The sequence below is a fragment of the Brachybacterium hainanense genome (genome assembly GCF_042434575.1).
Lineage (GTDB): Bacteria > Actinomycetota > Actinomycetes > Actinomycetales > Dermabacteraceae > Brachybacterium > Brachybacterium hainanense.
Genome location: NZ_JBHLSV010000018.1, coordinates 1 through 57,671, shown reverse-complemented (window position 1 = coordinate 57,671; position 57,671 = coordinate 1). Strand labels below are relative to the sequence as shown.

Sequence of the window (57,671 nt, the reverse complement as noted above, 5' to 3'; positions counted from 1 at the left end):
AGCAGGACGTAGTCCTTCTTGGGCCCGCAGCCGCGGCCCTCGCGCACCTCGTTGGCCATGGCACGGGCGACGACGTCACGGGGGGCGAGGTCCTTCAGCGTGGGCGCGTAGCGCTCCATGAAGCGCTCCATCTCGCTGTTGCGCAGGATGCCGCCCTCGCCGCGGGCGGCCTCCGACAGCAGGATGCCCAGCCCCGCGAGGCCCGTCGGATGGAACTGGAAGAACTCCATGTCCTCGAGCGGGATCCCGCGCCGCAGCGCCATCGCGGGCCCGTCGCCGGTCAGCGTGTGCGCGTTGGAGGTGGTCTTGAACATCTTGCCGAATCCGCCGGAGGCGAAGACGACGGACTTGGCGCGGAAGACGTGGATCTCGCCGGTCGCGAGCTCGTAGGCGACGACGCCGCTGGCGCGCACGTCCTCGTCGGAGCGGGGGTCTCCGGTCATGAGCACGTCGAGGACGTAGAACTCGTTGTAGAACTCGACGTTCTGCTTGACGCAGTTCTGGTAGAGGGTCTGCAAGATCATGTGGCCGGTGCGGTCCGCGGCGTAGCAGGAGCGGCGCACGGGGGCCTCCCCGTGCTCCCGGGTGTGTCCGCCGAAGCGGCGCTGGTCGATCCGTCCCTCCGGGGTGCGGTTGAAGGGCAGGCCCATCTTCTCGAGGTCGAGGACCGCGTCGATGGCCTCCTTCGCCATGACCTCCGCGGCGTCCTGGTCCACGAGGTAGTCCCCGCCCTTGACCGTGTCGTAGGTGTGCCACTCCCAGTTGTCCTCCTCGACGTTCGCGAGGGCGGCGCACATGCCGCCCTGCGCGGCGCCGGTGTGGGACCGGGTCGGGTAGAGCTTGGTGAGCACGGCCGTGCGGGCGCGCTTGGAGGACTCGAGGGCCGCGCGCATGCCGGCTCCGCCGGCCCCGACGATCACGACGTCATACTTGTGGGTCTGCATGAGTCAGCTGGCTCCGTTCAGTCCGTGCAGATGGAGGGGAGGAGATCAGGGTTCGCCCCGGCCGGGCAGGGGTCGAAGGTGAAGATCACGAGGGTCCCCAGGACGATGGTGATGATCGCGGCGGCGTACAGCAGCGCCTTGAGCGCCAGCCGCAGCCGCGGGCCGTGGGCGTAGTCGTTGATGATGGTCCGCACGCCGTTGCCGCCGTGGATCATCGCCAGCCACAGCATGAGCAGGTCCCAGGTCTGCCAGAACGGGGAGGACCACTTGCCGCCGACGAAGGCGAAGTCGATGCGGTTGACGCCCTCGCCGAGCCACAGGTTCACGAACAGGTGGCCGAACACGAGGATCACGAGCAGGACGCCGGAGGCGCGCATGAAGACCCACGAGAGCATCTCGGAGTTCAGCCCGCGCATGCCCGTGCGACGGTAGCGGGTGCTCGGATCCGGGATCGAGGTGGTGGAGGTCGGCATGGGGATCACGCTCCGAACATGTGCATCAGCTGACGGGGGACGAATCCGGCCATGAGCACGACCCACAGCCCGACGACCACCCAGAACAGGAGCCGCTGGCGCTGCGTCCCCTGGGACCAGAAGTCCACCAGGATGATGCGCAGGCCGTTCAGGGCATGGAAGAGGATCGCGCCGACCAGCCCGATCTCCCCGAGCCCGAACACGATCGTCTTGTAGTGTCCGATCACCTCGTTGTACGCCTCGGGCGACACGCGCACGAGCGCCGTGTCGAGGACGTGCACGAGGAGGAACAGGAAGATGAGCATTCCTGAGATGCGGTGAGCGACCCAGGACCACATTCCCTCGCGTCCGCGATAGAGCGTCCCGGACTGGGCTGATGCCACGGAGTCCTCCAGTTACGACAGTCTTCGCCGAAGTGGTTCGAGCGTCGAGGACGTCGGTGCGGACAGCATCGAGGCGACCCCGACGTCGCCTTCGGCAGGGGCGGTTTCAGCCTAGCACCGTGTCAGCATCCTCAGCCCCGCTGAGCTGGTGCGTCGACGCCCGGAACAGCCCAGTAGGCTTCGCACATGCCACGCTCCCAGACGTCCTCCGCAGCGTTCGATGTGTCCGGCCAGACATCCGATGGCCCGCTCTCGGGCGCCTCTGTCAGAAAAAGCCCCTTCGTGCCGGTGATCCCTGCGGGGGGCTCCGGCACGCGGCTGTGGCCGCTGTCTCGTCGGGATCGCCCCAAGTTCCTCCTGGATCTCACGGACTCGGGTCGCAGCCTGCTGCAGCAGACCGTCGATCGCGTCCTCCCGCTCGCGGACCGGCCGCCGCTGGTGATCACCGGCCGCGCCCATGCGGCCGAGGTCGAGACGCAGGTCGGCTCGGATGCGCGCGTGCTCGCGGAGCCGAGCCCCCGCAACTCCATGCCCGCGATCGCGCTGGCCGCCGCCGTCGCCGAGCGCGAGGACGCGGACGCGGTGATCGGCTCCTTCGCCGCGGACCACCTGGTCGAGGACGCCGCCGCCTTCGCGGGAGCCGTCGAGAAGGCCCGGGCCGCGGCCGAGCGCGGCTACCTCGTCACCCTGGGCATCACCCCGACCGGCCCGGCGACCGGCTTCGGGTACATCGAGCGCGCGGCGGACGGCGCCGCCGGGGCCGACCTCGCCGGCAGCGGCGCCGGCGCGGTGGTCCGTTTCGTGGAGAAGCCCGACCGGGAGCGGGCCGAGCAGTTCCTGGCCACCGGGCGCTTCTCCTGGAACGCCGGCATGTTCGTGGCCCGCGCGGCGATGCTGCTCGACGCCCTCGCCGAGCAGATCCCCGCGCTCGCCGCGGGCGCGCGCGAGCTCGCGGCGGGCATGGGGACCGAGGAGGAGCCCGCGCTGATGGCACGGATCTGGCCCACCCTGACGAGCATCGCGATCGACCACGCCCTCGCGGAGCCCCTCGCCGCCCAGGGCCGGGTCGCGGTCGTCCCCGCGGACTTCGACTGGGACGACGTGGGCGACTTCGCGGCGCTCGCCCGTCAGCTGCGGGCGGGCGAGGCCGGGCCCGATGTCGTCGTGCTCGGCGATGCCGCGGTCCTCGCGGAGGACTCCCGGGCCACCGTCTACAGCGGATCCGCGCGCCCCGTCGCGCTCCTGGGCGTCCAGGGCGTCAGCGTGGTGGAGACGGAGGACGTCCTGCTCGTCCTCGCCGATGAGCGGGCCCAGGACCTCGGGGCGCTGGTGCGTGGACTGCCCGCGGCCGGCCTCGGCCATCTGGGCTAGTCTGCCGGGGCGGGAACGGACGGACGGCGCAGGAGGCGGACCCAGGTGAGCCAGGTGGAGCAGATCGGCACGGCGGTGCTCACGGACGTGCTCGGCGGGGACGGGATCATCGCCCGTGCGCTCGAGGAGCGGCGGGAGGAGCTGCGGGCGATCCGCCGGCATCTGCACCGTCACCCCGAGCTCAGCCACGAGGAGTTCGAGACGACGGACTATGTCGTCGCCCAGCTGGAGTCGATGGGCCTGGCCCCCGTCCGCATGCCGCGCACCGGCGCGATCTGCGACATCCCCGGCTCGGATCCGAGCCTCGGCGCGGTCGCCCTGCGCGCGGACATGGACGCCCTCGGCATCCCCGAGCTCAGCACCGCCTCCTACCGCTCGCAGGTCGAGGGCGTCTCCCATGCCTGCGGCCACGACGTGCACATGAGCGCCGTCCTCGGCGCTGCCATGGCGCTGGTCCGCGTCGCCGAGGCCGGACAGCTGCGCCGCACCGTCCGCCTGGTCTTCCAGCCCTCGGAGGAGAAGCATCCCTGCGGTGCGCTCGAGCTGCTGGGAGAGGGCGTCCTCGAGGGCGTCGAGTCGATCTTCGCGCTGCACTGCGACCCGGGCGTCGACGTCGGGCACGTGGGTCTCAAGGCAGGCCCGATCACCTCGGCGACCGACCCGGTGCGGGTGCAGCTGCGCGGCGCCGGAGGACACACCTCGCGCCCCCACCTGACCCAGGACCTCGTGTACGCGCTGGGCTGCGTCATCACACAGCTCCCCGCCGCGCTCACCCGCCGGATGGACCCGCGCAGCGGCGTGAACCTCACCTGGGGCTCCGTCCACGCCGGCAGCGCCTTCAACGCGATCCCGTCCTCGGGCTCGCTCGAGGGGACGCTGCGCTGCCTGGACCACGATGCCTGGGACCTCGCCGAGGAGCTCCTCGAGGAGCTCGCCGCGGACCTGGTGCGCCCCTACGGCGTCGAGGCGCTGGTCGAGCACGACCGCGGGGTCCCCCCGGTGGAGAACGACCGGTTCAGCGTGCAGGTCCTGCAGGCGGCGGCGAGCAGCGTGCTCGGTCCCGCGAACGTGGACCCGACCGCGCAGTCGCTCGGCGGGGAGGACTTCGCCTGGTACCTGGAGAAGGTCCCCGGGGCCCTCGCACGGCTCGGCACCCGCACGCCCGGCGGACGCACCTTCGACCTCCACATGGGCGATCTGATGATCGACGAGCGGGCGATCGGGATCGGCGCCGGGGTCCTCGCCGCGACCTGCGTGCAGCGGGACCTCCCGCTGCTGTGAGCGGGGGAGCCGGGCCCGAGCCCGCCCCAGCGACGATTGCATAACGGTTCGACCCGGCCGCCCCGAAGCACTCCGCGGACGTGCCCGCGCGGGCTATTGTTCCGGTGCATCCTCGGCGGCGCGCATCCCATCCCTCCCACTCCTGAGGACCGGGATCATCGGCGCCTGCCTCACACCCTGGAGGTCCCGTGAAGAACTTCGCCCGCATCGCCGCCGTCGCCGGCATCGGTGTCCTCGCCCTCTCGTCCTGCGGATCGGCACCGGAGCCGGTCGCCGAGGGCGGCAGCGACGGAGGCGGCGACCAGGCCGCCTCCGATTTCAAGGCCTGCATGGTCTCGGACTCGGGCGGCTTCGACGACAAGTCGTTCAACGAGTCCGGCTACACCGGGCTGCAGAACGCGAAGGAGGAGCTGGGCATCGCGACCGCGACCGCGGAGTCGACGGATCCGGCGCAGTTCACCACCAACATCGACAACCTCATCGCCCAGGACTGCAACCTGATCTTCACGGTCGGCTTCCTGCTGGCGCCCGCGACCGGCTCGCAGGCCGCGGCCAACGAGGACGTCGAGTTCGCGATCATCGACTCGACCGCGCAGGACGAGAACGGCGAGGCGATCGAGCTCCCGAACGTCAAGCCCCTGTCCTTCGACACGGCGCAGGCCGCCTATCTCGCCGGCTATCTCGCGGCGGGCACCTCGAAGACCGGCAAGGTCGCCACCTACGGCGGCATCCAGATCCCGACCGTCACCATCTTCATGGACGGCTTCGCCGACGGCGTCGCGAAGTACAACGAGGTCCACGGCACCGACGTCCAGCTGCTGGGCTGGGACAAGGCCAGCCAGAAGGGCTCTTTCTCCGGGGACTTCGAGGACCAGTCCAAGGGCAAGGCCCTGTCCGACACCTTCTACTCGCAGGGCGCCGACATCGTCATGCCGGTCGCCGGCCCCGTCGGCTCCGGGACCCTGGCCTCCGCCAAGGAGGGCGAGGGCCGGTACGTGATCTGGGTCGACACCGACGGCTACGAGTCGATCACCGACGAGTCCGCGAAGCCGCTGATCCTCACCTCCGTCCAGAAGGGCATCACCACCTCCGTCGAGGACGTGACCCGCGACGCCGAGGGCGGGAGCTTCGAGAACGAGCCCTACATCGGCACCCTCGAGAACGGCGGAGTGGGCCTCGCCCCCTACCACGACCTCGACGCCATGGTCAGCGACGAGCTCAAGGGCGAGGTCGAGCAGCTGCAGAAGGACATCGTCGACGGCACGATCGTCGTGGAGTCCGCGGCCTCCCCGCAGAACCTCTCCTGAGCCATCGGGCCCGACCGGCCCGCACGGCAGATCGACGGCCCCCGGACACCCACCGGGGGCCGTCGGGTCCCGCCCGGCGAGATACCATCGCGCCGCAGGCACACCCGTCCCGCGAGGAAGAGAGCACGCGTGAAGCTCGAGCTCCAGGGCATCACCAAGGTCTTCGGGACCTTCGTGGCCAACGATTCGATCGACCTGGTCGTCCAGCCGGGGGAGATCCACAGCCTGCTGGGCGAGAACGGCGCCGGCAAGTCCACGCTGATGAACGTCCTCTACGGCCTGTACCGCCCCGACGGCGGGCAGATCCTGCTGGACGATCGTCCCGTGCACTTCTCGGGCCCGGGCGACGCGATGCGCGCCGGCATCGGGATGGTCCACCAGCACTTCATGCTCGTCCCTCCGTTCACCGTCGCGGAGAACGTCGTGCTGGGCCACGAGCCCACCTCCGGCGGCCTCCTCGACCTCGCCAGCGCGCGGCGCACCGTCCGCGAGATCTCCGCGCGCTTCGGCTTCGAGCTCGACCCCGACGCCGTCGTCGAGGACCTGCCGGTCGGCGCGCAGCAGCGCGTCGAGATCATCAAGGCGCTGTCCCGCCGCGCCGAGATCCTCGTCCTGGACGAGCCGACGGCCGTGCTGACCCCGCACGAGACCGACGAGCTCATGGAGATCATGCGGCAGCTGCGCGACGACGGCACCTCGATCGTCTTCATCACCCATAAGCTGCGCGAGGTCAAGGCCGTCGCGGACCGCATCACCGTGATCCGTCGAGGGAAGGTCGTCGCCGTCGCGGACCCCTCCGCCGACCAGACCGAGCTCGCCTCGCTCATGGTCGGCCGCGCCGTCGAGCTGAGCCTCGCCAAGGAGCCCGGGACGCCCGGGGACGTCGCCCTCGAGATCCGCGGGCTCGGCGCCGTCGACGCGGACGGGCTGCCCACCCTCGACGGGATCGACCTCGACGTCCGCCGCGGGGAGATCCTCGGGATCGCCGGCGTCCAGGGCAACGGCCAGACGGAGCTGACCGAGGCCCTGCTGGGCCTCGAGAGGACCGCGCACGGCTCGATCCGGCTGCACGGCACGGAGCTCGTGGGACGCAGCACGGCCCAGATCATCGACCGGGGCGTCGGCTTCGTCCCCGAGGACCGGACCCACGATGCGCTCGTGCCCGACTTCACCGTCGCCGAGAACCTCGTCCTGGACCAGCACGACCGAGCCCCCTACGGCTCCCTCCTGTCGCTGCGCCCCGCGGCCATCCGTGCACGCGCCGCCGCCGACGTCGCCGAGTACGACGTGCGCACCGGATCGATCGACGACCACGTCTCGACGCTCTCGGGCGGCAACCAGCAGAAGGTCGTCATGGCCCGGGCGCTGGGCCGGGACCTCTCGCTGCTCATCGCGAGCCAGCCCACCCGGGGCGTCGACGTCGGCTCGATCGAGTTCCTCCATCGGCGGATCATCGCCGAGCGGGACAAGGGCACACCGGTGATCATCGTGTCGACCGAGCTCGACGAGGTCATCCAGCTCTCCGACCGGATCGCCGTCATGTACCGCGGCAGCATCCTCGGGATCGTCCCGGCCGACGAGGACCGCGACGTGCTGGGCCTGATGATGGCCGGCTACACGGTCGAGGCCGCGCGCGAGGCGGTGGCCGCCGGAGCCCGCACCGAGGACTCCCAGCTCGTGGACGAAGGAGAGATCGCATGAGCGCGAAGCCCGCCCCGGAGCAGGGCCTCGCCCAGCGCATCGCCCGCGGGGACCTGCTGGTCGTCGTGATGGCCTTCGTCTTCGCCTTCCTCATCGGCTCGGCGCTGATCCTGGTCTCCAACGTCGAGGTCCGCACCGCGGCCGGGTACTTCTTCGCCCGGCCCCAGGACACCGTCCGCGCCGCCTGGACCGCGATCACCGAGGCGTACGCCGCGATGTTCCGCGGCGCCGTCTTCGACAGCAACGGCTTCAGCAAGGTCGCGGACGAGCTCCGCGAGCGCGGAGGGTCCGGCACCTACGTCCTGGTCCCCGCCCTCGCCCGCGGCATCAAGCCGCTGCTGGAGACCCTCACCGTCGCCACCCCGCTGATCATCGCCTCCGTCGGCATGGCGGTGTCCTTCCGCTCGGGCCTGTTCAACATCGGCGGCACCGGCCAGCTCATCATCGGCGCCACCGCCGCCGGGTACGTCGGCTTCTCCGTCGATCTGCCGCCCGTCCTCCACCTGCTCGCCTGCCTGCTCGCCGCGATCATCGCGGGCGGCCTCTACGGCGGGATCGCGGGCTGGCTCAAGGCCCGCTTCGGGGCCAGCGAGGTCATCAGCACCATCATGCTGAACTGGATCGCGACCTACGGCCTCGCCTTCGCCCTGACGACCGCCGCCTTCACCGGCGCGAACCAGGCGCAGCCCACCTCGCCCGCCGTCGGCGCGGACGCCCGCCTGCCCCTCATCGCCGGGGACGACCATCGCCTCCACGCCGGCCTGCTCGTCGCGATCGCCTCCGTCGTCTTCCTGTGGTGGCTCATGAACCGCTCCACGCTCGGCTTCCGCTTCCGTGCCGTGGGGTCCAACCCGCGGGCGGCGGAGGTCGCCGGCATCGACGTGGGCCGCAGCGCCATCGGCATCATGCTCGTCGCCGGCGCTCTCGTGGGCCTCGCCGGCGGCGTGCACGTCCTCGGCACCGAGCAGCGGCTGACCGGCTCGATCGCAGGGACCATCGGCTTCGACGCGATCACCGTCGCGCTGCTGGGACGCTCGGGGCCCGTCGGCATCCTGCTGGCCGGCGTCCTGTTCGCGGGCCTGTCCACCGGCGGGCGCTTCATGGAGTCCTCGCAGGGCACCCCCATCGACCTGGTGCAGGTGATTCAGGCGCTCGTGGTGCTGTTCATCGCCGCCCCGCCCCTGGTGCGGTACCTCATCGGCCTCGGCTCCGTCGACCGTCCCGGACGGCCGCGGCGCGGGAGGAAGACCTCGCAGGAGACCCCGGCGCAGACCGCGACCACGACGGGAGAGAGCGCATGAGCACCGCGACCCTCGACAGCCGCCCGGAGGCGCCCTCGGCTCCGCAGCGCCGACCCGGCTGGTGGCATCTGCCCGCCTCCCTCGCCGTGCTGAGCCTCCTCGCGCTGCTGGTCTTCGGGGTCGGCGCGCCCCGCGGGAGCCGCACCGCCTTCCGGATCGCGGAGGACGGCGATCTCAACCCCGGCGGGATCCTCCCGCACGACGTGATCCTGCCCACCGGCCCGACGGCGATCGTCTGCGCCATGCTCGCGCTGCTGATCGCCGCCGTCCTCGGGGCGACCGCCGCGACGGCGCGCCCCCTGCCCGGCCGGCTGCGCCCGGGCCTCACGATCGCCTTCGCGCTGCTGTGGGTGACCGCCTTCCTCGCCTGGGCCTTCCACGGCTCGACCGTCGCCCTCGGCGCGATGCTGCAGACCATGATGGTGCTGGCCGTCCCCCTCGCCTTCGGCGCCCTGTCCGGCGTCCTGTCCGAGCGCGCAGGCGTCATCAACATCGCCATCGAGGGGCAGCTCCTGTTCGGGGCGTTCGGGGCGGTGCTGCTGGGCTCCATGACCGGCAGCGCGTGGATCGGCCTGCTCGCCGCGCCGGTCATGGCGCTCGTGATCGGGGCGGCGCTCGCCCTGTTCGCCGTCGGCTACCAGGTCCAGCAGATCATCGTCGGCGTGGTGCTGAACGTCTTCGCGATCGGCCTCACGAGCTTCTTCTTCGGCACCGTGATGAAGCAGAACCCCGGGACGTTCAACGCACCGCTGCGCCTGCCCACGATCCGCATCCCCGTGCTCGCGGACCTCCCGATCATCGGCCGGGTGCTGTTCGAGCAGACGGTCCTGGTCTACCTCATGTGGATCATCGTCGTCCTCCTCACGATCGCGCTGTTCCGCACCCGCTGGGGCCTGCGCGTGCGGGCCGTGGGCGAGCACCCCCGCGCCGCGGACACGGTCGGCATCGACGTCAACCGCACCCGCTGGTCCAACGTCCTGCTGGGCTCGGCCGTCGCGGGCCTCGGCGGGGCGACCCTCACCATCGGCACCGGCGTCGCCTTCGGCGAGGAGATGAGCGCAGGCAAGGGGTACATCGCCCTCGCCGCGATGATCCTGGGCCGATACCATCCGGTGGGCGCGCTCGCCGCGGCGCTCCTGTTCGCCTTCGCCGACGCCCTCCAGCTGCGGCTGGGAACCCTGCCCGCGGGGACGGGCGCCGGCATCCCCAGCCAGTTCCTGCTCATGCTCCCGTACATCGTGACCCTCTTCGCGGTCGCCGGCGTCGTGGGACGCGTGCGCGTCCCCGCCGCCGACGGCATCCCCTACGTCAAGCAGTGAGGACTCCGTGACCTCGAACGAGACTCCCTCCGATCCCGTGCCCGGCGGCCCGGCACCGACCGCCCCCGAGCCCTTCCCCGCTCTGCTCGCCGCCGCCCGCGCCGTGGCCGAGCGTGCCTACGCCCCCTACTCCGGATACCGGGTGGGGGCGGCCGCGCTCGCCGACGACGGCCGCACCGTGGCCGGCTGCAACGTCGAGAACGCCGGCTACGGCGTGACGCTGTGCGCGGAATGCGGGCTGATCAGCGACCTCGTCGCCGGCGGCGGCGGGAGGATCACCCATGTCGTGTGCGTCAACGGCCCCGGCGAGGTCATCATGCCCTGCGGCCGATGCCGTCAGCTGCTGGCCGAGCACGCCGCCCCCGGATTCACCATCCTCACCCCCGCGGGGACGCGGGACCTCGAGGGCCTGCTGCCGCAGTCCTTCGCCGCCGCCGACATCGACGCAGGACGGGACCGATGAGCACCACGACCCCCACCTCCACCGCGGGCGACGAGATCGTCGAGCCCTTCGACGCCATCGACGTGATCCGTGCCAAGCGTGACGGCGGGAAGCTCGAGCCCGCCCAGATCGACTGGGTCGTGGACGCCTACACCCGCGGCGTGGTCGCCGAGGAGCAGATGTCCGCCCTGGCCATGGCGATCTTCCTCCACGGCATGGAGCGCGAGGAGATCTCCCGCTGGACCGCGGCGATGATCGCCTCGGGCGAGCGGATGAGCTTCGACGCGCTCAGCCGCCCCACCGCCGACAAGCACTCCACCGGCGGTGTGGGCGACAAGATCACCCTGCCGCTGGCCCCGCTGGTGGCGGCGTTCGGCGTCGCCGTCCCGCAGCTGTCGGGCCGCGGCCTCGGACACACCGGCGGCACCCTCGACAAGCTCGAGGCGATCCCCGGCTGGCGCGCGGCGCTGAGCAACGACGAGATGATGGCGCAGCTCGAGGGCGTCGGCGCCGTCATCTGCGCGGCCGGCAGCGGCCTCGCCCCGGCCGACCGGAAGCTGTACGCCCTGCGGGATGTCACCGGCACGGTGGAGTCCATCCCCCTGATCGCCAGCTCGATCATGAGCAAGAAGATCGCCGAGGGCACGGCCAGCCTGGTCCTGGACGTGAAGACCGGGGCCGGCGCCTTCATGCGCGAGGAGGCCGATGCGCGCGAGCTCGCCCGCACCATGGTCGACCTCGGCACCGATGCCGGCGTGCGCACCGTCGCGCTGCTCACGGACATGTCCGCGCCGCTGGGGCGCACGGTCGGCAACGCCCTGGAGGTCCGCGAGAGCCTCGAGGTGCTCGCCGGCGGCGGACCCGCCGACGTGGTCGAGCTGACCCTCGCCCTGGCCCGCGAGATGCTGGCGAGCGCGGGCCGGCCCGATGCCGACGTCGAGGCCGCGCTCGCCGACGGCCGCGCCATGGACGTCTGGCGCGCGATGATCGCCGCCCAGGGCGGCGACCCGCAGGCACCGCTGCCGGTCGCCGCGCACACGCAGGAGCTGCGGGCCCGGCAGGACGGGACCGTGCGCGGGCTGGATGCGATGGGCATCGGCGTCGCCGCCTGGCGGCTCGGCGCGGGACGCTCGCGTCCGGGGGAGTCCGTGCAGGCCGCGGCCGGGGTGGAGATCCGGCGGCACATCGGCGAGCCGGTGCGTTCCGGGGACGTCCTCGCCGTGCTGCACACCGACACCCCCGGGCGCTTCGGACGCGCGCTGGAGGCGCTTGAGGACGCCTGGGACATCGCTCCGGAAGGGACGGGGACCGCGTCGCGGAGCATCGTCCTGGATCGGATCAGCTGATCCGCAGGGCCTGCCCGACCGGCAGGGTCAGGCCGACGGCTCCGACAGCAGGGACCGAAGGTGCGGCAGGATGTGCCGTGTCATGAGCGGGGCGAGGCGCCGGCCGGCGGCGTCCGCGTCGAGCGGGCACCAGAACAGGTCCTCGAGCTCGGCCTGCACCGCGACGTCCCGGGGCAGGACATCGGGCGGGGCGAGGAAGACGCTCGCCTCCACGCGCGTGCCCGGCTCATTGGCCGCGACCTCGTCGAAGCGTCCCAGCAGCTCCAGATCCTCCGGGTCCAGGGCGACATCGAGCTCCTCGAGGACCTCGCGCACGGCCGCCTCCGCGGCGTCCTCCCCGGGCTCGAGCTTCCCGCCGACCTGCATGTAGGAACCGGTCCCTCGTTTGCGCACGGAGAGCAGCTCCGGACCGCTGGGGCCCTCGCGCAGGAAGCAGACCGCGGCGATGCGCAGCACCGTCTCGGCACCTCCGGCCGCGGCATGGTGCTGCTCCGCCTCGGCGAGGTCCGCGAGGGAGCGCAGCGCACGGACCCCCTCGTGCAGGCCCACCGGTCGCATGCCCGCAGCGGTCCAGGCGGCGATGTCCCCGGCCTGGTCCCCGGCCAGTCCCCAGCCGCGGCGCAGCAGCGTGAGCGGCGGCTTCCGGGAATCGCGCAGATCGCGGGCGAGGCGGAGGCCGAACACGAGCGGGGTCGGACGGTCGAGCACGAGCGCATCGGCGAGCAGTCCGAGGGCCGCGAGGGGCGGGAGGAGCCGGGCGGCGAAGATGCCCTCCGCGACGATCAACCGCTCCTCGCCCAGCGCGAGCCGCGTCGAGCCGGTGCGCCGGGAACGGGGGATCGAGTACTCGGGGAGGTCCGCGGCGCCGTCGTGGGCGAGGGCCGTGAGCGCGGCGAGTGCCTCGCCCTCGTTCCAGGAGGCGGGATCGTCCCAGTCGACGATCCCGAAGCGCCGGGGCAGACCCGGATCGTCCTCGTCCCGGTAGAAGTCGTCGAGGGCGACGAGGGGGAGCCCGCTGCGCCGCGCCATCATGCCCTTGCCGCTCCCGGAGGGCCCGGCGACCAGGACGATGCGACGCGGAGGGCGGGGGCGGGGCGCGGGGTCGATCATGGGTGACGATTCTAGACGTCCTGCCCGGCTCCCCTCACCGGGAACGTCGAGCAGCGGACGCCGACGCCGGTCCGGCTGGCTCCTCCTCGCGGACGCCGCCGCGCCGTCCGGTCGGGAGCGGGCCGGGTTCCGCTGCGCCGGTGCGGAGCGGACGGCGATGCGATGGGACCGCGATAGGACCGCGATAGGACGAGGAGGAGCGGGCGACGGGGAGAGACGCGGAGAGGGGACGCGCTGTCGGAGAGCATGTCGATCATGGACATGACGTCCCTGCTCTCTGCGAGCATCTCCCCGTTCTGCGGCCGGGGATGGTCGCGAGGATCGTCGTGGACCGCGCGAGCCCCGCGCTGATCAGGCAGGAGGCGGCGGCCGGGTCCCTGCCGACGATCCAGGGGACCCGGGCGTCCACCGTCATCCCGGAGGTCCCGCCGCGCCGCTCAAGGTCACGGAAACCTATCAGAGAGAGGAGGCGGCGCGGCTGCGGGGCCCGCGGGCCCGGGCCGCGTGCGAGGATGCGGGACATGACCACCCCGGACCGCTCCCCGCTCGCCCCGATGATCGACCACACCCTCCTCAAGCCCGAGGCGACCCGCGCCGACGTCGAGGCCCTCGCCCGCGAGGCGGAGGAGCTGGGCACCTGGTCGATCTGCGTCTCCCCGTCGATGCTGCCGGTGGAGACCACCGTGACGGTCGCGACCGTCTGCGGCTTCCCCTCCGGCAAGCACACCAGCGCGATCAAGGCCGCGGAGGCCGCGGGCGCCGTCGCCGCGGGCGCCGAGGAGGTCGACATGGTCATCGATGTGGGCCGCGCCCGCGACGGGGACTACGAGGCGGTGCGCGCGGACATCGCCGCGGTCCGTGCGGCCGCCCCCGCCCCCGTGGTGCTCAAGGTCATCATCGAGTCCGCCGCCCTGTCCGATGAGCAGATCGTGGGCGCCTGCCGGGCCGCGGAGGCCGCGGGCGCGGACTTCGTGAAGACGTCGACGGGCTTCCACCCGGCAGGCGGCGCGAGCGCCCATGCGGTCGCCCTCATGCGCGCGACGGTCGGGGACCGTCTCGGAGTGAAGGCCTCCGGCGGGATCCGCACCCGGGAGGCGGCAGAGGCGATGGTCGCCGCGGGCGCATCCCGGCTGGGCCTGTCCAGCTCCCGGGCCATCCTCGACGCCGCGCCGTCCGCGGGCCCGGGCCAGGACGGGTACTGAGCCATGGAGGCGATCCGCCGTCGCACCGGGCACGGGCTCCTCGCGCTGCTCCTCGTGCTCGGAGCGCTGCTGGGCATGTCGGCAGCTCCGGCGGGTGCCTGCGCCTGCGGGGCGATGGCCGATCCCGAGGGGGACCGCAGCGACGCGTCCGTGCAGGAGGAGACGGCGGTGCTGTCCTTGCGGGACGGCACCGAGACGATCATCCTCAGCCTCGAGCTCGACGCGGAGGCCCGAGGGGCGACCCTGATCATGCCGACGCCCTCCGTGCCGACGGTCGCCGAGGGCGATCCCTCCACCCTGCGGGAGCTCGCCGTCGCGACCGCTCCGCGCCAGGAGCAGGAGCTGGACTGGTGGGGGACGCCGTTCTGGCTCGCGGGCTCCGCCGACGGAGGCGGCGCCCCGGGCGCCGCGGCCCCGACGGGCGCGGCGCGGATCCACAGCCAGCAGCGGCTGGGAGCCTTCGAGGTCGTCGTCCTCGACGGCACCGCGGAGGCGGTCTCCGGATGGCTCGCGCAGAACGGCTACGTGCTCGAGGAGAGCGTCCTGGCCCTGCTGCCGGCGTACGCGGAGGACGGCTGGACCTTCACCGCGGTGCGCTACGCCGAGGACGTCGACGTCTCCGCGGACGTCTCGCCGCTGCGCTTCGACTTCCCTGCGACCGAGCTGGTCTACCCGATGCGCCTGTCGCAAGCCGCCTCGCAGGAGCAGCAGGTCCACCTGTTCGTCCTGGGGGAGGAGCCGGTGCGCCGCAGCGACGGGTCCGCCGCGCAGCAGAGCGTCGAGCGGCCGTGGATCGCGAACCCCGCGCACCTGGACTGGACCTGGTCCGATGACACGCTGCGCGAGCTCACCGCGGATGCCGAGGGCAGGCCGGGCGGCGCGATGGTCACCGAGTTCCGGATCAGCGGGGAGCCGAGCAGCTTCACGAGCGACATGACCTTCGCGACCGACTCGGAGGACCCCTGGGTCGTGCCGACGCGGACGGTCACCGTGCCGGTCGAGGTCGCGGGCATCCCCGCGGGATGGCTGCTCGTGGTCGCCGGGGGGCTGCTGGTCGTGCTGACCCTGTACGGCGTCGGGGCCACGGCCGCGGCCGTCCGCGCCCGGCGTCGCTGAGGCGGGGCGCCGGACGCGGCGCTGGGCAGGCTCAGGACGGGAGGGCGAGCACGGCCTCCATCTCCTCGCGCAGACGCTCCAGCCGGTCCTGTGCACGCTCGCGGTGCACCCGCAGGTCCGCCTCGCCCGCCCCGGGCTCGACCTGCTCGCGCACCTCGAGGTAGCACTTGAGCTTCGGCTCGGTGCCGGAGGGGCGCACGATCACGCGGGCGTCGTCCCGCGTCTCGAGCAGCACGCCCTCCGTGGGCGGCAGCCCCGTCCGGGCCACGGAGCCCTGTGCCAGGTCCTGCATCGCCGTGACGGCCGTGCCGCCCAGCTCCTGCGGCGGGCGCTCCCGCAGCCGCCGCATCATCGCGTCGATGCGCGAGAGGTCCTCGACCCGGATCGCCAGCTGGCCGGTCACGAAGAGGCCGTGCTCCCGAGCGAGGTCGTCGAGCAGACCCACCAGGGAGGTGCCCTCAGCCTTCGCGAGCGCCGCCATCTCCGCGACGACGAGGGCGGTCGAGAGACCGTCCTTGTCCCGGACGACCTCCGGCAGGAGGCAGTACCCGATCGCCTCCTCGTAGCCGAAGACGATGCCGGGTGCACGGGCGATCCACTTGAAGCCGGTCAGCGTCCTCGCGCTCCGCTGCCCCGTCCCCCGGGCGACTTCGCCGAGCCAGCGGCTGGAGACGATCGAGCTGGCGAACACCCCGTGACGTCCGTGACGGCGGATCAGGTGCGCCCCCAGCAGCACACCCAGCTCATCGCCCGTGAGCATCCGCCAGCAGTCCTGATGCGGATCGTGCACGGCGACCGCGCAGCGGTCCGCATCGGGATCGTTCGCGATCACCACATCGGCCTCGACGACGCGCGCCTGCTCGAGCGCGAGATCGATCGCCCCGGGCTCCTCCGGGTTCGGGAAGGCGACGGTCGGGAAGTCGGGGTCCGGATCAGCCTGCTTCGCGACCGGGTGCACATCGGTGAAGCCGCAGCGGTGCAGTGCGGCGATCGCCAGCTCGGTGCCGACGCCGTGCATCGCCGTGTGCACGATCCGCACCTCCCGCGGAGAGTCCGGGCGGGGGAGCGCGGTGATCGCCGCGAGATACTGCTCGCGCAGCGCATCGCCCATCGTGCTCCAGCCCGAGTCCGCGACCGGGATGTCCCGCACCGGGCCGACCTCGCCGATCCGGGCGGCGATCTGCTCGTCCGCAGGCGGCACGATCTGCACGCCCCGGCCTGCCGGATCCGTGAGGCGCCCGCCCAGGTAGACCTTGTAGCCGTTGTCGGCCGCAGGGTTGTGCGAGGCGGTCACCACGATCCCCGCATCGGCGCCGAGCGCCCGCACCGCGAACGCGATCACCGGGGTGGGACCGGCGCGGTCCAGGAGCCGCACGCGGCAGCCTGCCGCGGTGATGATCGCGGCCGAGCGCTCCGCGAAGGCGCGCGAGCCATGGCGCGCATCGTGCCCGATCACCACGAGCGGGGCGTCGGCCCCCTCGGCCGTCGGAAGCTCGGCACGCAGGTGATCGGCGATACCGCGCGCGGCCCGGGAGACGACGGCGAGGTTCATCCGGTGCTCGCCCGGCCCCATGGCCCCGCGCAGTCCCGCCGTGCCGAAGACGAGCGGGCCCCGAAAGGCGTCGGCGAGCTCCTCGGCGGCCGCGTGGTCGCCGTCCTCCGCGCGCCCTACGAGCTCCTCGAGCGCGGCCCGGGTCGCGGGGTCGGGATCATCGGCGGCCCAGTCCCGGGCCCGCTGCGCGAGCTCGGGGGCGAGGACGCTCATGAGGCCGGTCCCGTTCCCGCATCGGGCTGCGCGCCGATGCGGCGCACCACCTCCGCGAGGAGGGCGGAGATGCGCGGCGCCGCCGCCTGCCCCGCCTCGAGGACCTCCTGATGGGACAGCGGCTCCGGGCTGATGCCGGCGGCGAGATTGGTGACCAGCGAGATGCCCAGCACGTCCATCCCCGCCTCGCGGGCCGCGATCGCCTCCAGGGCCGTGGACATGCCCACGAGGCTCGCGCCGATCGTGCGCGCCATCCGGACCTCCGCCGGCGTCTCGTAGCTCGGGCCGCGGAACTGCATGTACACGCCCTCCGGGAGCGAGCCGTCGACCTCCCGCGCGATCTCGCGCAGGCGCGGGGTGTACACGTCCGTGAGGTCGACGAAGGTCGCCCCCGTCAGCGGCGTGTCCCCGGTGAAGTTGATCTGGTCGGAGATGAGGACGGGCTGGCCGGGACCCCACGCGGGGTCGATGCCGCCGCATCCGTTGGTCAGCACGATCGTTCGGCAGCCGGCGGCGGCCGCGGTGCGCACGCCGTGCACGACCGCCTGCACGCCGCGGCCCTCGTAGTAATGGGTGCGGGCACCCAGCACGAGCACGCGCGTGCCGGTCCCCTCGACGAGGATCGAGCGGAGCGTGCCGACGTGGCCCGCGACCGCCGGGGCGTGGAAGCCCGGGATCTCCTCGGCAGGAGCGCTCCAGACGGTCTCGCCGAGCAGATCCGCGGCCCCGCCCCAGCCGGAGCCGAGCACGAGGGCGATGTCATGGCGGTCCTGGCCGCTCGCGCCGCTGATCGCGGCCGCGGCGTCCCGGGCGAGCTGGTACGGGTCGGTGTCCACAGGGTTCATGATCAGAACCTAGCGCAGGCGCGCACCACCTGGGACACAATGGCACGGTGACCCCCTCGAGCCTCGCGATCCCTGCCGCCTCCGACCGCCTCCCGCGCTCCGCGGACCGCCCCCGCATCGTGGTGATCGGCGGCGGGCCCGGCGGGTACGAGGCGGCCCTCACGGCGGCTCGCCTCGGCGCCGAGGTGACCCTCGTGACCGATTCCGGGCTGGGCGGGGCGGCCGTCCTCACCGACGTGGTCCCCTCCAAGACGCTCATCGCGACCGCCGACGTGCTCGACCTCGTCAGCGGCTCCGGGACCCTCGGCATCCGCGACGCCGACACCGCCGGAAGCCCCGCCACCGGGGCGCTCACCGTCGACCTCGCCGCGGTCAACGCCCGCCTGCGACGGCTCGCGCAGGCCCAGTCCCTCGACGTGCGCGCCGGTCTCGAGGAGGCGGGCGTGCGGATCCTTTGCGGCCGCGGACGCCTGATCGGGCCCGGCCGGGTCTCGGCCGCGGGCGAGGAGCTCGAGGCCGATGCGATCCTGCTGGCCCTGGGCGCGACGCCCCGCATCCTGCCGGAGGCCCGGCCCGACGGGGAGCGGATCCTCACCTGGACCCAGCTGTACGACCTGCAGGAGCTGCCCTCGCACCTCATCGTGGTGGGCTCGGGGGTGACCGGTGCGGAGTTCGCGAGCGGCTACCGCGCGCTCGGGAGCGAGGTCACCCTCGTCTCCTCCCGGGACCAGGTCCTGCCGGGCACGGACGGGGACGCCGCGGCGGTGCTGGGCAGCGCCTTCCGCCGACGCGGTATCGCTGTGCGCTCCCGGTCCCGGGCGTCCGCGGCCCGGCGCGAGGGGGAGGGCGTCGTGGTCACCCTCGAGCACGGCGAAGAGCTGCGGGGCAGCCATGTGCTGATCGCGGTCGGAGCGGTCCCGTCCACGCAGGGGCTGGGGCTCGAGGCGGCAGGGGTGCGGCTGCGGCCGAGCGGCCACATCGAGACGGACCGGGTCTCGCGGACCTCCGTCCGCGGCATCTACGCGGCCGGGGACTGCACGGGCGTGCTCCCCCTCGCCTCCGTCGCCGCGGTCCAGGGGCGTACCGCCATGCACCATGCCCTCGGCGAGGCGGTCGCGCCGCTGCTCACCGGGCACGTGGCCTCGGCGGTGTTCACGAGTCCCGAGATCGCCGTGGTGGGGGCGAGCGAGGAGGACGTGGTCGCCGGCCGCGTCGCGGGCGAGGTGCGGACCTTCCCGCTCGCCACGAACGCGCGCGCCAAGATGCAGGGCGTCCGGGAGGGCTTCGTGAAGTTGATCGTGCATCCGGGGACCCTCACGGTCCTCGGCGGCGTGGTCGTCGCCCCGCGGGCGAGCGAGCTGATCCATCCGATCGCGCTCGCCGTGGAGCATCGGCTCTCCGCGGAGCAGCTGGCGGGCGTCTCGACCGTCTATCCGTCCCTCAGCGGCTCCCTCGCCGAGGCCGCGCGCCAGGCCTCGATGGCGCTGTTCGACTGACCTCGCCGTCGCCCCCGCTGCGGCCCTCCGGGCACGGCGCGGTGCCCCGGGGCCGGGATGTCAGTCCTCGATCGAGCAGAGCACGGCGCCGGCGGAGACGGTCGCGCCGACCTCCGCGCTCAGACCCGTGACGACGCCGGAGCGGTGCGCCGTGATCGGCTGCTCCATCTTCATCGCCTCGAGGACCAGCAGGAGATCGCCGTCGGCGACGCTCTGCCCCTCCTCGACCATGATCTTGACGATCGTGCCCTGCATTGGCGAGGCGACGCTCGTGCCGCCTGCGCTGGCCGAGGCCTCGCGGTGGGCGCGCTTGCGACGCTGCACGACCGGGGCGGCAGGAGCACGTAGGGAGGCGGGGAGGCTGACCTCGACACGGCGGCCGTCCACCTCGACGACGACCGCCTCGCGGCCCTCGGGCTCCTGGCCCGGCACCGGCAGCGAGCCGGGGGCGATCTCACCGGCGAACTCGGTCTCGATCCAGCGGGTGTGGACGCGGAAGGGCTCCTCCGGATCCGCGGGGGCGAAGGCCGGGTCCTCGACGACGAGCCGATGGAACGGCAGCACCGTGGGAAGACCCTCGATCCGGAACTCGGCGAGCGCCCGCCGGGAGCGCTCGAGGGCCTCCTGACGAGTCGCACCGGTGACGACGAGCTTGGCGAGCATCGAGTCGAAGGCGCCGGAGACCTCGTCCCCGGAACGGACCCCGGAGTCCACGCGCACGCCCGGGCCGGTCGGCGCCTCGAAGCGCTGCACGGGGCCGGGGGCGGGGAGGAACCCGCGGCCGGCGTCCTCCCCGTTGATGCGGAACTCGAAGGAGTGGCCGCGCACGGACGGGTCCACCGGGGAGATCTCCTCGCCGGCGGCGATGCGGAACTGCTCACGCACCAGATCCACGCCGGCGACCTCCTCGGTCACCGGATGCTCGACCTGCAGACGCGTGTTGACCTCGAGGAACGAGATGGTGCCGTCCAGCCCGACGAGGAACTCGCAGGTGCCGGCGCCGATGTAGCCGGCCTCCTTGAGGATGGCCTTCGAGGACGAGACCAGCTGCGCGTTCTGCTGAGCGGTGAGGAAGGGCGCGGGCGCCTCCTCGACCAGCTTCTGGTGACGACGCTGCAGGGAGCAGTCGCGGGTGGAGACGACCTGCACGTTGCCGTGGGAATCCGCGAGGCACTGCGTCTCGACGTGACGGGGGGAGTCGAGGTAGCGCTCGACGAAGCACTCGCCGCGGCCGAAGGCGGAGACCGCCTCGCGCACGGCGGAGTCGAACAGCTCGCGGACCTCGGACTCGGCGCGGGCGACCTTGAGCCCGCGGCCGCCGCCGCCGAACGCCGCCTTGATCGCGATCGGGAGGCCGTGCTCGCGGGCGAAGGCGACGACCTCGTCGCTGCCGGAGACCGGGTCCTTCGTGCCCGCGACGAGCGGGGCGCCGGCCTTCTGGGCGATGTGGCGGGCGGAGACCTTGTCGCCCAGCTTCTCGATCGCCGCGGGCGGCGGGCCGATCCACACGAGACCCGCGTCGATCACGGCCTGGGCGAAGTCTGCGTTCTCGGACAGGAAGCCGTAGCCGGGGTGGATCGCCTCCGCGCCGGAGCGCTGGGCGATGTCGAGGATCTTGTCGACCACGAGGTACGAGTTCGCGGCGGTCGTGCCGCCCAGCGCCCAGGCCTCGTCCGCGATCGTGGTGTGCAGCGCGCTGCGGTCGGGGTCCGCATACACGGCGATCGACCGCAGACCGGCGTCCTTGCACGCCCGGGCGATGCGCACGGCGATCTCTCCGCGGTTGGCGATGAGCACCGAGCTGAACGGGCGGTGGGGGTGAGGACGAGAGGCCATCAAGCGGTCCTTCCGGATGTCGACAGAACCCCGAGTCTAGTACGGGGCAGGTCGGGGACGGGCGGGCTCCCGCCGAGCGGTCGGGCGGGAAGGGTCACAGCGCGGATCTGGGGGAGAGCGGGATCTCAGGCGTCGCGCCAGAGCTCGTGCACGCCGATGCCGATCTCCGCGAGCAGCCGCCGCAGCAGCGGCAGCGACAGGCCCACCACGGCGTGCGGGTCACCGGTCACGGAGTCGATGAAGGGACCGCCCAGTCCGTCGATCGTGAAGCTGCCCGCGACCTCGAGGGGCTCCTCGCTCGCGACGTACGCGGCGATCTCCTCGTCGGTCAGCTGCGCGAAGCTGATCTCGCAGCTCGCGGTCGCCCCGAAGGTCGCCCCGGTGCCCTCGTCCTCGGGGTCGCGGTCGTCGAGGATCCAGTGCCCCGTGTGCAGGACGCCGGTGCGGCCGCGCATCGCGCGCCAGCGGGCCGTCGCCGCCTCTGCCGTATGCGGCTTGCCGACCACCTCGCCGTCGATCTCGAGCATCGAGTCGCAGCCCAGGACCACGTAGCCGCCCTCGCTCGCGGCGGTCACGGCGGAGGCCTTCTCCCGCGCCAGCAGCAGCACCTGCTCCTGGGGGGAGAGCTCTCCAGCGGCGGCGAGGATCGCCTCCTCGTCGAGGTCGGCGGCCAGCACGTCGAACTCGATGCCGGCGCGCTCGAGGGTGGCGGCGCGCCCCGGGGAGGCGGAGCCGAGCAGCAGGAGGGGAAGGGCGTCGTCCATGGTCTCCATCCGGATCAGAGGGAATCGGGGGTCAGTGCGGAGCGCAGCACCGACAGGGGCAGGCTGCCGAGCTCCAGGGCACGGCGGTGGAAGGCGCGCGGATCCCCGTCGCCGACGAGGTCCGCCCGCAGGGTCTCCCACTCGCGCTGGCCCACCTTGTAGGACGGAGCCTGCCCCGGCCAGCCGAGGTAGCGGTGCAGCTCGAAGCGCTGCTGCGCCTCGTCGATGCCCCAGTGGGCGCTCATGAAGTCCCAGGCCGACTCGTAGGTCCAGGCGCTGCCGTCGGCGGCGGCGAGGCCCGTGGGCATCGGCAGCCCGAGGTGCAGGCCGATGTCCAGGACGACGCGCCCGGCGCGCATCCGCTGGGCCTCGAGCATGCCCATCCGATCGCCGTCGTCGTCGAGATAGCCCAGCTGCTCCATGAGGCGCTCCGCGTACAGCGCCCAGCCCTCGCCGTGACCGGAGACCCAGCACAGCAGGCCGCGCCAGCGGTTCAGGGTCGCGGCCTGCATGACCTGCGTGCCGACCTGCAGATGGTGCCCGGGCACTCCTTCGTGGTAGACGGTGGTTGTCTCCGCCCAGGTGCGGAACTCCGTGGTGCCGGCGGGCACGTCCCACCACATGCGGCCGGGGCGGCTGAGATCCTCGCTGGGGCCGGTGTAGTAGATCCCGCCGGAGCCGGTCGTCGCGATCATGCATTCGAGGCGGCGCAGCGGCTCGGGGATGTCGAAATGGGTTCCGGCGAGCTCGGCGAGCGCTGTGTCCGACAGCTCCTGCATCCACTCCCGCAGCGCCTGCGTGCCGTGGAGGGTCCGGGACGGATCCTGGTTCAGGGCCTCACGGGCGGCCGCGACGGAGGTGCCGGCGCCGTTGCCGGCACGGTCGTTGATGCGCGCGGCGACCTGTTCCTGCTCCGCGACGAGCCGCGTCAGCTCCTCGATGCCCCAGGCGTAGGTCTCCTCGAGGTCGATCTCGGTGCCGAGGAAGACGCGGGACTGCAGGGCGTACGCGTCCCGGCCGACCGCGTCGGCCTCCGGGGCCTGCGGGACGAGCGTCTCCAGGACCTCGGCGATCTCCCGGTAGCCCCGGGCGGCGGCATCGGCGGCCTCGGAGGCGCGTCCCCGCTGTGCCTCGGTGCCGACCGCGCCGGCGGCGAAGGTGTCGAAGAAGCCGCCGTCCGCCGCATAGCCACGAGCCTGCTCGGCGCCCAGGACGAGCTGCCGCCGGGCGGCGATCACGCCGTGCGCAGCGGCCTCGCGCAGGGACTCGGCCCAGGAGGCGAGGGAGCGGGGGACGCCGGCGAGGCGTTCGGAGATGATCTCCCAGTCCTCCGCGGTCTCCGTCGGCATCTGGTCGAAGACGTCGCGCAGCTGCAGGGTCGAGGCGAGGTTGTTCACGGCCGAGGCGTCCAGGCGGCGCTCGGCGAGCTCGATCTCGAGGCCGAGCCGCTCGCGGAGCGCCGCCCGCGTGGTCGCGTCGGTCGCATCGGCATCGGGCACCTCCGCTATCCGTGCGAGGAGCGTGCGCGCGAGCTGCGTGCGCTCCGCGTTCGCGGCGGGGGAGTAGTCGGTGACCTGGGCGTCGTACCCGCTGATGCCCAGCGACGTCGCGGCGAAGGGGTCCAGACGGGCCACGTCGTCGACGTAGGCATCGGCGAGGGCGTCGAGCGCGCTCGGGGTGCGCGGAGCAGAATCGGCCATGGGGGCGAGTCTAGTGGGCCTCTGGGCCGATCCCCTGGCTCTGGAACATCTCCGCGAATCGACCGGGTCGGGCCGCAAGCTCCTCGTAGGTCCCGACCTGGACGACGTGTCCGCGGTCCATCACGTAGATCCGGTCCATGCTCCGCAGGGTCCATGCCCGGTGGGAGATCACGATCGTGATCCGCTCCGCACCGGTGGCCCGCAGATCCTCGAAGATCTCCTCCTCCGTCTCGGCGTCGATCGCCGACGTCGGTTCGTCGAGCACCCAGATGCCGGCCCTGCGCAGATGGATCCGCGCCAGCGCGAGCCGCTGCCACTGACCTCCTGAGAGACCGCTGCCGTGCCACTGCTGTCCCAGCTGCGCATCGAGCTGACCGGGAAGCTGGGCGACGATGCGGTCCGCGCGGGCGGCGACGAGGGCCTGCCAGATCTCCTCGTCCGTGACCTCGCCGGGCCGTCCCAGCGCAACGGACTCCCGGACGGTGAACTCATACCGGCCGAACTCCTGCGTGAGCAGACCGAAGCGGTCCAACCTCCCGCGGATGGGCTGGGCAGACAGATCCACGCCGTCGACGAGCACCAGTCCCTCCGCCTCCACTGCACCGATGAGCGCGTGGACGAGCGAGGTCTTGCCTGCGCCGTTCGGCCCGACGACGGCGATCATCTCTCCGCGCCGGGCGTGGATTCCCACCTCGTGCACGGCCGGGGCGGACGATCCCGGATAGCGGATGCTGATGCCGCGGGCCTCGAGCGTCTGCGCGTGCTCCACCACTTCCGCGTGCCCGCGATGCTCGTGCGAGACCCTGCAGGCATCGATCTCGGCCATCCTCGATGCCGCGGTCACGATGCCGCCGGCGGCGTATCCCACGTTCCGGGTGGCATGCAGACCCGAGATGGCACCGGCGAGCGCGGCTGCGGCGATGGCGGGCTCCGGGACTTCGTGGAAGAGCACCAGCAGGGCCGATGCGAGCAGGCCCGCGGTGAGCACGCCTGAGACGAGCTCCCAGCGCATTGCCGTCGCGATCAGCCGGTCCAGGATCGCGACGGACTCCTGTCGTCGTCGCATGGCGAGGGCGGCCACTGCACCCGATGTGCCCAGCGCCGCCAGCTCGGTCCCGGTCCGCTGCTGGAGGAGCTGCTCGGACGCATACTGGGCGCGGCGGGTCGAGGCGCCGATGAGCGGCCATCCTGCCCGTTCGGCACGGGCGATCCGAGTGAAGACCCAGACGGTCGGAACCAGCGCGGCGAGGATCAGAAGCGCGGTGAGGGGAGCACGCGCGGACAGGGCCAGGCTCAGCGCGAGGGCTGTGCCGATCATGCCGAAGAGCCGGACGACGTCACCGGGGACGGTCTCCACGGTCGAGGCCGCTTCGTGCGCGGTCTGAGCTCTCTGGACGACTTCAGGCCTGGCGATCGCCTCGGGACCTGCCGAGGCGATGTAGTCGAGTGCTGAAGCCTGGTACTGAGAACGCATGCGCAGCGCGAGCCGCTGGTTCGCGGCGGTGGCGCACTGACCGAGCGGGAATGCGACCCCGATGACGGCGGCGAGCAGCAGCACCGATACCCAGGACTGGGGCGCGGCGGGGGACGCGGGTGACAAGGAGGCGAGGGTGCGCTCGACGAGGACCACCTGCAGCGCCGGCAAAAGGGCGAGGACTGCTTGGAAGGTGATGATCGTGATGAGCCACCGCCGACCCGCACACCAAGCGTCGGATAGGGCTGTCCTCGCGGTGCGTCGGAGGGACCGGGCGTTCTGCGGGGTGCGTGACATCAAGGGTTCCTGTGCTCGAAGACCATGGGCGCAGGCACGCGGAGCACCATCCTGATGCGGATGGGAGCTCGGCGTGCCGACGCGCAAAGTGCATGTCTTCCGCTCAGGAGGCAGGGGCAGATCGCGCTGGAGGACGACGTCTCCGGGGACAGCACATCACGGACCGGGGGTCCGCGCAACACGGCTCAGCGGCCGGAGAACAGCCAGGCGCCGTCGGAGGGCTGCCCGCGCAGCGCATGTGCGCTCGGGATGCGGTGGATCGGATCGGTCCACCCGTCGCCCGATCCGGCGTAGCGGGCAGCGAGCGCGCGCTCCTGCGCCTCGATGCGGCTGGTCACGCTCATGGCGGAGACGACGACCGCGATCGCTGCGAGCTCGGTGTCGGAGAGCCGCCCCGAGACGAGGCGGACGTCCGAGCCGATCGGCCCCGCGCCGGGTGTCTCGCTCACAGCGGGATGTTCCCGTGCTTCTTGGTGGGCAGCGACTCGCGCTTGGTGCGCAGAGCGCGCAGCGCCCGTGCGATCTGCCCCCGGGTCTCGGCGGGCTGGATGACGCCGTCGATCCAGCCGCGCTCCGCCGCGAGATACGGGGTCGCGAACTGCTCCTCGTACTCGCCCTGCAGCCGTGCGCGCTCGGCTGCGACGTCGCCGCCCGCGGACTGCACGGACCGCAGCGTCTGTCGATGCAGGATGTTCACCGCGCCCTGCGCGCCCATCACGGCGATCTGGGCGGTGGGCCAGGCGAGGTTCACATCGGCCCCGAGGTCCTTGGACCCCATCACGATGTACGCGCCGCCATAGGCCTTGCGCGTGATCACGGTGATCAGCGGGACCGTGGCCTCCGCGTAGGCGTACAGCAGCTTCGCGCCGCGGCGGATGATCCCGCTGTACTCCTGGTCGATGCCGGGCAGGAACCCGGGCGTGTCCACGAAGGTCAGGACCGGGATGTTGTTCGTGTCGCAGACCCGCACGAAGCGGGCGGCCTTCTCCGAGGCGTCGATGTCGAGCGTGCCCGCGAAGTGGCTCGGCTGGTTCGCGATGATGCCGACGCTGCGTCCTTCCACGCGCCCGAACCCGACGATCACGTTCTGCGCGAACAGCGGCTGGACCTCGAGGAACTCGCCCTCGTCCAGCACCGCCCTGATCACGGTCTGCATGTCATAGGGCTGGTTCGGGGAATCAGGGATCAGGGCATCCAGCGCCCTGTCCTCGGGACTCTCCGCCAGGTCGTAGGCGACCGGGTACGCGGGCGCGCTGGAGAGCGTGTTGGCCGGGAGATAGGACAGCAGGTCCTTGACGTACTCGATGGCCTCGGACTCGTCGGGTGCCATGTAGTGCGCGACGCCGGAGCGCGTCGAGTGCGTGCTGGCCCCGCCGAGCTCCTCGAAGCCGACGTCCTCGCCGGTCACGGTGCGGATGACGTCGGGTCCGGTGATGAACATGTGGGAGGTCTTCTCGACCATCACGATGAAGTCCGTCAGCGCGGGGGAGTAGACCGCCCCGCCCGCGGCGGGCCCCATGATCAGGGAGATCTGCGGGATGACCCCGGAGGCGCGGGTGTTGCGGCGCATGATCCCCGCGAACATGGCGAGCGAGGCCACGCCCTCCTGGATGCGGGCACCGCCGCCGTCGAGGATGCCGATGATCGGGACACCGGTCGACAGGGCGAGATCCTGGATCTTCTGGATCTTGCGGCCGTGCGCCTCGCCGAGAGAGCCGCCGAAGACGGTGAAGTCCTGGGAGTACACGCAGACCTGGCGGCCGTCGATCGTGCCGTAGCCGGTGACGATGCCGTCTCCCTCAGGGCGCTTGGCCTCGATGCCGAAGGAGTGGGACTGGTGCCGCACGAAGCGGTCCGTCTCCACGAACGACCCCTCGTCCAGCAGGTCCTCGATCCGCTCCCGGGCCGTCTTCTTGCCGCGGTCGTGCTGCTTGCGGACGGCGACCTCCCCGGCGGCGGTCACTGCCCGCTGCTCGCGTTCGCGCAGGTCCTCGAGTCGCTGCGCGGTGCTGAGCGGCGTCGGAGTGTCGGTCACGGGGCCTCCTTGGACCGGTTGCCCGGCTGGCTGAGAGTTCGGAGGGATACTACGTTACCGAGGGCCGCGAGCAGCCCGCGCCGCCCCGTGAGATACCCCGCCCCCTGCCCAGGAGCCGCCCCCGTGTCCGATGCCTCCGTGCCCGCCGCCGTCACCCCCCGCAGCGATCCCTCCCGGATCGGCCCCCGGGGCGCGGGGACGCCGATCCATCGGCTCCCGCGGGCGAGCTCGACCCAGGACGAGGCGGCCCGTCGCGCGGCGGGCGGCGAGACGCTCCCCTTCGCGGTGACGACCCTCGACCAGCACGGCGGCCGCGGCCGCCTGGGCCGCGTGTGGACGGCTCCGGCGGGGACCGGGCTCGCGCTGACGCTCGCCGTGCGCACCGTCCTGCCGCCGCCGCGGCGCACCTGGATCCCGCTGCTCGCGGGCGTGGCGGTGCTGGATGCGCTCGAGGAGCTCTCGCCGGGGCTCCGGCAGGCGACGGGCCTCGGCCTGAAGTGGCCCAACGACGTGCTCGTGCCGCCGGCGCGACCGGGGGGCCGAGACCGGAAGCTGAGCGGCATCCTCGTCGAGGGACGGGGACGCGATACCGTCCTCATCGGCATCGGCACGAATCTGCAGGACCCCGCACCCGCTGCGGAGGACAGGGCCGCGGTGCCCGCCGCGGCCTGGCTGCTGGGGCCGGGCGGGCTGCTGGCCCCCGCGGGATGCGGGCCCGTGGAGCCCGCGCAGGCGAGCGCCTGCGGCGCACGGCTCGCGCAGCTGCTCGTGACGGCGCTGCTGCGCCGGCTGGGGCAGCTCGAGGCCGCCGTCGATCCGATGTCCGCCGGACTGCACGAGACGTATCGTATGAGCTGTGTCACACTGGGGCGGGACGTGCGGATCCAGCCGCTCGGCGCGGCCCCGGCCGAAGGCGGCGCGGATCTGCACGGGACAGCCATCGGCATCGACCCGGACGGACGCCTCGTCGTGCGCTCCCCGGGCGGCGCGGAGACCGCCGTCGACGCAGGCGACGTCCTGCACGCCGGCATCGGCACGAGACACGACACGGACGACCGGACCGCCGCGGGCAAGGCCATCACGGGCCCGACCGCCGCGGACGTGAGCACGGCAGGCCAGACCAGCGCAGGAGAGCATCGGTGAGCACAGACCACGACCCGGGCCTGAACCGACTGGGCCCCGACGTGTCCCGCACGCCGCCCGCGGAGCGGCCCGCCGAGGACGCGGAGGCGAGCACCCTGAACCGGCGCTACGCCGCGGTGCGGCGCAGCGTCGGCGCGATAGAGCGCGCCCTGCTGCAGGGGTCGCGCACCCACAGCCGCAAGGACCTCGCGGTCGACCATGGCGTCGACCCGCGCCTGACCTCCGTGTACTGGCGCTCCCTGGGCTTCTCCTCCGTCGACGACGACACGGCGGTGTTCACGGAGGAGGACGCGCAGGCGATCGGCGATCTCGCCGCGATGGTCGAGAGCGGCATCATCTCCGAGCGCGCCTTCGCCACCGTCTCGCGGGGCCTGGGATTCCACATGGGACGCCTGGCCATGTGGATCACCGAGGCCATCGTGGAGGAGGGGAAGATCGAGAAGGGCCTCGACGACGCCTCCGCCCGCCAGGGCATGCTCGACCAGCTCCCGCAGCTGCTGGAGACCCTCGAGTCGCAGGTCATGTACACCTTCCGTCGTCAGCTGGCCGCCTATGCCGCGCGCGCCGGCTCCGAGATCCTGCAGACGACCGGCACGGGCGGCACCGATGAGCTCTTCCCGCTGCATCGCGCCGTCGGCTTCGCGGACCTCGTCCAGTTCACGAAGCTGTCGCGCCAGCTCGCGGGGGACGAGCTCGCCGATGTCGTCAGCCGCTTCGAGGTCACGTGCCGCGACATCATCTCGGTGGGCGGCGGGCGGGTCGTCAAGACCGTCGGCGACGAGATCATGTTCCTCGCCGACACGCCCGAGGACGGCGCCCAGATCGCGGTGAGCCTCGCCGAGACCATCGGGGAGGACGCCGTGCTCCCGCCGGCGCGGGTCGGCTTCGCCTGGGGGTCGATGTTCTCCCGGTACGGGGACGTCTTCGGCCCCACCGTCAACCTCGCCGCCCGCCTCGAATCGGTCGCCTCGCCCGGTCGGGTGCTGGTCGACCACACCACCGCATCGGCCATCGACGCGGCGCTCCCGGGCGGCTTCGCGATGGAGGACCGCGAGGAGATCGAGCTCCACGGGATCGGTCCGGTGCGCACCGTCGAGCTGCGTCGTGGAGCCTCCCCCCGGCTCAACATGCAATTCTGAGGTCACCGAGCAGCGCCCCGGGACCCCCGGAGAACAGGAACTACCATGGACACCGTGACACGACTTCTCCTGGTCGAGGATGACTCGGCAATCGCAGAACCGCTCTCGAGGGCCCTCGACCGCGAGGGGTACACCGTCACGCGGGCCTCCCGCGGCGTGGACGCCCTCGCGATCGCGGCCGCCGGGGACGGCATCGACGTGGTGATCCTGGACCTCGGGCTGCCGGACATCGACGGCCTCGAGGTCGCGCGGCGGCTGCGCAAGGGCGGCCTCGAGTCGCCGATCCTGATCCTCACCGCCCGCGCCGACGAGGTCGACGCCGTCGTCGGGCTCGACGCCGGGGCGGACGACTACGTCACCAAGCCCTTCCGGCTGGGGGAGCTGCAGGCGCGCATCCGCGCCCTGCTGCGGCGCACCCAGGCGGCCGAGGAGTCCAGCGACACCTTCGACGTCAACGGCGTGTCCCTCGACGTCGCCGCCCGCCGCGCCTACGCCGACGGCGAGGAGCTGAGCCTGTCCGCGAAGGAGTACGACCTGCTGACGGTGCTCGTGCGCGAGGCCGGCAGCGTCGTCACCCGCGACGACCTCATGCGCGAGGTCTGGGGCGCGGAATGGTGGGGCTCGACCAAGACCCTCGACATGCACATCTCGTGGCTCCGCCGGAAGCTCGGCGACGACGCCACCAACCCTCTGCGGATCACCACGGTGCGAGGGGTCGGGTTCCGGTTCGAGACCGGCACCGGGAGCTGACGCGTGCGCCAGCGCGTGCTCCAGGCCACCATCATCACCGTGCTCCTGGCGGTGGCGATGCTCGGCATCCCGCTCGCGACGTCCTGGCTGCAGGTGACGCGGATCCAGGTCGACAACGACGCCACCTCCGTCCTCACCCAGGTCACCTCCGCGACCGACGACCGGCTGAGCAAGGGCGACTCGATCGATGCGGCGCTGCTGCAGGGCTTCGTCGACGAGGAGACCCGGTACTCGCTGTACATCACCGTCTCCAAGGACGGCGGCACCGTCACCGCGGGGCAGCGGCCCGCGGACGAGAGCCCCCTGACCAAGGGCATCATGGGCAACGGAGGACAGCAGGTGACCGTCATGATCCCCTCCTCCGACATCCGGGCCCAGGCCGCCGGCACCTGGGTGATGATCGCGGTCGCGGGCCTGTCCGCGATCTCGATCGGCATCTCGGTGGCCCTGTGGCAGGCGCAGCGACTGAGCGCACCGCTGGCCCGGCTGACCCGCCGTGCCGAGGAGCTCGGCAGCGGCCGCGCCCGCAGCCAGTGGGAGCCCAGCGGCATCGCGGAGATCGACACGGTGGCCGACGAGCTCGCCCGCTCCGGCGCCGAGCTCTCCGAGCGTCTCGAGGCGGAGAGCCGCCTGGCCTCCGATGCCTCCCATCAGCTGCGCACCCCCCTGACCGCGCTGTCCATGCGCCTGGACGAGATCCTCGCGACGAGCTCCGAGGAATGGGTGCGGGAGGAGGCCCGGATCTCCCTCGAGCAGATCGACCGCCTCACCGAGGTGGTCCACGACCTCATCAACGCCCCGCGCTCCTCGCAGCGCCGCACCCCCGGGGTCGTCGAGCTGCGCACCCTGCTCACCCAGCAGAGCGAGGAGTGGTCCCCGGCCTTCCGGGCCGCGGGGCGCGAGCTGCGCATCCAGGTGCCCCGATCCGCCGCCGTCTGGGGCTCCTCCGGACCGCTCACCCAGGTGGTCGCGACGCTCGTGGAGAACTCCCTCGCCCATGGCGGCGGGCGCACCGTCGTCAAGGTGCGCCGCAACGACCACTCGACCGTCATCGAGGTGTCCGACGAGGGCGCCGGCATCGACCCCGCCCTCGGCAAGCGGGTCTTCGAGCGCTCCGTCTCCGGGCGCAGCTCGCAGGGCACCGGCGTGGGCCTCGCGCTCGCCCGCACCCTCGTCGAGGACGACGGCGGACGCCTCGAGCTGCTCGCCGAGCGCCCGGCCACCTTCGGCGTGTTCCTCATCTCCGCCCCCGGCGACGAGGACCCCGGCCACGCGTCCGACGCGCCGGAGCACGACTCCCTGGGGACCCTGCCGCAGGGCGGGGTCGTCTCCCGCCGGGGCCGCCGCCGCCCGCATGCGTCCCCGCGCCTGGGCGACCGCCGGCCGGCCGACATGGCCGGCGGCGAGTTCATCAGCCGGCGCCGCATCACCGGCGCGGACGGCGAGGACCCGGGCGAGCCTCGCCCCTAGAATGGTCGCGTGACGTCACCCTCGAGCTCCCGCTCCCCGATCCCCCCGGCATCCGCCGCCCCGTCCTCCTCCGCCGTCTCCGGCGGGCCGCCGCGGATCGGCGTCATCGGCGCCGGCCAGCTGGCCCGCATGATGATCGGGCCGGCGATCGAGCTGGGCCTGCCGCTGCGGATCCTCGCGACCGACCCGGCCGAGAGCGCCGCCCAGGTCGGCGCCGCCGTGGAGCTCGGTCGGCACGACGACGCGCAGGCGGTCCGCCGCCTCGCCGAGCAGACCGACGTCCTCACCTTCGACCATGAGCACGTCCCCGCCCCGATCCTCGAGGGGATCCTCGACGCGGACCTCGCCGCCGTCCGCCCCGGACCGGGCGCGCTCCTGCACGCCCAGGACAAGCTCGTCATGCGCGAGCGGCTCAGCACGGGCGGCCACCCCTGCCCGAGGTGGTGGCGCGCCGCCGACGTCTCCGCGCTCGACGCCGCGATCGCCGCGGCCGGCGGCCGTGCCGTCGTGAAGACGCCGCGCGGCGGCTACGACGGCCACGGCGTCCGCATCGTCACCGCGGGGGACGAGGCGGCGGACTGGTTCGCGGACTTCGAGGAGCTGCTGGTCGAGGAGCTCGTGGACTACCGTCGCGAGCTGTCCGCCCAGGTCGCGCGCCGACCCGGGGGAGAGGCCGTCGCCTACCCCGTGGTGCAGTCCGTGCAGAAGGACGGCGTCTGCTACGAGGTGGTGGCCCCCGCGCCCGATCTCGATGCGGACGCCCAGTCCCGCATCCAGCAGCTCGCCCTCGCGATCGCGGAGGACCTCGACGTCACCGGCATGCTCGCCGTCGAGCTGTTCGAGACCGCCGACGGCTCTGTCCTCGTCAACGAGCTCGCCATGCGGCCGCACAACACCGGCCACTGGTCCATGGACGGCGCGGCCACCGGCCAGTTCGAGCAGCACCTGCGCGCCGTCGCGGACCTCCCGCTGGGACCGGTCGCCCCGCTCGCCCCCGTCACCGTGATGGTGAACCTGCTCGGCGGCTCGCGCGCGGACCTCGCCGCCGGTGTGCGCGAGGCCCTCGCGGCCGATGCGGGAGCGAAGGTCCACGTCTACGGCAAGAGCGTGCGCCCGGGCCGCAAGATCGGCCATGTCACGCTCGTCGGCACCGGCGGCGAGAGCGCCGACGAGCTCCTCGCGCGAGCCCACCGCGTCGAGCGCCTCATCATCGACAGCCCCGCCCCGGAGGAGATCGCATGACCACCGCACCGCAGGCCCCGCTCGTCGGCATCGTCATGGGATCGGACTCCGACTACCCCGTGATGAAGCTCGCCGAGGAGGCCCTCGCCGAGTTCGACATCCCCGCGAGCGTGGAGGTCGTCTCCGCCCACCGCATGCCCGAGGACATGGTCGCCTGGGGGCGCTCGGCCGCGGACCGCGGCCTGCGCGTGGTGATCGCCGGGGCCGGCGGTGCCGCGCACCTGCCCGGAATGCTCGCCTCCCTGACCCCTCTCCCGGTGATCGGGGTGCCGGTCCCGCTGAAGCATCTCGACGGGATGGACTCCCTGCTGTCGATCGTGCAGATGCCCGCCGGGGTCCCGGTCGCGACCGTGTCCATCGGCGGGGCACGCAACGCCGGTCTCCTCGCGGCGCGCATCCTCGCCGCGGGCGGCGACGAGCACGCCGCGCAGCTGCGCGAGAGGATGACCGCATTCCAGGGCGAGCTGCGGGACATCGCCCTGGCCAAGGGCGAGGCGCTGCGCGCGCAGCGGTGAGTTCGCGACGATCTGCAGGCGCGGGGCGGTATCGTCGTGCCCATGACTGACACACCCCCGTACCGCGTGGTGGACAGCGCGGACGTCGCGGACTCCGCGAGCATCGGCGCCGGCTCGAGCGTCTGGCATCTGGCCCAGGTCCGGGAGGACGCGCAGATCGGCACGGACTGCGTGATCGGCCGCGGCGCCTACATCGGCACCGGCGTGCAGATGGGCGACGGCTGCAAGGTGCAGAACTACGCGCTCGTCTACGAGCCCGCGAAGCTCGGGCCGGGCGTGTTCATCGGCCCTGCGGTCGTGCTCACCAACGACCACTTCCCGCGCGCGGTCAACCCGGACCTCACCCCCAAGTCAGCGCACGACTGGGAGCCGGTGGGCGTGACCATCGAGCAGGGCGCCTCGATCGGGGCGCGCGCCGTGTGCATCGCCCCCGTCACCATCGGCGCCTGGGCCCTCGTGGCCGCGGGAGCGACCGTCACCAAGGACGTGCCGCCCCATGCGCTCGTCGCGGGCGTCCCCGCCAAGCGGATCGCCTGGGTGGGCCGGGCCGGGGAGCCGCTCGAGCCCGCCTCCGACGGCACCGACTCCTGGGTCTGCCCGGTCACCGGGGACTGGTACGTGCCCGATGAGACCACCGGGGGCCTCGCCCTCGCCCAGCATGCCACCATCGTCGCGCCGAGCCCCGGCGCCGACGAGCCCACCGACACCCCCGACCCCGAGGAAGCCCGCTGATGACGACCCCCGCCATGATCCCCGCCGCCCGGCCCCTCATCGGACAGGAGGAGCGCGACGCGGTCGACCGCGTGCTCGCCTCCGGCATGGTCGCCCAGGGCCCCGAGGTCGCCGCCTTCGAGACGGAGTTCGGCGCGCAGCTGGCCGGCGGACGCGAATGCGTGGCCGTCAACTCCGGCACCTCCGGCCAGCACCTGGGTCTGCTGGCCCTGGGGCTGAAGGCCGGGGACGAGGTCATCGTCCCCTCCTTCACCTTCGCCGCCACCGCCAACGCCGTCGCCGTGTGCGGGGCGACGCCCGTCTTCGTGGACGTGGACCTGGAGACCTTCACCCTGGACCCTGCGGCCGTCGAGGCCGCGATCACGGAGCGCACCGTCGGCATCCAGCCGGTGCACCTGTACGGGCACCCGGCGCCGATGGGCGCCCTCGTCGACATCGCCGTGCGCCACGGGCTGTGGATCGCCGAGGACGCCGCGCAGGCCCACGGCGCCACCTGGGACGGCGCCCAGGTCGGCACCTTCGGCGCCTTCGGCATGTTCTCGCTCTACCCGACGAAGAACATGACCAGCGGCGAGGGCGGCATGGTCTCCTGCGAAGGACCCGAGATCGCCCGCCAGGTGCGTCTGCTGCGCAACCAGGGCATGGAGAAGCAGTACGCGAACGAGATCGCCGGCTTCAACAACCGCATGACCGACATCCACGCCGCCATCGGCCGGGTGCAGCTGACCAAGCTCGCCGCCTGGACCGCGCGCCGCCAGGAGCTGGCCGCCCACTTCGACGCGCACCTCGAGGGCGTCCGCACCCCCGTCGTCGCGCCGCAGGTCACGCACGTCTACCACCAGTACACGATCCGCGTCGAGGGCGCCACGGCCGCCGAGCGCGACGCCTTCGCGACCGCGCTGCGCGAGGAGCACCAGGTCGGCTGCGGGGTCTACTACCCGACGCCCGTGCACCGCCTTCCGTCCTTCGGGCTCGAGCTGGACCTGCCGGTCACCGAGACCCTCGCCCGCGAGGTGCTCTCCCTGCCCGTCCACCCGAGCGTGAGCGACGAGGACCGCGACCGCATCGTCGCGGCCGTGAACACCGTCGCGAAGGCGGGGGCGTGAGCATGGCGGAGAAGAACCTGCGCGCCGGCCTCATCGGCCTGGGCATGATGGGCCGCCATCATGCCCGCAACCTCCATGCGCTCGAGGGCGTGGACCTCGTCGCCGTCGCCGACGCCCAGGGCGACCCGCACGGCGCCGCCCAGGGGCTGGACGTCCTGCCCAGCGCCGAGGCGCTCATCGAGGCCGGCATCGACTACGCCGTGATCGCCGTGCCCACGGCCTTCCACAAGGATGTCGCCCTCACCTTCGCCGAGGCCGGAGTGCACTGCCTCGTCGAGAAGCCGCTCGCCTTCGACATCGGCGAGGCCGAGGAGATCGCCGGCGCCTTCGAGGACAAGGGCCTCGTGGGCGCGGTCGGCTACATCGAGCGCTACAACCCCGCCCTGCAGGAGATGCGCAAGCGCCTGGCCGACGGACAGCTGGGGGACATCTACCAGATCGTCACCCGCCGCCAGGGAGGCTTCCCCGCGCGGATCGCGGACGTCGGCGTCGTCAAGGACCTCGCGACCCATGACCTGGACCTCACCGCCTGGGTCGCGCAGAGCGACTTCGCCCAGGTCGCCGCGACGTCCACGGCCCGCAGCGGCCGCAGCGACGAGGACATGGTCTCGGTGACCGGGCGCCTCGCCGACGGCACCATCACGAACCACCTCGTGAACTGGCTCTCCCCGTTCAAGGAGCGGGTCACCGTCGTCACCGGAGAGAAGGGCGCGCTGATCGCGGACACCGTCTCCGCCGACCTCACGTACCACGCCAACGGCGAGAACCCCACGAACATCTGGGAGAACATGGCCTCCTTCCGGGGTGTGAGCGAGGGCGACATGGTCCGCTACGCGCTGCACCGCACCGAGCCGCTCGCGCTGGAGCACCAGGCCTTCCGCAACGCCCTGCGCGGGGACGCCTCCAACATCGTCACGATGCGCGAGGGGCTGAACACCGTGCGGGCCGTCGAGGCGGTGCTGGAGAGCGCACGGACGAGCAGGACGGTGATGCTGGGTGCCTGAGTCGAACCCCCTCGAGGCATGATGCTCGATGCCCAGACGGGGTGGGTGGTCACCATGGTGGCCACCCTTCTCGTTGTGTACGTGCCCGGCGTGCTGATCATCGTCGCCTCCCGGATGCGGCTGCCCTTCCTGATCGGCTTCGCCCCGGCGATGACAGCGGGCGCCTTCGCCGGACTCGCCCTCGCCTATCATCTGCTGGGCGTCCGATGGACCCTGCTCAGCGCAACCTGCGGGGTGCTGCTGCTCTCCCTGGCCGGAGCGGCGGTGGGGGCATGGGTCCACCGGGATGAGCGCTTCTCGCGTCTTCATCGACCGGGGCCCCGGCACGGCGCACAGGTCTCGGCGATCCTGCTCCTGGGCTCCCTGCTGTCGTCCCTGGTCGTGCTCATCCCGGTGATACAGCACTCCCAGGGCCTGGGGGCGCTGATCAGCTCCTACGACTCCCTGTTCCACTACAACGCCGTGCAGACCGTGCGGGACAACGGGGACGCCTACCCCTTCACGGCGCTCGCCTCGCTGTTCGACGGGCGGAGCACCTACTACCCGGTGCTGTTCCATCAGATCGCGTCGATCATCCCGGGCGACGCCGTCGCATCTGCGAACGCTCTCGCCTTCGTGAGCCTCGTCTGTATGACGACGTCCACGGCCTCCCTGCTGTGGGTGCTGATGCCGCGCATCGCCCGTGATCGGACCCGGGCGGTCGTGATCGCGGCGCTGATGCCGTCGCTGTACCTGTTCTTCTCCCTGCCGGTGATGACGCTGCTGGTCGGCCTGTGGCCCAATGCCCTCGCGATGAGCGTGCTGCCTGCCGTGCTCGCGGCCGTGATCGTGGCCGCTCGCAGGATCCTCCGAGCGGTCAGACTCCCTGTCGGCATGCGGACGCGCCGAGGGACGGTGGCGGTCGTCGTCCTCTCCGTGGCTCCGTGCATCGTGGTCTTCGGCGGTGCGCTCTACATCCACCCCTCGGTCGGATTCTCGGTCGCGCTGTTCGCCTTCTCGCTCTGGATGGCCGGCTCGATCGTGCTGCTGCGATCCCGGCGTCGCCTCGGGATCGCCGGCATCGTCACGGGCCTGCTCCTGTTCGTGACCTTCGACGTCGGGAGCATGCTGTACCTCCGGGGGATGGCGCAGACCCCGAAGATCGAGCTGACACCGCTCAGCGTGCTGCTGACGATCCTCGCGGATCGGCCGCGGCTCGGCGCCGTGCCGCTGAAGACCCTGCCCGTGATCCCGCTGTATCTGCTGGCAGGCATGGGCGTGGTCTGGACGCTCGTGCGTCGCCGATGGGAGGACCTCACCGTCCTCGTCTTCTCCGTCGTGACCTTCCTCGTGTCTCTGGGGACCATGATTCCGTTCCTGCCCATCAGCTCCCTGGCGAATCCCTGGTACCAGGCGCGGGAGCGGGTGATCCCGATGTTCACGCTGTCCGTCCTGGTGCTCGCGGTCTACGGGGCGGCGGCGCTCATCGTCCTGCTCCGTCGTCGGCACCGTCGTACCCGGATCCTGGCTGCGGGCGTCGCGCTCCTCCTCCTCGCCGTGCCTGTGCTCGATGCAGCGGTCGGCGCACAGCGGATCCCTCGCCTGGCCCGGGTCTCTCTGCAGCGCGACGGATATCTCGCGAGCTACATCACTCCCGAGGAGAGGGACTTCATCGAGAGCAGCGTCCGTCTCATCCCCGAGGATGCGGTCATCCTCGGGGTGCCGTCGGACGGGACACCGATGTATTACGCGATCGGTCACCGGCGAGTCATCTTCCCGCACGCGGGGTATCCGTCCTCCGCGGAGCAGCTGCTGATCGCGCGAGAGGGGGATCGGATGCGGACGGATCGCGAGGTCTGCGAGGCCGTGCAGCGGTACGGCGACGACATCTATGTCTACGTGGACCGTTCGGACCAGCGAGCAGAGGTCATCATGACCGATCTGCAGCGGCGGGTCTACGGAGGGCTCGACGACCTCGACACCGCCGGGATGGAGCTCGTCGCGCAGTCCCCGGACTCGCACTACCGCCTGTACGCCCTCGACCTCACCTGTCGGTGAGGATCATCGCGGACCTGCGTCCGGACGCAGGGCGTCCGGACGCAGCGAGGCCTCACCGCCGGCGTCGTGGCACGAGCATGTTCAGCGCGCTGCCCGCGACCGTGCGCAGCGAGCCCTGCGGTGCGAGCAGCCGCAGGGGATGCGAGGGCAGCACGGCGCTCACGGAGGCGTGACGTCCCCGGGCCCGGCTCGCGGCCAGGAGGTCCTCATGCGGGGTGTACGGAGCGAGGCACTGCTGGACGAGGCGCTCCTCGGCGACGGAGAGGTCCGCCCGGACACGGCGGGACTGCCCGAGGAGGAACTGAGTCCATCGGGCGAGCTCCTCGCGCTGGGCCGTCGACCAGTGCTCGGGGCGCGAGCGGACGACGAGCGCGGAGAAGATGTGGATGCGGAGGAACTTCAGGGCGACGGCGTGCCGCTCCGTGTCGGAGGACAGGTGCGCGAAGGTCGTCTCGAAGAAGCCGAACTGCTGCGAGAGCGGTCGGATCACGAGCGTCGTCCGATCCGAGGCGCTGTCCCGGACCAGGTAGGCCGGACCGGTGGCGTCGAAGGCGGTCCGGGCGTGCAGCATCAGCTGAGTCGTCAGATGGACGTCTCCGCCGACGTTGAGGCCCGGCTCCAGCCGATGCTCGAACCCGGTGAAGAACTCTCGTTCGATGAGCCCCAACGGGGCGGAGCGGAACACCAGCCTGTCCCTGATGGGGTCGAGATCCGGCGCCGCTCCCGCGAGGATCCGTGCGAGCTGGTGGGCTCGGACGGGGGGCGTCGGGGTCGGGAACCGGCGCTCCTCGCGTCGCAGACGGGGGATGACGTACTGGGCGCGCGTCCGCAGCGCGAGCCGTCGCCAGCTGTCGACCGCCCCCGGCTCGAGGACGTCGTCGGAGCCGAGGATCCCGAACCACTCGGAGCGCCCGGTGTCGATGCCGTGGGAGAACGGGCCCGAAGGACTGCGCAGACCGTCCCGCAGCTCGTCCATGACGACACCGTCATGGTGCCTCGGGTCGATCACCGCCCACAGCTCTCCGGGGTCCACGTTGTGGGCGACCACGCGCGCAGCCACGTTCTCGTTGTGGTCGAGCACGCTGGCCACGGCATCCTGGACATTGCGCTCCGGGGTGTGGCAGGCGATGACGATCTCTGCGGCGGGCAGCGAGGCGGACATGGGGCTCCTGAGGGATGCGGGGGCGGATGCGAGTCAGAGAACGGTTCCGTAGGCGGCGCGATACAGCTCCCCGACCGTCGCGGAGGAGAAGCGCGTCCCGATGGTCGCAGCGATCTCCTCGCTGCTCAGCTCGCGGGTGCGCTCGTCGACCCGCAGGAGGGCATCGGCGTACCGCGTGGGGTCCTGCTCCTCGATGAGCTCGCCGATCCGCGCGTCGACGTACTCGCCCTGCCCGCCGGTCGCCCCGAGCACGACCGGCCGACCCGCGAGGATCGCCTCCGCCGCCCCGACGAAGAAGTTGTCGGCCCGGGTGGGCCCGAAGAAGATGTCGGCCTCCCGGGAGATCATCTCCATCACCTGGTCCGGGGGAATGAATCCGTGGAGATGCACACCGTCCTCCACCCCGAGATCACGGGCGAGCACCTGCGTCGATTCGCGCTCCGGGCCGTCTCCCAGCCAGTGCAGATGGGCGTCGACCCCACGACTGCGGAGCTCCGCGACCGTTCGAACCGCGACATGGGGGTCCTTGCGCGCGATGAGGCTCCCTGTCGAGAAGAGATTGAGCCGACCATCCTCGCGCGGCCGGCGGGGCGACAGCGCGATCGGATCGACGATGCACGGCACGACGGCCACGGGGCGCGCTCCCCGTTCCTCCCGGATGGGGCGCGCCAGGAACTCCACCACAGCGGTGACGAGATCCGGACGGCGCAGCAATCGTCGGAAGAGCGGGATCGCCCGGCGCAGCGCACCCGGTGCGCTCGACGGCGTGGTCAGGGCGGACCAGTGCTCCGTGTGCACCCAGGGCACCGGGACCCGGACGAACCGCAGGGCGATGAGGCTCGAGATCGCCATGGAGTGCACGAGATCGCTGCCGCGCAGCGCCGCGCTGAGCGGTGCTCGGACAGCCCGCCAGGTCCGAGGATCCTGCGGGTCGAAGGGGATGCGGAGGACCTCGAGCCCGTCATGGACGATGCGCCGCGGCCCGTCCAGGTCCCGCGGGGGGATCAGATGGACGAGGCGGAGGGTGACGTCCGCGACCTCCTGGATCGCCTGTGCGTCACGGACCACGAACGGGGCGTGAGCCGGATGGCGGTCCGTAGGGAACCAGGTCGTGACGACTGTGACGAGCATGTGTCTCCTCTGGCCGATCCGGCGCGGCCCTCAGGGTGGGGTGGACGTGCGAAGGTAGCATGACCCGCGTTCGCCCCCATTGTATTCGCGGTGGGGTCACAATCCCTGGAGGTCGTATTGGGCAAGGTCAGCAAGACCATGAAGGAGCTGCTGCCGCTGCTGCCTGCGAGCGCTCGGCGCTTCATCCGCTTCTTCGCGGTGGCGAGCGCGGTGCTCTCGCTGCTCGACACCTTCTCGCTCGCCGTGCTGACCCTCGTCCTGACGCAGGTGCTCTCGGGCGGCTCGATGCAGCTTCCCGTGATCGGCTCGCTGCCCTCCTCCTGGTCCCTCCCCCTGGTCCTCGGCGCCGCGGGCCTGATGGTGCTCAAGGCGGTGCTCAACATCCTGCTCCAGCGCTGGGCGACGCGCCGGTTCGCGCAGTTCGAGCAGATCATCGGCTCCCAGCTCTTCGAGGCCTACATCCGTGCTCCCTGGACGGACCGCCTGTCCCGGACCTCCGCCCAGGTCGTCCGCATGGTCGACGTCGGGATGGCGAACACGATCACCGGCGTGATCATCCCCTACACGCAGGTTCCCATGAACCTGATCTCCTTCGCGGGTGCGCTCGCGATCCTCGTCGTCGCCCAGCCGATGACCGCGCTGGCGGCCTTCGTCTACCTCGGCGCCATCGCCGGCGTCATGTACGTCGTGGTCTCGCGCCACTCGTACCGGGCCGGATACGAGAACCGCCTCGCAGGGGTGGGCATGGTGAGCATCGTCCAGGAGATGATCTCCGCCTTGAAGGAGATCACGCTGCGCGACAAGGCGGGCGAGGTCGCCAAGACCGTCTACACCTATCAGTCCGCCGCTGCGACGACCCGCGCCGACATCCGGTTCTTCCAGGCCGTCCCCCGCTTCATGGTGGACATCGCGCTCATCGGCGGAGTCCTGCTGATCGGCGGCGTGACGCTTCTGTTCGGCGGCGGGATCCAGGACGCGCTGGTGGCGGTCGCCGTCTTCGGCATCGGCGGATTCCGCATGGTCCCGGCGATCACGGCGCTCCAGAACATCTCGAACCAGATGAACGCGGCGCTCACCCACGCGGAGGCGATCGTGCGGGACATCTACGATGCGAGGGGCTACATCGAGCGCTCGGAGGCGATCGGTCGGGAGCCGCTCGACGAGAACCCGCGGATGCTGACGATCGACGACGTCGCCTTCACCTATCCGGGCAGCAGCACTCCCGCGGTCCGCGGCGTGAACCTCAGGATCCCGATCGGATCGACGCTCGGGATCGTGGGCGCGTCCGGAGCCGGGAAATCGACGCTGATCGACCTCCTGCTCGGGCTTCTCGTGCCGTCGGAGGGTCGGATCGCCCTGGACGGGAAGAACCTCGAGGACGTGCTCGCCTCATGGCGGCAGAGGGTGGGATACGTCCCCCAGGAGGTGACCATCTTCGACGGCAGCTTCGCCCAGAACGTCGCGCTCTCCTGGAGCGACGAGCAGATCGACGAGGAGCGGGTGCTCCGCTCCCTGCGCCGTGCGCAGCTGCTCGACACCGTCCTGGAGCGCACCGACGGCATCCACGAGAAGGTGGGGGAGCGGGGCATGGCCCTCTCCGGGGGGCAGCGGCAGAGACTCGGCATCGCCCGAGCCCTCTACGCGGATCCCCTCGTGCTCGTCATGGACGAGGCGACCAGCGCTCTGGACTCGACGACCGAGGCGGCTGTCGCACGGGCGCTGCACGAGCTCGCCGGCGACGTCACCGTGATCTCGGTCGCCCATCGCCTCTCGACGATCCGGGACAGCGACCAGATCTGCTTCATGAAGGACGGCACGGTGGAGATGGTCGGAACCTTCGACGAGGTCGTCCGCGGCAACGAGGACTTCGCGCTCCAGGCGACCCTGTCGGGGCTGGTCTCCCGCGATGCCCTGAGCTGAACCGGATCAGCGGGACCGCGCCGGGCGCGCGACCCCGCCGCGGTCAGCCCCGCTGCAGGATGCGGTCGACCGCCGTGCGCCAGGCGCTCGTGTAGCTCTCCGCGCTCAGCTCGCGGGACGCGGCATGGGCGTTCGCCTTGAACGCGCGCACCGACTCCGGGGTCAGCTCGCGGATCCGGGCCGTGAGCGCCTCGGTCGAGAAGTCGGAGGCGACCAGACCCAGATCGTGCTCGCGGAGGATCGACACCATCTCCGGGGAGGGGCCGATGATCTGGCCGAGCCGGGCCTGGACGAAATCGAAGAACTTGTTCGGCAGGACCCATTCGGTGTTGAAGGTGATCGGCGGGAGCGAGAAGAGCCCCATGTCATAGCCGTTCAAGGTCCGGACCAGGTCGGCGTAGGGGACGGGCGGGAGGACCCGCACGTTCGGAGTGGCATCGGCCCGCGCGACCAGCGATCGGTAGTAGTCGGTGGTGTCCTGGGTCAGGTACAGGTCCAGGCGCACCGACGGCCCGGCGGCGGCCGCTGCGTCGATGTGCATCTCGAGGGCGCGTTCGCGCCGGGCGGCTCCGGAATGCACGAGGGCGATCGGCTCCTGCACACCCCGTGGAGCCAGCGTGGGCTCGTAGGGTGTCGCGTTCGGGATCACCGCCACATCGCGCAGGGAGAACTGTCGCTCGTACTCCCGGGCGATGTGGTCGCCGATCGTGCTCACGCTCGCCGCACGCCGTACGTGGGCGCGCACCATCCACTCGTACAGCGGTCGGATATGGGTGTTCCAGCCCGTGTCGTTCTCGTTCAGGCGCGACGAGAACTCATGGAGGTCGGCGTGGAAGCCGAAACGGGGACGGAGCATGTGGGCGAGGCCCGATCCCTCGACATCGTTGGCGAGGATGACATCGAACCGGCCCTTCGGGACGTTCCGGCGGACCCAGCGCATCGCGGGATTGTTCCAGTACGTCGCGGGATGGGCATGGAGGATGACGAGCTTGGGCTCCCACTTCCAGCTGATGACGTCGTCGGGGAGCCGGATGTGCTCGGCGGCGCCGGGCGGATGCGGGCCGTAGCCGAGAGTGGTCACCTCGAAGTCCGAGGCGAACAGAGCCACCTGCTTGAGGACCCGTGCATCTGCGGCGATGGGCGACAGGGACAGGATCAGCACAGAGGGCTTGGGCATAGCAGGACTCTAGCAATCCGCGGCCTGCGCACGCGCGGCCCGGCGAGGCCAGGAGCGATAGGGTCTCAGGGTGAAGAGCTACGACGTCGACGCCATCGTCGCTGTCCACGATCCTGCGCGTCCCGTGGAACGATGCGTGCGATCGATCGATGAGGGGACCTCGTCCTCCGTACGCCTGCGCATCAGCGTGGTGTGCCACAACATCGACGTGGAGGAGATCCGTGCCGTGTTCTCGGGACCGGTGCCGGAACGTGTGCGATTCCTGGAGCTGCGCGACGGGATCCGCTCGCCCGCGGGACCGTTCAACGCAGGGATCGATGCCGCCGATGCCGAGTACGTCTCGACCGTGGGATCCGATGATCTGCTCGAGCCGGGGGCGCTCGATGCGTGGTGGGCCGTCGCCTCGCGGACCGGGGCCGATGCGGTGCTCGCCCCGATCCGCACCGATGACGGGCTCGTGCAGACCCCGCTGCTGCGCCCTCGCGGGCCCTCGCCGCTGGATCCGCTGCACGACCGCCTCGTCGAGCGGACGGCGCCGCTGGGGCTGCTGCGGACCCGCACGCTCGACCGCATCGGCTACCGCTACACCGAGGGCGGGCTGGGCAACGGGGAGGACATCGAACCCGCCCTGCGCCTCTGGTTCCTCGGCAGACGCATCGAGTATCCCTACGGGGCGCCGGCGTATCGGGTGACCGATGCGATGGGCAGCGCGCGCCAGACCGCCGTCATCGGTCCGCTCGCGCGCGAGCTCGCCTTCCTCCCCCTGCTGCTCGAGCAGAGCTGGGTGCGGGCACTGCCCTCGGCCCATCTCGACGCGGTGCTCGTCAAGGTGCTCCGTCGGCAGGCGATCGCCGCGATCCGACGACGCGCAGGGCTGCCGCCGGTCCACGTGGACGCGTTCAGCGAGGCCGACGCCGCGTTCCTGCGCGGCGAGCTCGCCCGGATCGAGCGGGTGCGCGGCCGCATGCCCCGCGGCCTGTCGATCGCGGAGGCGCGGATCCTCTCCGTCGCGAGCTCCGGCGACGCCCGCTCTCTGCGGGAGCTGCTCTCCCTCCTCTCCCGCCCCCGGCTCGCGAAGATCATCGCCCGGCGTCCGCTCGAGAGCCTCGCGTCCGAGGGCCCGATCCGCCAGCAGCTGCGCACGCTCGCGCTGGCACGGCGCAGTCCGATCCGCGACCAAGGACCCGGCTGACGAGAGGACCGAGAGGACTCGGAGCCTTGCGGGGGACGCCGCGCCGGAGGACGACGGCGCGCACCGACGACCGAGGAGGGACCATGGGACGGCCAGGGAGACGCGGCATGGTGGGATCTGCGGTCATGGGCGCGGTCGGCGCCCTGATCCTCTCGGGGAGCGTGACGGCATCGGCCGATCCCGCCGCCCCCTCCGACGTCGTCATGGGAACGTCGCGGGCGGAGAGCATCTTCGGCATGAGCATCCGCAACGGCGACGCCAGCATCGACGCGTACGGGGTCGAGAAAGACGACGTGACGCAGGCTCTGTGGATCTCCGTGCATCCCGGGGAGCCCGAAGCCGCCCTCGACGAGACCACGGATGCCATCGAGACGGGTAGGGCGGACGCGGCCCTCTGGTACAGCCCGGTCTCGGATTCGATCCGCATCGAGACGACGAGCGAGGGCGCCGCGCTGTTCGGGAGCGAGATCGGCGGCGTCGAGGTCTCCGTCGTCCTCACGGCCTGCATCGGCGACGCCGTCTGAGCTCGGAGATCGGACAGCTCGCCGGAGGGGCGAGGTCAGCCCCGCGGGTGCAGCCCGAGCAGATCGAGGTACTCGAGCCGGACGTCGTCCGCATCTCGGTTCTCCTGGACCCATTCCCGCGCCCGGGCTCCCGCGGACGTGAGCATCGCGAGGTCCTGGTGGGCGAGGACCCGCGCCGCGGCCGCATCGACGTCGGGGACCACCCAGTCCGCAGGGTAGATCACCTCGGCGCCTCCGTAGGGCGCGGCCTCCGGCCAGTCGCGGACGACGGGCACGCATCCGGCCATCCCCGCCTCGGCGACGGATTCGTGCGTTCCCTCGTGGAGGGAGGACGACAGCAGGAAGCCGGCACGGGACAGGATCGCGGGCACGTCGTCGCGGTAGCCCAGGATCTCGACGCCGTCCGGGGACTGCTGCAGCGCCTCCCGGACCGCGGCCACCCAGCTCGCCTCATGCGGGGCCGGATGCTCGGGGAGCCCCGCACCGAGCAGGAGGAGGCGGTACCGATCGTCCTCCTCCCGCAGCCGTCGCAGGACCCGAAGGCTGAACAGGACGTCCTTCACCGGCGGGGCCCACCCCACCTGGACCAGGGTCCACGGCGCGTCCTCGTCCTTCGCCGGAGCGAAGCCCTCGTAGCTGTGCACGTTGCGGACGACGACGACGAGGCCCGCCTGGGGCAGTCGCGGAGCCTGCCGGGCGACGAGGGCGCGGACCGCGTCGGAGACGAAGGCCATCGTCCCGATACGGGCGAAGCGCGTGAGCATCGGATAGGGGGTGTAGGCCTCGAACCGGTGGAGCCGGGCCACAACCTCGATGCCGAACCGCTCCGTGTCCAGCAGCGAGAACCAGGCGAGGGGATAGGTCCCCCACTCCACCATCACCGCATCGGCCCATTCCAGGTGGGGGACGAGGGCCGCCGGCACCGGTGCGAGCCGTCCGTCGAGGGAGTAGCCCACTCGCATCCCGACGATCGAGCGATGCGAGGGGCGATCTGCGGCGGGCAGATCTCCGACGCGGAGGGAGCGGAACTCGACGTCCGCATGCGATGCGAGATCGGCGCGCACCCGGTCGATGAACGTCCAGGAATCATGCGCGAGGATGAGGACGCGCCGCGCTCGACCCTCGGGCTGCCGATGCGCTGCGCCGGAGACCAGGGCATCCGGCGACGCGATGAGCTCGCGGGCGAAGGGAGAGGCCTCGTACGCGGCCAGGAACGAGTCCGGATCCGTGGCGAGAGGGGACAGACGCTCCGAGAAGTGGACGCTCGGGTGGTAGCTGAGCTGCAGCGCGAGATCGAGCATCCCTCCCGCATCGGCCGGACGCCCGCGACGTCTCGCCCGGTCCGCGACCGCGAGCAGCGCGGCGACGGCCCGATCGAGCGCCGCCCGGTCGACCGCTCCGTCGCCGAGGACATGATGCACGAGAGAGAACTGGGCCAGAGCGCCCGTCCTGCCGGGCACGCGGGCGAGCATCGATACGGCCCGACGGACCGGTGCAGCGCCCAGAGGGGCCCGGCGCAGGATCGTCTGGACGGCGAGGGAGGGCCAGCGCCGCAGCGGGGGCAGAGCCGAGAACCGCGCCCGAAGGTCCCGTGGCATCGCCGATCGGGCGGCCATCATGCGGCTCCCTCGAGGATGCGACGCACGATCGCCGTCAGCTTCGGCATCTCCTCCTCCGAGGAGAGCGCCCGGGCCGCACGGTCGGCGCTCTGCTTGAAATGCGCGATCCGCTCCGGGGTCAGGGAGCGCAGCGCGTCCGCGAACGACGAAGCGCTCATCTGCGCGGATCGGACGCCGAGATCATGCCGTTCGAGGAGCGCCACCATCTCCGGCGAGGGGGAGATGGCGATGGCCAGGCGGGCCTGGACGTAGTCGAAGAACTTGTTGGGCAGCGCGTGCTCGAGCGAGAACGTCGTGTCCGGGCACGCGAAGAGCCCGACATCGTAGGCCGCGAGAGCCGCCGGCAGATCCGCATGAGGGACGGGATCCAGCACACGGACCGCTCCGGCGGATCCCGCCGCGAGCTCCCGGAGCTCCTGCACGTACGCGGGGTGGTTCGGAGTCAGGTAGAGGTCGAAGACCACGGAGCCCGGCGCGTCCCGTTCGACCGCCATAGCCGCCTCGATCATCACCTCGAGCTGCCGTTTCGGCATGGCAGCGCCCGAATGGACCATGCGGACAGGGCTCTGCACGGGAGCCGGTCGGCGGTCCTGGTAGGGCGCGGCGTTGGTGAGGACGTCGGTACGGAATCCGAACTCCCTCTCGTACTCGCGCGCCAGCCCCTCCGAGACCGTCGTGACGCTCGTGGCGGCGGCCACCGCCGTCCGGCAGATCCACCGGATGTACGGGGCGACGAAGAGCCTCCACGGGAGCAGATCCTCCTTGAGCCGCGGGGAGTACTCGTGGAGATCGGCATGGACCCCGGCCTTCGGGCGCAGCGCGAGCGCGAGCGGGACCGTCTCCACGTCGTCGGCGAGGATGACGTCGAACTCGCGTCCCTGGAGGGCCTTCCAGGCTGCGACGACGGACTCCTGCTTCCAGTAGGCCCGACGGAACCGCCGGGCGATGACCAGGGGACGGTCGAGCTTCCAGGCCGTCAGCCCGTCGGGAAGCCGGACGTGCTCGATCCCCGCGCGCGGAGGGGGGCCGTATCCGCACGTCGTGACCGCGAAATCGGCGGACAGGGTGTCGATCTGGCGCAGGACCCGGGCATCTCGTTCCAGCGGCGAGAAGCAGAGGATCAGCACGCGGGCGCGGGAGCTCGGGGAGGGGGAGTCCATAGCGACATGGTACGTGGGCGAGGTGGCACAGCCGCCCGATGCTACTGTGAATCGGTCCCGAGCTCGGCAACCGGAAGGTCCCCACGTGGTCTCGAAGTCCTCCCGTCGTGCATCCGGCGTCTATGCCGTGGCAACGCGGCTCTTCGCACCCGAACCGACCCCGGCCGCCTTCCGCAACGAGGCGCTGGCACGGGCTCTGGAGCGGGCGGGGCACCGCGTCCGGGTGCTCACGACGCGTGATCCCGCATCGGCGGGATATCGGGATGCCGTGCGCGACGTCTCCCGATGGCCGGTCAAGCGAGATCGCCAGGGGCATGTCCGCGGCTATGTCTCCTACCTCAGCTTCGACATCCCTCTCTTCTTCCGGCTGCTGGCGCAGCGAGACCTCGCCGGGGTCGTGTCCGAGCCGCCTCCCACCACGGGGGTCTCGGTCATGCTGGCCTGTGCGGTCCGCCGGGTCCCGTACGCCTTCTACGCCGCGGATGTCTGGGCGGACGCGACGGCGACCGTCGAGAACGTCCCCTGGGCTGTGCGCGCGGGAGTGCGGATGATGGAGCTCCTCGTGTGGCGGAGGGCCGCGGTCATCCTCACGATCTCCCCGGGCGTGCGCGACCGGGTCGTCGAGCTCATCGGTCCGCGGGAATCCATCGCCATGGTCGGCAACGGCATCAACGTCGAGGAGTTCACGGTCGAGGGCCCTGTCGCCGCGGAGCAGGGACCCTACTTCGTCTACACCGGCACGGTGTCGGAGTGGCATGGTGCGCGCTTGTTCCTCGAGGCGTACGCCGAGGTCGTGCGCACGCACCCGACGGCACGCATGCTGTTCTTCTCCGAAGGGGCGGAGAAGGAGTCGCTGGAGGAGCTGGCCCGGGATCGCGGGCTCGGCGGTGTCGAGTTCCGCCGTCGGCTCCCGGCGGCGGATGTCGCCGCCTACGTGCGCGGGGCCGTGGCCGCCCTGTCCTCCGTCGCCCCCGGTCAGGGGTACGACTTCGCCCTGCCGACCAAGATCTACGCGGCGACCGCCTGCGGCGTCCCTGTGATCCACACGGGCGACGGAGCCGGCAACGAGCTGGTCGCAGAGAACGGCCTGGGCTGGTCGGTCCCCTACGACCGGGACGAGCTCGCCGCTGCCATGAGGGCTGCTCTCGACGGGACCGGGCGACCCGAGCCCTCCGCGCTCCGTCGCTGGACCGAGGAGCACGCGAGCCTGGACGCGTGCGGGGACCAGGCCGTCCGCGCCATGGCGCGGATGTTCTGATCGCGGGGACGGTCGGAAGGTCTGCGGCGCCCGGGCTCAGGCCGCAGCGCAGGAGATCTCGATCATCATCGAATGATCCGTCTGGCCGATCACGCGCCCGAGCTCGGGCGTGGCCTGGTCGATGCGGGTGAAGCTGCCCCCGTAGTAGTACGGGCGCCGATCCACATAGACGTATCCGATCCCGGCATCCATGAGCCGCGTGCACGCCTCCGGGTCCGTGCCGGCGCGCAGGAGGTCGTCCATCAGCTGGCCGTCCTCGGGCGTCGGATTCATCCCGGCGACGGGGAAGCGGACACGCTGACCTGTCATCGCGGACAGATGCGCCCCTCCGGAGAACGGGTTGGCCAGCAGCACCTTGTCAGTGTCCATGGTCGTTCCGACCTGTTCGAGCATGGCGAGCTCCTCGGAATCCATGTACCGAGGCCTCTGGACCATGTCGAGATCCAGATTGAGCCGGGCGTAGTCGAGACGGGGGGCGACGCTCGAGAGCACCACGAGAACGCCCAGTACGGCTGCGGAGGAGCGCCAGATCAGCGCAGAGCGCTTCCCTGACCGGCGCAGCCACCGTGCGAGATGCGCCGTACCCGGCACCGTCAGGAGGCAGACGACGAGGGTGAGGAACATCGAGATGCGGTCCTGGCCGCTGTACCAGAGCGCGGACAGGCGCAGCGGCGAGTCGACCGCGGCATCCAGATACAGGACCACCATGACAGCGGTCACCGCGGGCAGGAGATAGGACCCCCGCCGGAGCAGCGCCCACAGCCCGACGTACGCAACGGCCCAGAGAAGCGGTCCGGTCGCCATGGGCCATACGGTGAGAAGACCCGAGACGACCTCGCCGACCGCCTGGACCGGGCCCACCTCGAGCCCGCCGACGAACCCGCTGGCCGTGCTCGAGGCCGGCGTCATGATGATGGCCGCTACCGGGAGGAGCGCCGCCGCGCCGATGACTGCTGCGGCACGCGAGGGCCGTGCTCGTCTGCGCTGCTCGACGGCTCCGCCGAAGCCGGCGGCCGCCGTCATCAGGCACAGCGCGATGAACACATTGGGGTGCAGGAGACCCAGGCCGGCGGAGGCGATGAGGGCCGATATCGCCCACGGGCCCAGCGCGGTATCGGAGGAGCCGGTCAGACAGGCGCGCAGCGCCCGATAGCAGCAGAGCACCGCGACGAGGGCCCCCGGAAGGAATGCGGCTCCGACCAGGTTCGGGATGGGGGACAGATGGATCCACTCGTTCAGCGGGATCGCGGGGGCGAGCGCAGCCGCCGTGCCGGCGACGGTCGGAGCCCAGCTGGCACGCGGCCACAGGGCGCGGGCGAGGAACATCGTCCCGTGGATCCACGGGACGACGGCCAGTGCGAGCGTCGCAGCGTTCAGGACGATCGGGATCGGAGCGAGCGGCACGATCCCGATGAGGTCATGGAAGGCGGCGGGATAGATGCCGCCGGTGCCGTCTGTCGTGGCCAGCGCCGCGAACGTGAGGGTGGACCCGTCTCCGCTCTCGCGGACGTGCTGCAGCGCGCTGAGGTGGAACAGCGCGTCCCATCGCTGCAGCGGAGTGCCCGGCGAACCCAGCGCGATGAGCACGGGGACGACGGCGACCGTCGCGGCGAGAGGCACCAGGACGCGAGCTCGCGGAGGCACCAGCGGGAGCCATGAAGGCGTTCCCGGGTGCGTACGCGGTCGCGCTCGTCGCGCCGCCAGGAGCCGCCGTGCGCCGGCCACGACCGCGACCGCCAGGATCGTCACCAGCGCAGCGGACGACAGGGTCCATCGGACGCCGATCAGCGCTGCGACGACCGCTCCGCCGCCCAGGAGACCTGCCGAGACCGCCGGGGCGACGGCGCAGGCCGCGCCTCGCCAGATCCCGAGCGCACGCAGACAGAGGAAGCCCGGCAGATAGCAGAGCACGAGCGACCAGATGATCGACCAGCCGAACCACAGGACGTCGGTCATGCGGTGCACTCCTCCTCGGCCGAGCCCGCTCGGTGGCGGGGAAACGTCGGCATCACCATCGGACACGTCCGCGCCGGTGGCCCGAGCAGGCTCACAGGACGAGCCTCAGACCGGGAACCCTCCTCCCGATCAGGGCGATCGCCGCCGAGATCAGGACTGTGAGGCACCAGGTGACCGCCATCGGCCCGGGGACGTAGGCGTCGAGAGCCGGGACCGTCGCGCGGAGGATCACGAGGACGGCGAAGTGCACGAGATAGATCCCGAACGACGCCTCGCCGAGCGTGCGGAGCACCTTCTCCGTCCGCTCCGAGACCCGCCAGGTACGGCACAGGCTCGACACCGAGGCCATCAGCGTCACGGCGTAGGCCATGACGGGCAGGGCCACCGGGCTCGGAGCCAGGACCGAGGCCCAGACCGCGGGTCGCCCGTGCTCCGCCATCTGCTCGCCGGTGATGAAGATCCAGGTGATCACGGCGATGAACGCGGGCACCGAGACGAGTCCGAGGACCGCCGCCCACCTCGGGATCGGCCGGATCACGAGCGCCCTCCCGAGGACGAAATACCCGAGATAGACCAGGAAGAACGTGAACGTCCCGATCTGCACCGGCTCGGACGACCCGAGCCCGGCCTCGTGAGCCTGGCCGATCGCCATGACGCCGACGGCCCAGACGCAGGCGGCGGATCCGAGGACCCAGGTGCGGACCTTCTCGTTCGGGGCGAGGAACGGCTGGACGAGCGGTGCGATCAGATAGAGGCCGGCAATCGCGAACAGGAAGTAGAGATGCGTGTACGTGTGACCCGTGATGATCATCTCCGCGAGCTCGCGGAGCGAGATGTCCCTGCCGGAGACCATGCCGCGGATGGCGATGATGTAGAACGCAGACCAGAACACGAGCGCGGGGATGATGCGTCGTGCACGTCTCAGGAGGAAGGCGCCAGGACCTCGGGAATGCGCGCGCGGATCCAGCGTCAGCGCACCGGAGATCATGAAGAACACGGGGACGGCGACCACCAACGCCATGTCGAGGGCGATCACCGCCGTCCCCACCTCGCCGCTCCCGACGCCGCCGCCGACGACGTGGATCGCCACCACGCCGAGGATCGCGAGGACCCGGGCGAGGTCGAGATAGGGGAGGTAGGTGCGGGCGGTGCCGGTGCTGTGCGCGGCCGTCGACCCCGCCTCGGAGGGTGTGGTTCGGGGCGCGTCAGACGGGATCCTGGGTTCCTCCTTGGCTGAGAGATCGCGAGCGATAGGCGATCGGCTGCTCCGCCTCGTCGAGCGCGATCCGGCGTGCGAGATAGGTGGTGCGCTTCTCCGTGTTCTTGGTGCGCGCCTCCTGCAGGGCGAGGAAGCCCAGCAGGACCACCACGGTGGCATACAGCAGGAGGTCGCTGCCGCGCCCGACGCCGACGAGGTTCGCGACCCGGGTCATGATCGAGGGAAAGGCGACGGCGGCCACGGCGAACATCGCGAAGGCGATGATCAGCAGGCGGCGGACCGCGAGCTGCTTGGCCCCGCGGGTGCGGAACAGCCACGCCGTGATCCCGAGGATCCCGATGATCAGCAGGACCTGGATCACGAGCGAGCTCCGGGGACCCCCGCTGAACGGGCCGAGCGCGAGGATCAGGTCGGCATCGGGCATCCGGCTCAGCCCTCCTGGTCCGCGAGGTGGGTCGAGGCGCTGCCGTCGCCCAGCACGAGCCGGGGAGTGCCCGTCCAGTTCTCGGCGCGGGTGATGTTGCGGCCGTCGACGATCAGGCGCACGCCCGGCAGGTCCGCGCTCGTGAGGTCGCGGTACTCGGGGTGGTTCGTCTGCACGATCACGAGGTCCGCGCCCTCGCCCACGTGGTAGGCGTCGAAGCCGAGGCCCGCGAGCTCCTCGTCGGAGTAGAAGGGATCGTGGACCGCGACCTGCGCGCCGCGCGCCCGCAGCTCCTCGACGGTCGGGAACACGCCGGAGAAGGCGGTCTCCTTGACGCCGGCCCGGTAGGCGGCGCCGAGCACGACGGCCTTGAGCCCGGCGAGGTCGCCCAGGAGACCGGCGGCGCGCTCGACGAGACGGGCGGGCACCGAGGCGTTCAGCGTGCGGGCGGTGCGCACGGTGTCCGCGTGCGGGTCCGTGGACAGGTACAGCCGCGGGTAGACGGGGATGCAGTGCCCGCCCACGGCGATGCCGGGCTGGTGGATGTGGCTGTAGGGCTGCGAGTTGCTGGCCTCGATGACCTTGTACACGTCGATCCCGTTGTCCTGCGCGTACAGCGCGAACTCGTTCGCCAGGCCGATGTTCACATCGCGGTAGGTGGTCTCGGCGAGCTTCGCGAGCTCGGAGGCCTCGGGGGAGCCCAGGTCCCACACGCCGTTGGGGCGGGGGAGGTCAGGCCGCTCGTCGAAGGTGAGCGCCGACTCGTAGAACTCGCGGGCCCGGCGGGTGCCCTCCTCGCCGATCGCGCCGATCAGCTTGGGGTACTTGCGCAGGTCCTCGAAGACGCGGCCGGTCAGGACGCGTTCGGGGGAGAAGACGGCGAAGAAGTCCTCGGACTCCTTCAGCCCGGAGATCTCCTCGATCATCGGCACGAAGCGGCCGCGCAGCGTGCCGACCGGAAGCGTCGTCTCATAGGAGACGAGGGTGCCCGGGGTCAGGTGCTGCGCGAGCGAGCGGGTGGCGCCGTCCATCCAGGCGAAGTCCGGCTCCCAGGTGGCGTCGTCGACGAACAGCGGCACGACGATGACCACGGCGTCCGCGCCGGGGATCGCCTCGGCGTAGTCGGTGGTGGCGCGCAGGCGGCCGGCGGGGACGAGCTCGGCGAGCTTCTCGGCGAGATGGGCCTCCCCGGGGAAGGGCTCCTTCGCCTCGTTGATCAGCTGGACCTGACGCTCGCTCACATCGACGCCGATCACCTCGTGACCGGCATCTGCGAACTGGACGGCAAGGGGCAGGCCGATCTTCCCGAGGGCGACGACGGCAGTCTTCACGGTGGTGCTTCTCTCTCGCGGGGACGACGGGCCCTGAGCGGGCCGATGCGAGTGACAGGGTATCCTTCCGGCCGGGATGGTTCACCCAGGCGGGGCCGCGCCGCCGGTGATCGTTCCCACCCGTCGCCTGGCCGAGCGCGGGAACCGACAGTTCAGGAGCGCAGATGAGCGACGCACCCGGCGCGGACCGCACGTGGTTCGTGATCCCCCTGTTCAACGAGGGGCCGGTGATCGGCGAGGTCGTCGCGCAGCTCCGCGAGCGCTATCCGCTGGTGGTGTGCGTCGACGACGGCAGCAGCGACGACTCGGGCGCGCGAGCCCGCGAGGCGGGGGCCGCCGTCGTCCGCCATCCGTACAACATGGGGCAGGGCGCGGCGCTCAAGACCGGCATCGACTACGCCCTCCGGGACCCCGAGATGGCCCAGGTGGTGACCTTCGACGCCGACGGCCAGCACCAGGTCGACGACGCCGCCGCGATGATCCGGCTGCGCGAGAGCGAGGACGTCGACATCGTCCTCGGCTCCCGCTTCCTCGACGGTCGCACCAAGCCCGGGCTCGTGAAGCGGATCGTCCTGCGCGGCGCGGTCTGGTACTCGAACCTCACCTCGGGCGTGCACCTGACCGATGCACACAACGGCCTGCGCGTCATGGGCCGCGGGGCCTGCGAGAGGATCACCATCGAGCAGAACCGCATGGCCCACGCCTCGGAGATCGTCGAGGAGATCGGCCGGCTCGAGCTGAGCGTGCGCGAGCACCCCGTGCACATCCTGTACACCGACTACTCGCGCGCCAAGGGCCAGTCCGTCCTCAACTCGGTGAACATCGTCATCGACATGCTGTTCCGCTGAGGACCGGCGGTCCCCGGCCCTCAGCGGCGGCGCTCGTGCCTCGCTCTCCCTCCGGCCGGAGCGGAGCCGATCAGCCCGGTACCGAGACGATCAGCCCCTGGTCCATGCCCGCGAACGGCCCGGGCAGCACCTGGACGGCGACCTCGGTCCCGTCGGTGCGGGCGGCCGTGCACTCGACCGGCTCGAACATGGCGGCATCGAGGTCCTCGCCGCAGCTCACCTCGGCGAAGCCGCCGGCCGGCGGTGTGATCGCGCTGGTCGAGGTCAGAGTCCGCAGCGCGTCCTCGCCGAGCTGAGAGGCGGGGATCGGTTCGGCCCCATACATCGAGCCCATCGGCAGGGCGCTGAGCACCCGGTCGCGGTCCAGGGCGAGGGCCGCCTCATCGGGGAGCTCGAGGTCATGGCTGAACAGGAGCGCGGGAACGGACCCGGCTCCGTCCGGGGCGGGGACGCGCACGCCCTGCCCGATCCAGACCACCTGCGTCGCGTCCTCGGGGCCGACGGGCCCGCCGCAGGTCTGCGGATCGCCCTGCTCCAGGTCCAGCGGTCCGTCGCATTCGACCGGCGCGTCCTCCTCGACGCCCACCTGCTCCCGCAGGATCGCCGCGAGCGCGGCGTCGTCGATCCGGGTGTCCGGGACCTCGGCGGTGATCAGCACGGCGTGTCGCATCGCCGGTGTGCCCTCCTCGACGCCGTCCCCGGGTTCCCCGCCGCCGTCCGAGGCCTCGGGGGCGCTGAGGCCGCCGTCGGAGGCGGCCGTGTCCTCGGCCGAGGCGGGCAGGGTGGTCTCGACGGGCTCGTCGGCATCGGGCGTGCAGGAGGCGCCGAGGAGCAGCAGCGCGGCCGCGGCCGCGGCGAGGAGACCGCGGGGTCCGGCGTCTGCGGCGGACGGTGCGCTGGACGGCATGGCTCTCCCCGATCGCGTCGATGGAGCTCAACGGTCCCAGAGCGCCCCCGAGGGGTCAAGCGGCCGGGGGCTCCGCGGTGCCGTCCTGGATCGCGCCGAAGAACGCGGCGATGTCCTCCTCGTCGGTGAGGATCGCGACCCCCGAATGCTTGGTGTGGTACTCCGGGTCCTCGATCGGCATCTGCAGGGAGGGGCCGCCCTTCATCGCGCCCCGCATCGCGAGCCCCATCCGCCCCACGTCCACGAGGCCCGTGCCCTCGCTCGTGCGCAGCGATCCGGATCCCGCCCCGGCGAGCCGGGCCTGCGTCACGGGGTTCAGGAGCACCCCGGGGCTGGTGACGCGGTCCATGAGGGCTCCCACGAACTGCTGCTGGCGCTGCTGGCGGCCCAGATCCGCGGTGGGGTCGAAGTAGCGGGCGCGCACGAAGGCGAGCGCCTGCTCCCCGCCCACGTCGTGGCATCCCTCGGTCATCTTCAGCCCGGACTTCTCGTCGTCCACGTCCCGGTCGATGCACAGGTTCACGGTGCCGACGGCGTCGACCACCCCGGTCACGCCGTCGAAGCCGACCTCGACGTAGTGGTCGATCGTCAGTCCCGTGAACTGCTCGACCGTCTGCACCAGCAGCGACGGGCCGCCGAAGGCGTAGGCGGCGTTGAGCTTGTAGCCTCCGTGCCCGGGGATGTCCACGAGCGTGTCGCGCGGCAGGGACACGAGGTAGGTGCGGCCGTTGTCGGCCTTGTGCAGAAGCATCATCGTGTCCGCGCGCTGCCCGGTGGTCCCGTCCTCGGAGACGGCCGCGCCGTCGCGGCGGTCCGATCCGGCGATCAGCCACGTCGTCCCGGGCGTGTCGGCGGCCTCGCTGAGCGCGTCGACGTGCTCGATCCGCGAGTCCGCCCACAGCGCGAGCCCCCCGAACCAGCCGCAGCCGATGACGAGCAGCAGGGCCAGCAGGGTCGCGCCCAGCCGGACCGGGCGGGGGATGCGCGAGACGCCCCGGCGCCGGGACGGGGAGGGCCGGCGCTCCCGGCGCGGCTCGGCGAGCTCCTCCGCGGCCGTGCGCGGGTCCTCCTCCTCCGGCGGCCGATGGTGGACTCCGCCATGGCCGGCGCTCTGCCAGGCCCTCTGCTGCTCGCGGGGCTCGGGCCGGGAGGCGCCGGTCGGAACCGGGCGGGCGCTGCTCCGGGGCCGGGCGCGGC

At 71.9% G+C, this 57,671-nt stretch carries 49 protein-coding genes (1 of these 49 running past the window's edge); 26 read left to right on the top strand and 23 right to left on the bottom strand.

What is annotated here, in order from left to right:
- The 3 genes in view from sdhA to sdhC are tightly spaced (at most 17 nt apart) and all read right to left on the bottom strand, a layout consistent with a single transcriptional unit that may run on beyond the window.
- Positions 1–944, bottom strand: the 5' portion of a protein-coding gene (gene sdhA, locus ACFFF6_RS13985) for a succinate dehydrogenase flavoprotein subunit (protein WP_376981755.1). It extends 832 nt beyond the left edge of the window; the window shows 944 of its 1,776 coding nt (coding positions 1–944); the start codon lies at positions 942–944; its stop codon lies beyond the left edge, outside the window.
- 17 nt (positions 945–961) lie between these two features.
- Entirely contained in the window at positions 962–1,417 is a 456-nt protein-coding gene (locus ACFFF6_RS13980; RefSeq protein ID WP_376981753.1) for a succinate dehydrogenase hydrophobic membrane anchor subunit, read from the bottom strand.
- Between the two features lie 5 nt (positions 1,418–1,422).
- Entirely contained in the window at positions 1,423–1,800 is a 378-nt protein-coding gene (gene sdhC, locus ACFFF6_RS13975; protein WP_376981751.1) for a succinate dehydrogenase, cytochrome b556 subunit, read from the bottom strand.
- A gap of 288 nt (positions 1,801–2,088) precedes the next feature.
- Here sdhC and ACFFF6_RS13970 point away from each other — a divergent pair, with 288 nt between their 5' ends.
- The 8 genes from ACFFF6_RS13970 to ACFFF6_RS13935 all read left to right on the top strand — a co-directional run bounded on the left by ACFFF6_RS13970 (position 2,089) and on the right by ACFFF6_RS13935 (position 11,868).
- On the top strand, positions 2,089–3,171 hold the full coding sequence (locus ACFFF6_RS13970) for a mannose-1-phosphate guanylyltransferase (RefSeq protein ID WP_376981749.1): 1,083 nt from the start codon (positions 2,089–2,091) through the stop codon (positions 3,169–3,171).
- A 45-nt stretch (positions 3,172–3,216) separates the two neighbouring features.
- A complete protein-coding gene (locus ACFFF6_RS13965) occupies positions 3,217–4,452 on the top strand; it encodes an amidohydrolase (RefSeq protein WP_376981747.1) in 1,236 nt (411 codons plus the stop codon).
- 188 nt (positions 4,453–4,640) lie between these two features.
- The gene (locus tag ACFFF6_RS13960; protein ID WP_376981745.1) at positions 4,641–5,759 is read left to right on the top strand and encodes a BMP family lipoprotein; all 1,119 of its coding nucleotides are present in this window, start codon (positions 4,641–4,643) and stop codon (positions 5,757–5,759) included.
- Positions 5,760–5,888: 129 nt separating this feature from the next.
- Positions 5,889–7,460: an ABC transporter ATP-binding protein gene (locus tag ACFFF6_RS13955; protein WP_376981744.1), complete on the top strand. Its 1,572-nt coding sequence runs from the start codon at positions 5,889–5,891 to the stop codon at positions 7,458–7,460.
- A complete protein-coding gene (locus ACFFF6_RS13950) occupies positions 7,457–8,761 on the top strand; it encodes an ABC transporter permease (protein ID WP_376981742.1) in 1,305 nt (434 codons plus the stop codon). Before ACFFF6_RS13955 ends, ACFFF6_RS13950 begins: the two co-directional genes overlap by 4 nt.
- A complete protein-coding gene (locus ACFFF6_RS13945) occupies positions 8,758–10,080 on the top strand; it encodes an ABC transporter permease (protein WP_376981740.1) in 1,323 nt (440 codons plus the stop codon). Before ACFFF6_RS13950 ends, ACFFF6_RS13945 begins: the two co-directional genes overlap by 4 nt.
- 7 nt (positions 10,081–10,087) lie before the next feature.
- Entirely contained in the window at positions 10,088–10,543 is a 456-nt protein-coding gene (locus tag ACFFF6_RS13940) for a cytidine deaminase (protein WP_376981738.1), read from the top strand.
- Positions 10,540–11,868, top strand: coding sequence for a thymidine phosphorylase (locus tag ACFFF6_RS13935; protein ID WP_376981735.1), 1,329 nt, complete (start codon positions 10,540–10,542; stop codon positions 11,866–11,868). Before ACFFF6_RS13940 ends, ACFFF6_RS13935 begins: the two co-directional genes overlap by 4 nt.
- 27 nt (positions 11,869–11,895) lie before the next feature.
- On the opposite strand, the gene ACFFF6_RS13930 is transcribed toward ACFFF6_RS13935, so the two are convergent.
- The gene (locus tag ACFFF6_RS13930; protein ID WP_376981733.1) at positions 11,896–12,978 is read right to left on the bottom strand and encodes an NUDIX domain-containing protein; all 1,083 of its coding nucleotides are present in this window, start codon (positions 12,976–12,978) and stop codon (positions 11,896–11,898) included.
- Positions 12,979–13,499: 521 nt separating this feature from the next.
- Between ACFFF6_RS13930 and deoC the strand changes: the two genes are divergently transcribed.
- Both deoC and ACFFF6_RS13920 read left to right on the top strand, forming a co-directional pair.
- Complete coding sequence (gene deoC, locus ACFFF6_RS13925) at positions 13,500–14,180, top strand: deoxyribose-phosphate aldolase (protein ID WP_376981731.1); 681 nt, start codon at positions 13,500–13,502, stop codon at positions 14,178–14,180.
- Positions 14,181–14,183: 3 nt separating this feature from the next.
- Positions 14,184–15,296 (top strand): DUF2330 domain-containing protein, encoded by a 1,113-nt coding sequence (locus ACFFF6_RS13920; RefSeq protein ID WP_376981729.1) that lies wholly within the window; start codon positions 14,184–14,186, stop codon positions 15,294–15,296.
- Between the two features lie 31 nt (positions 15,297–15,327).
- On the opposite strand, the gene ACFFF6_RS13915 is transcribed toward ACFFF6_RS13920, so the two are convergent.
- Together ACFFF6_RS13915 and ACFFF6_RS13910 are read right to left on the bottom strand one after the other, a co-directional pair.
- Positions 15,328–17,061, bottom strand: a complete 1,734-nt coding sequence (locus ACFFF6_RS13915; protein ID WP_376981727.1) for a phospho-sugar mutase — start codon at positions 17,059–17,061, stop codon at positions 15,328–15,330.
- Positions 17,058–17,906 (bottom strand): purine-nucleoside phosphorylase, encoded by an 849-nt coding sequence (locus ACFFF6_RS13910; protein WP_376981725.1) that lies wholly within the window; start codon positions 17,904–17,906, stop codon positions 17,058–17,060. The genes ACFFF6_RS13915 and ACFFF6_RS13910 overlap by 4 nt, the downstream gene beginning before the upstream one ends.
- A gap of 47 nt (positions 17,907–17,953) precedes the next feature.
- Here ACFFF6_RS13910 and ACFFF6_RS13905 point away from each other — a divergent pair, with 47 nt between their 5' ends.
- Positions 17,954–19,402 carry an NAD(P)H-quinone dehydrogenase gene (locus tag ACFFF6_RS13905; protein ID WP_376981723.1) on the top strand — a complete coding sequence of 483 codons (1,449 nt, stop codon included), beginning with the start codon at positions 17,954–17,956 and terminating at the stop codon, positions 19,400–19,402.
- 60 nt (positions 19,403–19,462) lie between these two features.
- Here ACFFF6_RS13905 and ACFFF6_RS13900 read toward each other — a convergent pair whose 3' ends face one another.
- The 6 genes from ACFFF6_RS13900 to ACFFF6_RS13875 all read right to left on the bottom strand — a co-directional run bounded on the left by ACFFF6_RS13900 (position 19,463) and on the right by ACFFF6_RS13875 (position 27,508).
- Positions 19,463–21,238, bottom strand: a complete 1,776-nt coding sequence (locus ACFFF6_RS13900) for an acetyl/propionyl/methylcrotonyl-CoA carboxylase subunit alpha (RefSeq protein ID WP_376981721.1) — start codon at positions 21,236–21,238, stop codon at positions 19,463–19,465.
- Between the two features lie 125 nt (positions 21,239–21,363).
- Positions 21,364–22,002, bottom strand: coding sequence for a Maf family protein (locus tag ACFFF6_RS13895; protein ID WP_376981719.1), 639 nt, complete (start codon positions 22,000–22,002; stop codon positions 21,364–21,366).
- A gap of 14 nt (positions 22,003–22,016) precedes the next feature.
- A complete protein-coding gene (locus ACFFF6_RS13890) occupies positions 22,017–23,702 on the bottom strand; it encodes a DUF885 domain-containing protein (RefSeq protein ID WP_376981717.1) in 1,686 nt (561 codons plus the stop codon).
- Between the two features lie 10 nt (positions 23,703–23,712).
- Positions 23,713–25,347, bottom strand: a complete 1,635-nt coding sequence (locus tag ACFFF6_RS13885) for an ATP-binding cassette domain-containing protein (protein WP_376981715.1) — start codon at positions 25,345–25,347, stop codon at positions 23,713–23,715.
- Positions 25,348–25,658: 311 nt separating this feature from the next.
- Positions 25,659–25,922, bottom strand: coding sequence for an acyl-CoA carboxylase epsilon subunit (locus tag ACFFF6_RS13880; protein WP_376981714.1), 264 nt, complete (start codon positions 25,920–25,922; stop codon positions 25,659–25,661).
- A complete protein-coding gene (locus tag ACFFF6_RS13875; protein WP_376981712.1) occupies positions 25,919–27,508 on the bottom strand; it encodes an acyl-CoA carboxylase subunit beta in 1,590 nt (529 codons plus the stop codon). Before ACFFF6_RS13875 ends, ACFFF6_RS13880 begins: the two co-directional genes overlap by 4 nt.
- 123 nt (positions 27,509–27,631) lie before the next feature.
- Between ACFFF6_RS13875 and ACFFF6_RS13870 the strand changes: the two genes are divergently transcribed.
- The 10 genes from ACFFF6_RS13870 to ACFFF6_RS13825 all read left to right on the top strand — a co-directional run bounded on the left by ACFFF6_RS13870 (position 27,632) and on the right by ACFFF6_RS13825 (position 38,646).
- Positions 27,632–28,651: a biotin--[acetyl-CoA-carboxylase] ligase gene (locus ACFFF6_RS13870; RefSeq protein ID WP_376981710.1), complete on the top strand. Its 1,020-nt coding sequence runs from the start codon at positions 27,632–27,634 to the stop codon at positions 28,649–28,651.
- Entirely contained in the window at positions 28,648–29,790 is a 1,143-nt protein-coding gene (locus ACFFF6_RS13865) for an adenylate/guanylate cyclase domain-containing protein (protein WP_376981708.1), read from the top strand. Before ACFFF6_RS13870 ends, ACFFF6_RS13865 begins: the two co-directional genes overlap by 4 nt.
- A gap of 54 nt (positions 29,791–29,844) precedes the next feature.
- Positions 29,845–30,540 carry a response regulator transcription factor gene (locus ACFFF6_RS13860; RefSeq protein ID WP_376981706.1) on the top strand — a complete coding sequence of 232 codons (696 nt, stop codon included), beginning with the start codon at positions 29,845–29,847 and terminating at the stop codon, positions 30,538–30,540.
- 3 nt (positions 30,541–30,543) lie between these two features.
- A complete protein-coding gene (locus ACFFF6_RS13855; RefSeq protein WP_376981704.1) occupies positions 30,544–32,010 on the top strand; it encodes an ATP-binding protein in 1,467 nt (488 codons plus the stop codon).
- A gap of 129 nt (positions 32,011–32,139) precedes the next feature.
- A complete protein-coding gene (locus ACFFF6_RS13850) occupies positions 32,140–33,252 on the top strand; it encodes a 5-(carboxyamino)imidazole ribonucleotide synthase (RefSeq protein WP_376981795.1) in 1,113 nt (370 codons plus the stop codon).
- Positions 33,249–33,767 carry a 5-(carboxyamino)imidazole ribonucleotide mutase gene (gene purE / locus ACFFF6_RS13845; RefSeq protein ID WP_376981702.1) on the top strand — a complete coding sequence of 173 codons (519 nt, stop codon included), beginning with the start codon at positions 33,249–33,251 and terminating at the stop codon, positions 33,765–33,767. Before ACFFF6_RS13850 ends, purE begins: the two co-directional genes overlap by 4 nt.
- Before the next feature lie 42 nt (positions 33,768–33,809).
- Positions 33,810–34,499, top strand: coding sequence for an acyltransferase (locus tag ACFFF6_RS13840; RefSeq protein WP_376981700.1), 690 nt, complete (start codon positions 33,810–33,812; stop codon positions 34,497–34,499).
- Positions 34,499–35,605 (top strand): DegT/DnrJ/EryC1/StrS family aminotransferase, encoded by a 1,107-nt coding sequence (locus ACFFF6_RS13835; RefSeq protein WP_376981698.1) that lies wholly within the window; start codon positions 34,499–34,501, stop codon positions 35,603–35,605. The genes ACFFF6_RS13840 and ACFFF6_RS13835 overlap by 1 nt, the downstream gene beginning before the upstream one ends.
- 2 nt (positions 35,606–35,607) lie before the next feature.
- Positions 35,608–36,609, top strand: a complete 1,002-nt coding sequence (locus ACFFF6_RS13830; protein ID WP_376981793.1) for a Gfo/Idh/MocA family protein — start codon at positions 35,608–35,610, stop codon at positions 36,607–36,609.
- Between the two features lie 18 nt (positions 36,610–36,627).
- Complete coding sequence (locus ACFFF6_RS13825) at positions 36,628–38,646, top strand: DUF6541 family protein (protein WP_376981696.1); 2,019 nt, start codon at positions 36,628–36,630, stop codon at positions 38,644–38,646.
- A 52-nt stretch (positions 38,647–38,698) separates the two neighbouring features.
- Here the strand turns inward: ACFFF6_RS13825 and ACFFF6_RS13820 are convergent, their stop codons facing one another.
- Both ACFFF6_RS13820 and ACFFF6_RS13815 read right to left on the bottom strand, forming a co-directional pair.
- Positions 38,699–39,808, bottom strand: a complete 1,110-nt coding sequence (locus ACFFF6_RS13820; RefSeq protein WP_376981694.1) for a hypothetical protein — start codon at positions 39,806–39,808, stop codon at positions 38,699–38,701.
- A 33-nt stretch (positions 39,809–39,841) separates the two neighbouring features.
- Positions 39,842–40,939 (bottom strand): glycosyltransferase, encoded by a 1,098-nt coding sequence (locus ACFFF6_RS13815; protein WP_376981692.1) that lies wholly within the window; start codon positions 40,937–40,939, stop codon positions 39,842–39,844.
- 138 nt (positions 40,940–41,077) lie between these two features.
- Between ACFFF6_RS13815 and ACFFF6_RS13810 the strand changes: the two genes are divergently transcribed.
- Positions 41,078–42,859: an ABC transporter ATP-binding protein gene (locus tag ACFFF6_RS13810; protein WP_376981690.1), complete on the top strand. Its 1,782-nt coding sequence runs from the start codon at positions 41,078–41,080 to the stop codon at positions 42,857–42,859.
- A gap of 43 nt (positions 42,860–42,902) precedes the next feature.
- On the opposite strand, the gene ACFFF6_RS13805 is transcribed toward ACFFF6_RS13810, so the two are convergent.
- Complete coding sequence (locus ACFFF6_RS13805) at positions 42,903–44,036, bottom strand: glycosyltransferase (RefSeq protein WP_376981688.1); 1,134 nt, start codon at positions 44,034–44,036, stop codon at positions 42,903–42,905.
- 70 nt (positions 44,037–44,106) lie between these two features.
- On the opposite strand from ACFFF6_RS13805, the gene ACFFF6_RS13800 reads away from it, so the two are divergent.
- Positions 44,107–45,228: a glycosyltransferase family protein gene (locus ACFFF6_RS13800; RefSeq protein ID WP_376981686.1), complete on the top strand. Its 1,122-nt coding sequence runs from the start codon at positions 44,107–44,109 to the stop codon at positions 45,226–45,228.
- Between the two features lie 107 nt (positions 45,229–45,335).
- Positions 45,336–45,752, top strand: coding sequence for a hypothetical protein (locus tag ACFFF6_RS13795; protein ID WP_376981684.1), 417 nt, complete (start codon positions 45,336–45,338; stop codon positions 45,750–45,752).
- Between the two features lie 35 nt (positions 45,753–45,787).
- On the opposite strand, the gene ACFFF6_RS13790 is transcribed toward ACFFF6_RS13795, so the two are convergent.
- Positions 45,788–47,212, bottom strand: coding sequence for a glycosyltransferase (locus ACFFF6_RS13790; RefSeq protein WP_376981683.1), 1,425 nt, complete (start codon positions 47,210–47,212; stop codon positions 45,788–45,790).
- A 155-nt stretch (positions 47,213–47,367) separates the two neighbouring features.
- Positions 47,368–48,531, bottom strand: coding sequence for a glycosyltransferase family protein (locus tag ACFFF6_RS13785; protein ID WP_376981681.1), 1,164 nt, complete (start codon positions 48,529–48,531; stop codon positions 47,368–47,370).
- Positions 48,532–48,658: 127 nt separating this feature from the next.
- Here ACFFF6_RS13785 and ACFFF6_RS13780 point away from each other — a divergent pair, with 127 nt between their 5' ends.
- Complete coding sequence (locus ACFFF6_RS13780; protein WP_376981679.1) at positions 48,659–49,789, top strand: glycosyltransferase family 4 protein; 1,131 nt, start codon at positions 48,659–48,661, stop codon at positions 49,787–49,789.
- A gap of 36 nt (positions 49,790–49,825) precedes the next feature.
- On the opposite strand, the gene ACFFF6_RS13775 is transcribed toward ACFFF6_RS13780, so the two are convergent.
- The 4 genes from ACFFF6_RS13775 to ACFFF6_RS13760 all read right to left on the bottom strand — a co-directional run bounded on the left by ACFFF6_RS13775 (position 49,826) and on the right by ACFFF6_RS13760 (position 54,719).
- Positions 49,826–51,745, bottom strand: a complete 1,920-nt coding sequence (locus tag ACFFF6_RS13775) for a DUF6541 family protein (RefSeq protein WP_376981677.1) — start codon at positions 51,743–51,745, stop codon at positions 49,826–49,828.
- Positions 51,746–51,836: 91 nt separating this feature from the next.
- Positions 51,837–52,961 (bottom strand): acyltransferase, encoded by a 1,125-nt coding sequence (locus ACFFF6_RS13770; protein ID WP_376981791.1) that lies wholly within the window; start codon positions 52,959–52,961, stop codon positions 51,837–51,839.
- Positions 52,951–53,388, bottom strand: coding sequence for a DUF2304 domain-containing protein (locus ACFFF6_RS13765; RefSeq protein WP_376981675.1), 438 nt, complete (start codon positions 53,386–53,388; stop codon positions 52,951–52,953). Before ACFFF6_RS13765 ends, ACFFF6_RS13770 begins: the two co-directional genes overlap by 11 nt.
- A 5-nt stretch (positions 53,389–53,393) precedes the next feature.
- Entirely contained in the window at positions 53,394–54,719 is a 1,326-nt protein-coding gene (locus ACFFF6_RS13760; RefSeq protein WP_376981673.1) for a nucleotide sugar dehydrogenase, read from the bottom strand.
- A gap of 164 nt (positions 54,720–54,883) precedes the next feature.
- Between ACFFF6_RS13760 and ACFFF6_RS13755 the strand changes: the two genes are divergently transcribed.
- Entirely contained in the window at positions 54,884–55,567 is a 684-nt protein-coding gene (locus ACFFF6_RS13755; RefSeq protein ID WP_376981671.1) for a glycosyltransferase family 2 protein, read from the top strand.
- 70 nt (positions 55,568–55,637) lie between these two features.
- Here the strand turns inward: ACFFF6_RS13755 and ACFFF6_RS13750 are convergent, their stop codons facing one another.
- Both ACFFF6_RS13750 and ACFFF6_RS13745 read right to left on the bottom strand, forming a co-directional pair.
- Positions 55,638–56,474, bottom strand: a complete 837-nt coding sequence (locus ACFFF6_RS13750; protein ID WP_376981668.1) for a hypothetical protein — start codon at positions 56,472–56,474, stop codon at positions 55,638–55,640.
- Positions 56,475–56,529: 55 nt separating this feature from the next.
- On the bottom strand, positions 56,530–57,671 hold a 1,142-nt coding region (locus ACFFF6_RS13745; RefSeq protein ID WP_376981666.1), incomplete at its 5' end, for an LCP family protein.

What these genes read in the sequence shown, in the direction of transcription:
- ACFFF6_RS13890 (WP_376981717.1), bottom strand. Translation starts at nt 23,702, where the DNA reads ATGGCCGATTCTGCTCCGCGCACCCCGAGCGCGCTCGACGCCCTCGCC.
- purE (WP_376981702.1), top strand. Translation starts at nt 33,249, where the DNA reads ATGACCACCGCACCGCAGGCCCCGCTCGTCGGCATCGTCATGGGATCG.
- ACFFF6_RS13950 (WP_376981742.1), top strand. Translation starts at nt 7,457, where the DNA reads ATGAGCGCGAAGCCCGCCCCGGAGCAGGGCCTCGCCCAGCGCATCGCC.
- ACFFF6_RS13915 (WP_376981727.1), bottom strand. Translation starts at nt 17,061, where the DNA reads ATGAGCGTCCTCGCCCCCGAGCTCGCGCAGCGGGCCCGGGACTGGGCC.
- ACFFF6_RS13830 (WP_376981793.1), top strand. Translation starts at nt 35,608, where the DNA reads ATGGCGGAGAAGAACCTGCGCGCCGGCCTCATCGGCCTGGGCATGATG.
- ACFFF6_RS13935 (WP_376981735.1), top strand. Translation starts at nt 10,540, where the DNA reads ATGAGCACCACGACCCCCACCTCCACCGCGGGCGACGAGATCGTCGAG.
- ACFFF6_RS13750 (WP_376981668.1), bottom strand. Translation starts at nt 56,474, where the DNA reads ATGCCGTCCAGCGCACCGTCCGCCGCAGACGCCGGACCCCGCGGTCTC.
- ACFFF6_RS13900 (WP_376981721.1), bottom strand. Translation starts at nt 21,238, where the DNA reads ATGGCCTCTCGTCCTCACCCCCACCGCCCGTTCAGCTCGGTGCTCATC.
- ACFFF6_RS13825 (WP_376981696.1), top strand. Translation starts at nt 36,628, where the DNA reads ATGATGCTCGATGCCCAGACGGGGTGGGTGGTCACCATGGTGGCCACC.
- ACFFF6_RS13805 (WP_376981688.1), bottom strand. Translation starts at nt 44,036, where the DNA reads ATGCCCAAGCCCTCTGTGCTGATCCTGTCCCTGTCGCCCATCGCCGCA.
- ACFFF6_RS13835 (WP_376981698.1), top strand. Translation starts at nt 34,499, where the DNA reads ATGACGACCCCCGCCATGATCCCCGCCGCCCGGCCCCTCATCGGACAG.
- deoC (WP_376981731.1), top strand. Translation starts at nt 13,500, where the DNA reads ATGACCACCCCGGACCGCTCCCCGCTCGCCCCGATGATCGACCACACC.
- ACFFF6_RS13930 (WP_376981733.1), bottom strand. Translation starts at nt 12,978, where the DNA reads ATGATCGACCCCGCGCCCCGCCCCCGCCCTCCGCGTCGCATCGTCCTG.
- ACFFF6_RS13810 (WP_376981690.1), top strand. Translation starts at nt 41,078, where the DNA reads ATGAAGGAGCTGCTGCCGCTGCTGCCTGCGAGCGCTCGGCGCTTCATC.
- ACFFF6_RS13785 (WP_376981681.1), bottom strand. Translation starts at nt 48,531, where the DNA reads ATGGACTCCCCCTCCCCGAGCTCCCGCGCCCGCGTGCTGATCCTCTGC.
- ACFFF6_RS13895 (WP_376981719.1), bottom strand. Translation starts at nt 22,002, where the DNA reads ATGGACGACGCCCTTCCCCTCCTGCTGCTCGGCTCCGCCTCCCCGGGG.
- ACFFF6_RS13820 (WP_376981694.1), bottom strand. Translation starts at nt 39,808, where the DNA reads ATGTCCGCCTCGCTGCCCGCCGCAGAGATCGTCATCGCCTGCCACACC.
- ACFFF6_RS13850 (WP_376981795.1), top strand. Translation starts at nt 32,140, where the DNA reads ATGATGATCGGGCCGGCGATCGAGCTGGGCCTGCCGCTGCGGATCCTC.
- ACFFF6_RS13920 (WP_376981729.1), top strand. Translation starts at nt 14,184, where the DNA reads ATGGAGGCGATCCGCCGTCGCACCGGGCACGGGCTCCTCGCGCTGCTC.
- ACFFF6_RS13775 (WP_376981677.1), bottom strand. Translation starts at nt 51,745, where the DNA reads ATGACCGACGTCCTGTGGTTCGGCTGGTCGATCATCTGGTCGCTCGTG.
- ACFFF6_RS13840 (WP_376981700.1), top strand. Translation starts at nt 33,810, where the DNA reads ATGACTGACACACCCCCGTACCGCGTGGTGGACAGCGCGGACGTCGCG.
- ACFFF6_RS13765 (WP_376981675.1), bottom strand. Translation starts at nt 53,388, where the DNA reads ATGCCCGATGCCGACCTGATCCTCGCGCTCGGCCCGTTCAGCGGGGGT.
- ACFFF6_RS13910 (WP_376981725.1), bottom strand. Translation starts at nt 17,906, where the DNA reads ATGAACCCTGTGGACACCGACCCGTACCAGCTCGCCCGGGACGCCGCG.
- ACFFF6_RS13755 (WP_376981671.1), top strand. Translation starts at nt 54,884, where the DNA reads ATGAGCGACGCACCCGGCGCGGACCGCACGTGGTTCGTGATCCCCCTG.
- ACFFF6_RS13980 (WP_376981753.1), bottom strand. Translation starts at nt 1,417, where the DNA reads ATGCCGACCTCCACCACCTCGATCCCGGATCCGAGCACCCGCTACCGT.
- ACFFF6_RS13945 (WP_376981740.1), top strand. Translation starts at nt 8,758, where the DNA reads ATGAGCACCGCGACCCTCGACAGCCGCCCGGAGGCGCCCTCGGCTCCG.
- ACFFF6_RS13815 (WP_376981692.1), bottom strand. Translation starts at nt 40,939, where the DNA reads ATGCTCGTCACAGTCGTCACGACCTGGTTCCCTACGGACCGCCATCCG.
- ACFFF6_RS13795 (WP_376981684.1), top strand. Translation starts at nt 45,336, where the DNA reads ATGGTGGGATCTGCGGTCATGGGCGCGGTCGGCGCCCTGATCCTCTCG.